The sequence below is a fragment of the Collimonas antrihumi genome, assembly GCF_018304965.1.
In the GTDB taxonomy this organism is placed as follows: domain Bacteria; phylum Pseudomonadota; class Gammaproteobacteria; order Burkholderiales; family Burkholderiaceae_D; genus Collimonas; species Collimonas antrihumi.
Window position 1 is genome coordinate 1 of sequence record NZ_JAGQED010000027.1, and the last position, 57489, is coordinate 57489.

At 56.0% G+C, this 57489-nt stretch carries 55 protein-coding genes, 1 tRNA gene and 1 pseudogene (1 of these 57 only partly in view); 36 read left to right on the plus strand and 21 right to left on the minus strand.

The features are described 5' to 3' along the window. Positions 1–519: 519 nt before the first annotated feature. Positions 520–963: a Rap1a/Tai family immunity protein gene (locus tag KHU29_RS22565; protein WP_425514488.1), complete on the minus strand. Its 444-nt coding sequence runs from the start codon at positions 961–963 to the stop codon at positions 520–522. After that, positions 896–1321 carry a hypothetical protein gene (locus tag KHU29_RS18130; protein WP_211454436.1) on the minus strand — a complete coding sequence of 142 codons (426 nt, stop codon included), beginning with the start codon at positions 1319–1321 and terminating at the stop codon, positions 896–898. Before KHU29_RS18130 ends, KHU29_RS22565 begins: the two co-directional genes overlap by 68 nt. Before the next feature lie 260 nt (positions 1322–1581). Here KHU29_RS18130 and KHU29_RS18135 point away from each other — a divergent pair, with 260 nt between their 5' ends. Beyond that, positions 1582–1749 (plus strand): hypothetical protein, encoded by a 168-nt coding sequence (locus KHU29_RS18135; RefSeq protein ID WP_211454438.1) that lies wholly within the window; start codon positions 1582–1584, stop codon positions 1747–1749. Positions 1750–1877: 128 nt separating this feature from the next. Here the strand turns inward: KHU29_RS18135 and KHU29_RS18140 are convergent, their stop codons facing one another. From KHU29_RS18140 to mutL, 9 genes are all read right to left on the minus strand, one after another. Next, positions 1878–2051, minus strand: a complete 174-nt coding sequence (locus KHU29_RS18140) for a hypothetical protein (RefSeq protein WP_211454440.1) — start codon at positions 2049–2051, stop codon at positions 1878–1880. A gap of 390 nt (positions 2052–2441) precedes the next feature. Next, the gene (locus KHU29_RS18145) at positions 2442–3257 is read right to left on the minus strand and encodes a hypothetical protein (protein ID WP_211454442.1); all 816 of its coding nucleotides are present in this window, start codon (positions 3255–3257) and stop codon (positions 2442–2444) included. Next, positions 3254–3571 (minus strand): hypothetical protein, encoded by a 318-nt coding sequence (locus KHU29_RS18150; RefSeq protein WP_211454443.1) that lies wholly within the window; start codon positions 3569–3571, stop codon positions 3254–3256. Before KHU29_RS18150 ends, KHU29_RS18145 begins: the two co-directional genes overlap by 4 nt. Further along, complete coding sequence (locus tag KHU29_RS18155) at positions 3558–3869, minus strand: hypothetical protein (RefSeq protein WP_211454445.1); 312 nt, start codon at positions 3867–3869, stop codon at positions 3558–3560. The genes KHU29_RS18150 and KHU29_RS18155 overlap by 14 nt, the downstream gene beginning before the upstream one ends. A 302-nt stretch (positions 3870–4171) precedes the next feature. Then, positions 4172–4744: a hypothetical protein gene (locus KHU29_RS18165; protein WP_211454449.1), complete on the minus strand. Its 573-nt coding sequence runs from the start codon at positions 4742–4744 to the stop codon at positions 4172–4174. Beyond that, positions 4741–6066, minus strand: a complete 1326-nt coding sequence (locus KHU29_RS18170) for a tyrosine-type recombinase/integrase (RefSeq protein WP_246542226.1) — start codon at positions 6064–6066, stop codon at positions 4741–4743. Before KHU29_RS18170 ends, KHU29_RS18165 begins: the two co-directional genes overlap by 4 nt. A gap of 145 nt (positions 6067–6211) precedes the next feature. Then, positions 6212–6288: transfer RNA gene (locus KHU29_RS18175), tRNA-Met, on the minus strand. A gap of 86 nt (positions 6289–6374) precedes the next feature. Continuing rightward, the gene (miaA, locus tag KHU29_RS18180) at positions 6375–7355 is read right to left on the minus strand and encodes a tRNA (adenosine(37)-N6)-dimethylallyltransferase MiaA (protein WP_211454452.1); all 981 of its coding nucleotides are present in this window, start codon (positions 7353–7355) and stop codon (positions 6375–6377) included. A 5-nt stretch (positions 7356–7360) separates the two neighbouring features. Next, positions 7361–9217, minus strand: coding sequence for a DNA mismatch repair endonuclease MutL (gene mutL / locus KHU29_RS18185; RefSeq protein ID WP_211454454.1), 1857 nt, complete (start codon positions 9215–9217; stop codon positions 7361–7363). Between the two features lie 142 nt (positions 9218–9359). Here mutL and KHU29_RS18190 point away from each other — a divergent pair, with 142 nt between their 5' ends. Next, a complete protein-coding gene (locus tag KHU29_RS18190; RefSeq protein WP_211454456.1) occupies positions 9360–10004 on the plus strand; it encodes a VTT domain-containing protein in 645 nt (214 codons plus the stop codon). Positions 10005–10121: 117 nt separating this feature from the next. Here the strand turns inward: KHU29_RS18190 and KHU29_RS18195 are convergent, their stop codons facing one another. Further along, a complete protein-coding gene (locus KHU29_RS18195) occupies positions 10122–11477 on the minus strand; it encodes an N-acetylmuramoyl-L-alanine amidase (protein ID WP_211454458.1) in 1356 nt (451 codons plus the stop codon). After that, on the minus strand, positions 11441–11935 hold the full coding sequence (gene tsaE, locus KHU29_RS18200) for a tRNA (adenosine(37)-N6)-threonylcarbamoyltransferase complex ATPase subunit type 1 TsaE (protein ID WP_211454460.1): 495 nt from the start codon (positions 11933–11935) through the stop codon (positions 11441–11443). Before tsaE ends, KHU29_RS18195 begins: the two co-directional genes overlap by 37 nt. A 230-nt stretch (positions 11936–12165) precedes the next feature. On the opposite strand from tsaE, the gene queG reads away from it, so the two are divergent. Continuing rightward, positions 12166–13287, plus strand: coding sequence for a tRNA epoxyqueuosine(34) reductase QueG (queG, locus tag KHU29_RS18205; protein ID WP_211454463.1), 1122 nt, complete (start codon positions 12166–12168; stop codon positions 13285–13287). A 4-nt stretch (positions 13288–13291) separates the two neighbouring features. Here the strand turns inward: queG and KHU29_RS18210 are convergent, their stop codons facing one another. Further along, complete coding sequence (locus KHU29_RS18210; protein WP_211454465.1) at positions 13292–14185, minus strand: AEC family transporter; 894 nt, start codon at positions 14183–14185, stop codon at positions 13292–13294. A gap of 640 nt (positions 14186–14825) precedes the next feature. Between KHU29_RS18210 and KHU29_RS18215 the strand changes: the two genes are divergently transcribed. The 9 genes from KHU29_RS18215 to lpdA all read left to right on the plus strand — a co-directional run bounded on the left by KHU29_RS18215 (position 14826) and on the right by lpdA (position 25321). Next, on the plus strand, positions 14826–15263 hold the full coding sequence (locus KHU29_RS18215; RefSeq protein WP_425514489.1) for a methylated-DNA--[protein]-cysteine S-methyltransferase: 438 nt from the start codon (positions 14826–14828) through the stop codon (positions 15261–15263). Beyond that, on the plus strand, positions 15260–16198 hold the full coding sequence (gene xerD / locus KHU29_RS18220; protein WP_211454469.1) for a site-specific tyrosine recombinase XerD: 939 nt from the start codon (positions 15260–15262) through the stop codon (positions 16196–16198). Before KHU29_RS18215 ends, xerD begins: the two co-directional genes overlap by 4 nt. Before the next feature lie 98 nt (positions 16199–16296). Beyond that, on the plus strand, positions 16297–16482 hold the full coding sequence (locus KHU29_RS18225) for a hypothetical protein (RefSeq protein WP_092353727.1): 186 nt from the start codon (positions 16297–16299) through the stop codon (positions 16480–16482). A 132-nt stretch (positions 16483–16614) separates the two neighbouring features. Beyond that, positions 16615–17100, plus strand: coding sequence for a Cys-tRNA(Pro) deacylase (gene ybaK, locus KHU29_RS18230; protein WP_211454471.1), 486 nt, complete (start codon positions 16615–16617; stop codon positions 17098–17100). Positions 17101–17170: 70 nt separating this feature from the next. Further along, entirely contained in the window at positions 17171–17791 is a 621-nt protein-coding gene (plsY, locus tag KHU29_RS18235; RefSeq protein WP_211454473.1) for a glycerol-3-phosphate 1-O-acyltransferase PlsY, read from the plus strand. 486 nt (positions 17792–18277) lie between these two features. After that, positions 18278–20974 (plus strand): pyruvate dehydrogenase (acetyl-transferring), homodimeric type, encoded by a 2697-nt coding sequence (gene aceE, locus KHU29_RS18240; RefSeq protein ID WP_211454475.1) that lies wholly within the window; start codon positions 18278–18280, stop codon positions 20972–20974. Between the two features lie 153 nt (positions 20975–21127). Beyond that, on the plus strand, positions 21128–22459 hold the full coding sequence (gene aceF, locus KHU29_RS18245; protein ID WP_211454477.1) for a dihydrolipoyllysine-residue acetyltransferase: 1332 nt from the start codon (positions 21128–21130) through the stop codon (positions 22457–22459). An 80-nt stretch (positions 22460–22539) separates the two neighbouring features. After that, positions 22540–23109, plus strand: a complete 570-nt coding sequence (locus KHU29_RS18250) for an Ntn hydrolase family protein (protein WP_211454478.1) — start codon at positions 22540–22542, stop codon at positions 23107–23109. Positions 23110–23200: 91 nt separating this feature from the next. Continuing rightward, complete coding sequence (lpdA, locus tag KHU29_RS18255; RefSeq protein ID WP_211454480.1) at positions 23201–25321, plus strand: dihydrolipoyl dehydrogenase; 2121 nt, start codon at positions 23201–23203, stop codon at positions 25319–25321. Between the two features lie 112 nt (positions 25322–25433). Here the strand turns inward: lpdA and KHU29_RS18260 are convergent, their stop codons facing one another. The 3 genes from KHU29_RS18260 to KHU29_RS18270 all read right to left on the minus strand — a co-directional run bounded on the left by KHU29_RS18260 (position 25434) and on the right by KHU29_RS18270 (position 28411). Continuing rightward, on the minus strand, positions 25434–25916 hold the full coding sequence (locus KHU29_RS18260; protein WP_246542228.1) for a C40 family peptidase: 483 nt from the start codon (positions 25914–25916) through the stop codon (positions 25434–25436). A 34-nt stretch (positions 25917–25950) separates the two neighbouring features. After that, positions 25951–27153, minus strand: coding sequence for an acetylornithine transaminase (locus KHU29_RS18265; protein WP_211454536.1), 1203 nt, complete (start codon positions 27151–27153; stop codon positions 25951–25953). A 232-nt stretch (positions 27154–27385) separates the two neighbouring features. Further along, on the minus strand, positions 27386–28411 hold the full coding sequence (locus KHU29_RS18270) for a CDP-6-deoxy-delta-3,4-glucoseen reductase (RefSeq protein WP_211454483.1): 1026 nt from the start codon (positions 28409–28411) through the stop codon (positions 27386–27388). An 11-nt stretch (positions 28412–28422) separates the two neighbouring features. Here KHU29_RS18270 and KHU29_RS18275 point away from each other — a divergent pair, with 11 nt between their 5' ends. From KHU29_RS18275 to KHU29_RS18315, 9 genes are all read left to right on the plus strand, one after another. Further along, on the plus strand, positions 28423–29346 hold the full coding sequence (locus tag KHU29_RS18275; protein ID WP_211454485.1) for an SDR family oxidoreductase: 924 nt from the start codon (positions 28423–28425) through the stop codon (positions 29344–29346). A gap of 170 nt (positions 29347–29516) precedes the next feature. Continuing rightward, positions 29517–30290, plus strand: a complete 774-nt coding sequence (locus KHU29_RS18280) for an ABC transporter ATP-binding protein (protein ID WP_211454487.1) — start codon at positions 29517–29519, stop codon at positions 30288–30290. A gap of 65 nt (positions 30291–30355) precedes the next feature. Next, positions 30356–31306: an ABC transporter substrate-binding protein gene (locus tag KHU29_RS18285; RefSeq protein WP_211454538.1), complete on the plus strand. Its 951-nt coding sequence runs from the start codon at positions 30356–30358 to the stop codon at positions 31304–31306. Between the two features lie 84 nt (positions 31307–31390). Continuing rightward, a complete protein-coding gene (locus KHU29_RS18290) occupies positions 31391–32164 on the plus strand; it encodes an ABC transporter permease (RefSeq protein ID WP_211454489.1) in 774 nt (257 codons plus the stop codon). Positions 32165–32182: 18 nt separating this feature from the next. Continuing rightward, the gene (locus KHU29_RS18295; RefSeq protein ID WP_211454491.1) at positions 32183–33007 is read left to right on the plus strand and encodes a transporter substrate-binding domain-containing protein; all 825 of its coding nucleotides are present in this window, start codon (positions 32183–32185) and stop codon (positions 33005–33007) included. 275 nt (positions 33008–33282) lie between these two features. After that, positions 33283–34410 (plus strand): branched-chain amino acid ABC transporter substrate-binding protein, encoded by a 1128-nt coding sequence (locus tag KHU29_RS18300; RefSeq protein WP_211454493.1) that lies wholly within the window; start codon positions 33283–33285, stop codon positions 34408–34410. 177 nt (positions 34411–34587) lie between these two features. Next, positions 34588–35598 carry a trans-3-hydroxy-L-proline dehydratase gene (gene lhpH / locus KHU29_RS18305; protein ID WP_211454495.1) on the plus strand — a complete coding sequence of 337 codons (1011 nt, stop codon included), beginning with the start codon at positions 34588–34590 and terminating at the stop codon, positions 35596–35598. Positions 35599–35631: 33 nt separating this feature from the next. Further along, positions 35632–36564, plus strand: a complete 933-nt coding sequence (locus KHU29_RS18310) for a delta(1)-pyrroline-2-carboxylate reductase family protein (protein ID WP_211454498.1) — start codon at positions 35632–35634, stop codon at positions 36562–36564. Position 36565: 1 nt separating this feature from the next. Then, complete coding sequence (locus KHU29_RS18315) at positions 36566–37060, plus strand: GNAT family N-acetyltransferase (protein ID WP_211454500.1); 495 nt, start codon at positions 36566–36568, stop codon at positions 37058–37060. 21 nt (positions 37061–37081) lie between these two features. On the opposite strand, the gene KHU29_RS18320 is transcribed toward KHU29_RS18315, so the two are convergent. Continuing rightward, on the minus strand, positions 37082–37546 hold the full coding sequence (locus KHU29_RS18320) for a rhodanese-like domain-containing protein (protein ID WP_211454502.1): 465 nt from the start codon (positions 37544–37546) through the stop codon (positions 37082–37084). A gap of 434 nt (positions 37547–37980) precedes the next feature. On the opposite strand from KHU29_RS18320, the gene glnA reads away from it, so the two are divergent. From glnA to KHU29_RS18375, 11 genes are all read left to right on the plus strand, one after another. After that, complete coding sequence (gene glnA / locus KHU29_RS18325; RefSeq protein WP_211454504.1) at positions 37981–39396, plus strand: type I glutamate--ammonia ligase; 1416 nt, start codon at positions 37981–37983, stop codon at positions 39394–39396. Between the two features lie 235 nt (positions 39397–39631). Beyond that, the gene (locus KHU29_RS18330) at positions 39632–40171 is read left to right on the plus strand and encodes a DUF4124 domain-containing protein (protein WP_246542232.1); all 540 of its coding nucleotides are present in this window, start codon (positions 39632–39634) and stop codon (positions 40169–40171) included. Positions 40172–40620: 449 nt separating this feature from the next. Further along, entirely contained in the window at positions 40621–41703 is a 1083-nt protein-coding gene (gene glnL / locus KHU29_RS18335; protein ID WP_211454506.1) for a nitrogen regulation protein NR(II), read from the plus strand. Between the two features lie 93 nt (positions 41704–41796). Beyond that, positions 41797–43338, plus strand: a complete 1542-nt coding sequence (gene ntrC, locus KHU29_RS18340; RefSeq protein ID WP_211454508.1) for a nitrogen regulation protein NR(I) — start codon at positions 41797–41799, stop codon at positions 43336–43338. A 371-nt stretch (positions 43339–43709) separates the two neighbouring features. Then, positions 43710–44096: a hypothetical protein gene (locus KHU29_RS18345; RefSeq protein ID WP_246542233.1), complete on the plus strand. Its 387-nt coding sequence runs from the start codon at positions 43710–43712 to the stop codon at positions 44094–44096. A gap of 262 nt (positions 44097–44358) precedes the next feature. Continuing rightward, the gene (locus tag KHU29_RS18350; protein WP_211454511.1) at positions 44359–45810 is read left to right on the plus strand and encodes a bifunctional 2-methylcitrate dehydratase/aconitate hydratase; all 1452 of its coding nucleotides are present in this window, start codon (positions 44359–44361) and stop codon (positions 45808–45810) included. A 55-nt stretch (positions 45811–45865) separates the two neighbouring features. Further along, positions 45866–47785, plus strand: coding sequence for a propionate--CoA ligase (locus tag KHU29_RS18355; RefSeq protein WP_343216072.1), 1920 nt, complete (start codon positions 45866–45868; stop codon positions 47783–47785). 91 nt (positions 47786–47876) lie between these two features. Then, entirely contained in the window at positions 47877–48368 is a 492-nt protein-coding gene (locus KHU29_RS18360) for an arsinothricin resistance N-acetyltransferase ArsN1 family B (protein ID WP_211454514.1), read from the plus strand. Further along, a complete protein-coding gene (locus KHU29_RS18365) occupies positions 48368–49270 on the plus strand; it encodes an RluA family pseudouridine synthase (protein ID WP_211454542.1) in 903 nt (300 codons plus the stop codon). Before KHU29_RS18360 ends, KHU29_RS18365 begins: the two co-directional genes overlap by 1 nt. An 83-nt stretch (positions 49271–49353) precedes the next feature. After that, entirely contained in the window at positions 49354–49611 is a 258-nt protein-coding gene (locus KHU29_RS18370; protein WP_092416032.1) for a hypothetical protein, read from the plus strand. A gap of 6 nt (positions 49612–49617) precedes the next feature. Next, entirely contained in the window at positions 49618–50256 is a 639-nt protein-coding gene (locus KHU29_RS18375; protein ID WP_211454516.1) for an esterase/lipase family protein, read from the plus strand. Positions 50257–50299: 43 nt separating this feature from the next. On the opposite strand, the gene KHU29_RS18380 is transcribed toward KHU29_RS18375, so the two are convergent. The 3 genes from KHU29_RS18380 to KHU29_RS18390 all read right to left on the minus strand — a co-directional run bounded on the left by KHU29_RS18380 (position 50300) and on the right by KHU29_RS18390 (position 53329). Further along, entirely contained in the window at positions 50300–51607 is a 1308-nt protein-coding gene (locus tag KHU29_RS18380) for an MFS transporter (RefSeq protein WP_211454518.1), read from the minus strand. After that, positions 51604–52056 carry a MarR family winged helix-turn-helix transcriptional regulator gene (locus tag KHU29_RS18385; RefSeq protein WP_211454520.1) on the minus strand — a complete coding sequence of 151 codons (453 nt, stop codon included), beginning with the start codon at positions 52054–52056 and terminating at the stop codon, positions 51604–51606. The genes KHU29_RS18380 and KHU29_RS18385 overlap by 4 nt, the downstream gene beginning before the upstream one ends. 130 nt (positions 52057–52186) lie before the next feature. Beyond that, positions 52187–53329: an NHL repeat-containing protein gene (locus KHU29_RS18390; RefSeq protein WP_211454522.1), complete on the minus strand. Its 1143-nt coding sequence runs from the start codon at positions 53327–53329 to the stop codon at positions 52187–52189. 252 nt (positions 53330–53581) lie between these two features. On the opposite strand from KHU29_RS18390, the gene xth reads away from it, so the two are divergent. From xth to KHU29_RS18405, 4 genes and pseudogenes are all read left to right on the plus strand, one after another. Then, on the plus strand, positions 53582–54349 hold the full coding sequence (gene xth / locus KHU29_RS18395; protein ID WP_211454524.1) for an exodeoxyribonuclease III: 768 nt from the start codon (positions 53582–53584) through the stop codon (positions 54347–54349). Positions 54350–54813: 464 nt separating this feature from the next. After that, positions 54814–56363, plus strand: a pseudogene (locus KHU29_RS22270) (type VI secretion system Vgr family protein); the annotation flags it as partial. 6 nt (positions 56364–56369) lie between these two features. After that, positions 56370–57287 (plus strand): DUF2345 domain-containing protein, encoded by a 918-nt coding sequence (locus tag KHU29_RS22275; RefSeq protein ID WP_425514490.1) that lies wholly within the window; start codon positions 56370–56372, stop codon positions 57285–57287. Positions 57288–57329: 42 nt separating this feature from the next. Next, a protein-coding gene (locus tag KHU29_RS18405; protein WP_211454526.1) for a DUF4123 domain-containing protein crosses the window boundary here: on the plus strand, positions 57330–57489 show its 5' portion. Its footprint extends 653 nt past the window's final position; 160 of the gene's 813 nt are visible here — the first part of the coding sequence; its start codon is at positions 57330–57332; the stop codon falls past the right edge of the window.

Sequence of the window (57489 nt, forward strand, 5' to 3'; positions counted from 1 at the left end):
CGCTAAGTCGGGCGATGAACCGCCCGACTTAATCTGATATTCGTAGTCTTGAAGTCGCATTTTTTTGGTTTAAAAAAGTAGCTTTTATTAATATCGGTTTGTTTGGGACTTATTCAGACATTCCTTAGATAATCATTAGGTGGGCAGGATTGTCTGCTCAACTCTGTCCCAACAACAGGGTAATTTGGTTGATCAGTATGCAGGTGGGATTGGATATACAGAAAAGCCGCAACCCACTATTCATGCGGGTTACGGCCTTGTGTTCTGGTGGGATAGGTGGAATTGAATAATGCCTTGAAACCGTTATGAATAAACGATATCAACTAGGTTGAATGTAAAAATATATGCAAGGATATATGCAAAAATATTTCCTTGCGTGATTCGTGGCGTTATCTCGGGGCCGGTCTCGTTGGCTTGAGTTGAAGTGTTATTGTATTTATATATCAATATTTTATCTATAATAGTTTTATTGTTTACTGCGCTGCTTGAGGCGAAGTGACCGCCTGGATAAGAGTCCCATCACTTCTTTGGACAGGGGAAGGCGTAATGGAGAGCGGTAACTACAAGATCATCTGCATTCGAGTCTAGCCTTTCGGGGTGGTCGCGCAGGTACTTTGCAACAACATCCATAGTCTGCCCGTATGTAACGCCAGGCCGCGGGCACCAAAACTCCCCTCTACGGGCGTCGGCTACACCAGTCACATAGCCGACAGCCACCCCCGCACCATAGGCGTCAGCGCGAGGCTTTCGTGCCGTTACCGCTTCGTTGGCAAGCATATATTCTTTGAGCCTACTCCCATCAAACGCAAATGCCGGCGATGCGACCAACAGCATATAGATCAGTAGTTTTTTCATTTTGTCCCTTAGTTGCTTGATTGCAGTTGTAGCCGACGATCTAGCCTGGATGGTGGTCGCGCTGGATCTCCCAACCGGCAGGGCCAGGCATAAACACTTTGAAGGCATACGTGCCACCTTCCGCGACGGTCACTTCGGCCTCCCTGACTTGAATGGATGGATGGTTGCTGTCGTACACCTTGACGCCGATCTGGTGCGCTCCAAAGGGAAGGTAAATTGACACCTGCTGGCCGTTCTCCATGTCGGCGGCATATTTACCGTCAACGTAGAGGTAGGTGGTCTGCATCCACCCAAAATGCGCGGCGGGGCGTTGAATGAGGACAGGGGCGGTGCCGGCTGACGGCGTGGCGAGCTTTGTGGCGTAAATCTTGTCCGGCTTCACCAAGGCATCTTCAGGCTTCAGTGGCGAGTTGTGACAGCCGGTGAGGGCGATAACGGCAGCCAGGGAAATCAGTGTTTTTTTCATGTTATTGATAGATGGTTAATGTATAAGATTTCATCATTTACGGGCCAAAGTTGAACGCTATACCCCCATCCAGTGTTGCCATTTTTTCTAGGACTTCGTCTTTTCGCGTCCGGTCGCTGCTGTGGATAACTAACTGAAGAGTTTAACGTGTCGATATTCCGACAAAAATCGTACACGTCAAAGCACATTATAAGCAGCGGCACTACAATGCCGAAAAGTGGGATGTTTCCCACTCCAAACATCCAGGCGAAGGAGCCAACATGAGTACGGTCAAAGTGGAGATGCAGGACGGAACGATGGCGACCTATGACAGCGTCACCAGAGTTGCGGAAGAAAAATACCGATACACCATCTACGGCGAGTCCGGCGTCTTGGCTGTCCTCAACAAAGGTGACCTCAAAAACCTCATTACCGACCCCAAAGAGTGACTTAAGCCAGGTCGGCCACCAAAAAATTTCGGGCCGGCGTTATGCGTTACTAGTTCCTGGTATCGTCACTGGTGACTTACTCATCAAGGCGACTAGCGAAAGGGGTTTCCCTTGGCTAGTCGTCCTGGTTACTGAATGATGAATCCGCCGCCGTCGCCGCGACAGGTTGAGATGGCGATTGTGGGCTGTCCTGCGATGTCGCCGAAGTGAACAAGCGCAAACCCGTGATCGATGGTTTGTTTGATTGTCATTGCTTCGAGAGTGTCACATAGTTCCGCTTGTGTTCTTGCTGATTGTTGCAATTGCATTTCCCCTAGTTAATTGACGGCTCTTTGAGTCCGGAGCCGATGACGGATTTGTTAAATATTCACCCCCTGAATTGTTACGCAACTGATGCGCAACCATTATCAGAGTTAGTTGTATTACAGCAATATTCAATGACATTGATGTTTAAGAACTGTTATTAATTGGCAACTATTTTGTCGCGTCCGATGTCAGTTAGTCAAGCAATAGTTGGGGCTTGACCTGTGACAAAATGTGTAAGGTGGCCTGTTACGCGGTTTGGTTATGATTGGGTGCTTTTCATCTCATTGGGGAACAGGTCTAAACCCGCGTCTAGCCTAGCTCTAGACTTGCTCCGAAACACCCTCAGAGCTTGCTCTGAGAGAGGAGTACGTATCTATCGTTTTATCTCAATTCTCATCTCGATTTGATCTCGATTTTCGCAGCACTTCATCCACCAAACAAAGTTGCCTAGACACAATTTGTCGACTGATTTCTTCACCGGTCAACTGCTTGTATTTTTTTGCAATTTCGGAAGGGCCGCCCGTCGTATGCCCACGGCAAACCCAAAGCCGATGACGCCGAAGTAGAGCTGCTTTTGCGTCATCGTCAGTAAAGGTCTTTGTGCGCCGTGTAGCCTGCAAATCGCCCTGGAGAGCTTTGAACACTTTATCGCGCATTGCGTGGGCTGTCTCAAGCCGCTTGGCTATAGGTGCTGATCGTAGCCAAAAGCAATCAAGCTGCTGCTCTTCGGTCAGGCAAAACGATTTTACGAGTTTCCAGGCGGCGCGAACGCCACCATAAAACGCAAACTCCGCCTCACGGTGAAAGCCAGATTCACTGCCAACAAACAAGGCTCTACATCGTTTGAATTTAACCGCCCGTACATGATCTGGATACTCACGCCGCAGCCATCGAAGGTCGAACGCCATCAAGTCAAATTCCTGGTTTGTGCTGTAGGTTGTCGCGGACAAATGATGATGCCGAAAGCAAGGCGGAAGCCCTCGTTTGCTAAGTTCATCAGCCAGGACAAATGCCACTACGCGCTTGCCACCGGCGAACGCGGCGCGGAACTTGTCGATCAACACGGCGCGGTCGAATGTAGCCGCTCGCGCCCGCGCTGCCGCCAGCTTTTCGGGCGACTGCGCTTGCAGGATTTGCGCGAGCGGCACAAACCCTGCAACGGATGGGGCATTAGGCTGTATTACAGGCCCGTAGCGTTTCATGCCAGCTCTGACAGCAACTCATCAAGCTCCGACCCGTAACGCTGCCCCAGCGTTGCATATTCGGGCGCTACGCGCTGAATGCAATCGAGGAGGCTTCCGGCTTCCGTGTTTCCAGGGCGAAGCCGGCTTACAAGTTGGGCGTGTTTGTACGTCCCTCGCGGGAAGTGATCAAAGAAAAACCTCAGCTCCCATAGCTCGCCGATATGTGACGCTGCGGCGAGAATGCACGGTGTCAGTGTTTCGGCCTCGTCGGCGAGTTGGTAAACAAGCCGCTTGTGGGTGGGATCGAGTTGCGAGAATTTAAGCTTTTGCATGGTGGCTCCTTTCTGCGATCAACGCGAAGTGCAAGCCGCCTTCATCGTCGCTTTTGATGACGACAAAATCCTGGCCGTGCCGATCAAACCCGAACAGAACCGCAAAGCCGTCGAAGTAGTCGGCAGAACCTTGGATGTGTGCTCCGTCGAGCCATTCGGCAAGAGTGGCGTCGTCAAGCATTGCGCTGTTCCGCATGAGGCCGTGCGCATTCATGACGGCAAGGTCATGGGCGCGCTGCTGCATCCATTCGGGTGTCATGAAGTCGTCACCGTCTGGTGAAATTTGAGTGCCGCTCATGCCGCCACCTCTTGCTGTGCGATCAAGGCGCGGATGTCTTCCACTCGCCAGGCTGTACATCTTTCGGACAACTTCCTTCCGGCTGGGTATTTGCCTGATTTGACTCCGGCCCACCATGTGGACTTACTGACGGGGAAGTAGTGGAGAACATCCGGAAGGCGCAAATAGCCGGTTGTTGGGAGTGGGCGGATTTGATTCATAAAAATGCTCCTTGTTTTGGATTGATTAGAACTCAATACGATCTGGCCGTATCGAACAAGGAGCATTGTGCTGGCGTGACTGGTGCCAGATGCGACACGAAATTACTTTTTGTTGATCCCTCGATTTTTTCGCGATGCATCGATGCTGTAGGAACTCCAGTTAAGGTGGTGTTCTTTAAGGGCGTCATCCACCGCCGCCTGACTTGGTGGCTTTGGAGTCTCTTCAAGTTTCATACGAAATCTTTTTTTTGCTTCTTTGAAGTTACCTAGTTGTGGATGTGTCGCCAAGAAATCTACGAACGCATTCTTAATATCTAGGCGCTTTTGTGCGGTGTGTAGTGCACGATTGGTGATGTGCGGTAGCTTTGTGCCGCCTCGCGTTTGTTCCAGCAAGAATAGATAGAGGAGGCTGGGTTTTCCCTCTTGAATGCTTTCTTCACCCAGGCGCATTAACCGTTCTCTCGGGCATTCGATAATTGCGGGATTGTCGGGTAGCGTATTGAAGCACGGCGGTTTGCTAATAAGATCCAAGAAAGCCTGATACACAAAGTCATCGTGATCGTCCGTCGTTGTGGCTGCGGCCTCTTCTTGGGCTTCGTGCGGTAGTTGGACGGGTTTACGCGTGATCATGCTAATCAGCATGGCGCTTGTGGGATATTTTTTACGGGCGCTCATGCTGCCTTCCCAAATTTGCCGGCGATTACCTTGCCGCTGGCCGCCGAATACAAGTAGTCCGCGTACTGCTGCATCATCACTTTGCGCTCATCAAGGAATAGGGCGCGGTCGTATGCCTCGCCGTAGGTGTCACCGGACGCATGAGACAGTTGACGGTCTACGACCTCGTGGCGATAGCCCAAGCGCTCTTTGATGACGCCCATCGCCAGCGAGCGGAACCCGTGACCGGTCATCTTGCCGCTATAGCCCATGCGCTTCACTGCCGCCAGGATGCCGTAGTTGGTCGCCGGCTGGCTAGGGTCGCGCAGGTTGGGGAATAGGTACTTGTTGTTGCCGGTATGTTCCTTAAGCTCTCTAAGCAGCTCCCAGCCTTGGCTCGGCAAAAATACGTGGTGATCGACTTTGCGCGGGTTCAATCGCTTCTTGCCCATTTTCATGCGCTGCCACGGGATTACCCAATCCTCATTCTCGATGTCGATCTCTGACCATGCCGTTGTCGTCAACTCGCTGGTGCGAACGAAAGTTAGCATCATCAGCCGAAACATGATCCTGGTGGGCGCGTACATCCGGCCTTCGATCTTTTCGAAGGCTCTGAGGAATTCCGGCAGCTCATCGGGCGTGATTGCCGCGTGATGTCCCTTTGATGTTTCCTTGAGTGCGCCGCGCAGGCTAGGTACGGGATCGATCTCTGCTTTGCCGCTGGCGATGGCATAGCGGAATATCTGGCCGCATACCTGGCCCTGGCGCTTCGCCATATCAACAGCGCCGCGCTTCTCAATTTGGCGCAGCACGTCCAGCATGACGGGCGCTCTGATGTCCGCAATAGGCTGTTTGCCGATCAACGGGAAAACATCTTTTTCGAGTCGATGTAACACGTTGGCGGCGGTGCGTGGCTGCCAGGTGTCGACCTTATTGGCGTGCCACTCACGCGCCACAGCCTCGAAGGTGTTGGCGTTGGCAGTCGCTTTGTTTATCTTGTCGATCCGCTTGGCTTGGGCTGGGTCAATGCCGGCCCTGATCTGTGCCTTGGTTTGTTGGCGCAATTCGCGGGCGGTGGCAAGCGATACATCTGGATATTTCCCAAAGGCAAGCAGTCGTGGCGCGCCGGCGAAGCGGCATTGCATACGCCAGTATTTGGAGCCGTCTGGATTGACTAGTAAATACAAGCCGCCGCCATCAGGCAGCGTATAGGGCTTGTCGGTTGGCTCGTCTTCTTTTCGTCCGCCGAAGCCCTTTGGTTTCACGCCGCCCTTGGCGTTGCGGGGCTGGATGTCAGTTAGTGGCTTGGCTAGTTTAGGCATTTTGCATATACCGGTTTTCATATACGGGGGTTTGTATATTCAAATGTATATGCAAAAAAGCCGGATGTAAATGGACGCCGCAGGACGCCCTAAAACAAAAAACCCGCATCAGCACTAGGCTAGAGGCGGGTTTCTGTACGTTGCTGGACTTCTTAAAACGTGTTCTTGGTGGTGATAGGTGGACTTGAACCACCGACCCCAGCATTATGAGTGCTGTGCTCTAACCAACTGAGCTATATCACCAATCAAGCCCTAAATTATGACGCATTTCGCCAAATCCTGTCAACAAAAACAGCTTCCGGATATTTTCCAAGGCCAATTTCGTGGTGTTATCGCTGTTTGAGGGCTGTTATCACGGTCTCCAGCACCGTATCGGCAACATTATCGCCAATACAGTCAATCACAACCCGTTCCGGCATGGATCGCAGCCAGGTAAGCTGGCGTTTGGCTAGCTGACGAGTAGCCGCGATACCTTTTTCGCGCAATTCCTGGTAACCGTACTGGCCATCCAGATATTCCCAGGTTTGCCGATAGCCGACACAACGCATCGACGGCAGGCCAAGGTGCAGATCGCCGCGGGCGCGCAGCGTTTCTACTTCCGCAATAAGCCCACCGCTTTGCAAATCCAGCATCAGATCGAAGCGCCGTGCGATCCGTTCATGCAGTACGCTGCGATCCGACGGTTCCAGCGCTATCGGCAATATATCAAACGGTAGCTCCGGCGCCGGCCGGTCGGTCAGCAGCGAGGACATGGTCTGACCGCTCAGCTCGATGACTTCAAGGGCGCGCTGGATGCGCTGGCTATCGTTGGGTTTGAGGCGGGCGGCGGTGACCGGGTCTAGCTGCGCCAGCTTGGCGTGCATGCCGGGCACGCCGATCACGGCTGCTTCGGCGTCCAGCCGGGCGCGCAGTTGCGGATCGGCTTGCGGCAGGGCGTCGAGGCCGTCGCGCAGGGCTTTGAAATACAGCATGGTGCCGCCGACCATCAGCACCAGCTTGCCGCGCGCATGGATTTCATCGAACAGGCGCAGCGCATCGTCGCGGAATTGCATGGCCGAATAGGATTGCGTCGGCTCCATGATGTCGATCAGGTGGTGCGGCGCCGTGGCAAGTTCGGCGCGGCTGGGCTTGGCGGTGCCGATATCCATGCCGCGATATACCAGGGCCGAATCGACCGAAATGATTTCGGATGGGATGTGTCTCGCGATTTCCAGTGCGGCTGCGGTTTTACCGGATGCTGTAGGGCCCATGATGGCGACTACCAGCGGCTTGGCTGCGGCCGACGTTGGTGTTGCTGGCTGTGATGACATACCGCTTATTGACCACGCAAGAATAATTTGTCCAGGTCCGACAGCGCTAGCTGGCTCCAGGTGGGACGGCCATGATTGCACTGGTCGGCGCGTTCGGTGGCTTCCATTTGGCGTAGCAGGGCGTTCATTTCCGGCGCCGTCAGGCTGCGGTTGGCGCGCACGGCGGTATGGCATGCCAGGGTGCCGAGCAGTTCATTGCGACGTTCGACCAGAACACGCGAGCCGCCGAATTCACGCACGTCGCGCAACACATCGCGTGCCAGCGTCTGTGCATCGGCATTCTTCAACAATGCCGGGACCGAGCGTACCGCCAGTGTGGTGGGCGAGATGGCGGCGATGTCGAAACCCAATGCATGCAGGGTTTCCTGGTTTTCTTCGGCGGTGCCGACTTCAACCGCATCGGCAAAGAAGGTGACCGGGATCAGCAGCGGCTGCACCTGCATCGCATCTTCATCCAGGGCGCCTTTCAATTGTTCGTACAAAATGCGCTCGTGGGCGGCGTGCATGTCGACCAGCACCAGGCCCTTGGTGTTTTGCGCGAGGATATAAATACCGTGCAACTGGGCCAGCGCGAAGCCTAGCGGGAAATCGTCGCTCGGCAGCGTTTGACTGGCAGGCTGCAGTGCTGTCGGATAGTTTGCAGCGACGCGCTGATTATCTGTAAACAATGCGCCGTAATTAGCTGTGGTTTGCGCTACGCCGTTGGCGGCGGGCGCAAATTGCGGGCCGAATGAGGTTTGCTGCTGTGGCACTTGTACGCCCGGTTGCAAAATCGCCTGCAGATGTTCTTGCGAGCCGCGAATCCACGGCATCGCGCCGCTGGGCGAGGGCAATGGCGCCGGCGTTGCGCCAAACGAGGTGGCGGAAGTTTGCGCCAGCGCGCGGCTGACCGCATGAAATACGAACTGGTGAACCGCGCGGCTGTCGCGGAAGCGTACTTCGATTTTCGACGGGTGGACGTTGACGTCGACCAGCGCCGGGTCCAGATCCAGCCCCAAGACGTACGAGGGATAGCGGTCACCATGCAACACGTCTTGATAGGCCGCGCGAACCGCATGAACCAGCAATTTGTCGCGCACGAAGCGGCCATTGACGTAGAAATACTGGGCGTCGGCGCGCGCCTTGGAGGCGGTCGGCAAACCGACAAAACCATGCAGGCGCAGCGGTCCGGCGCCTTCATCCAGCGCCAGGCGGGCATTGGCGAATTCGTTGCCGAGGATGCTGGCGCTGCGCTTGCCGATTTCTGTGATGATCCAGTGATCGACAGTCTTGCCGTTGTGCGTCAGCGAAAACGACACATCCGGCCGAGCTAAAGCAATACGCCGTACCACTTCGGCGCAATGACCGAATTCGGTTTGATCCGATTTCAGGAATTTACGCCTGGCCGGTGTATTGAAATACAGGTCTTGGACGTCGACCGTGGTGCCTTGTGCGCCGGATGATGGCGTCACGGCCAGCGTGCTGCCGTCGATTTCCGAGGCGTGGCCGGCGTCGGCGGTGCGCGAGGTCAGGGTCAGTTGCGATACCGAAGCGATGGATGCCAGCGCTTCGCCGCGGAATCCTAGCGTGGCGACATTTTCCAGGTCATGCAGCGAACTGATTTTTGAAGTCGCATGACGCGCCAGCGCCAATGGCAGCTGTTCCGGCGCGATACCGCGGCCGTTATCGGTAATGGCGATGCGTTTGACGCCGCCTTGTTCCAGCCGCACCGTGATTTGGGTGGCGCCTGCGTCCAGCGCATTTTCCAGGAGTTCCTTGACCACGGCGGAAGGTCGTTCGACCACTTCACCTGCCGCAATTTGCGAAATCAGGTTGTCTGGGAGTTGCTGGATAGCGCGGATGGGGGAGAGCGGTGCATTCATGCCGCGATTATACCGAAGCGCGCACCCGCTGCAGCGAGTTGCCTCCCGGAAGCCTTGCTATTTTGAGCAGAAACAATTGGCGGATCTAATTGTTTGCTGTCTTTCGTAGTGTATTATTCCGGCGCTAACTAAGGAAAAAAATATGGACTTTATGCAATTCGTGGACGTCATCCTGCACGTCGATAAATCCCTCGGCTTCTTGATCAAGGAATATGGCACCCTGGTCTACATGGTCCTGTTTCTGATAGTTTTTTGCGAAACCGGCCTGGTGGTATTGCCGTTTTTGCCTGGCGATACCTTGTTATTTATCGGCGGTGCGTTTTGCGCAACCGGTGAAATGAATATCTGGCTGCTGATGGGTTTGCTGATTATCGCGGCAACTACCGGCAACACGCTGAATTACTGGATAGGCAGCCTGATCGGGCATAAGGTCTATACCCATGATTATCGATGGCTGGACAAGAAGGCCTTGCAAAAGACCCATGCGTTTTATGAGCATCACGGCGGCAAGACCATTATCCTGTCGCGTTTCGTGCCGATCGTGCGGACTTTTGCACCGTTCGTGGCGGGGGTGTCCGAGATGACTTTCTCCAAGTTCCAGTTCTTTAATATTACCGGCGCCTTGATATGGGTGATCGGCCTGGTCTCGGCCGGTTATTTCTTCGGCAATATCCCGATTATCCGCGATCACCTGAACACGATTGTTCTGGTCGGGGTTGGCGCAGCGGTGGTGCCGGTGGCGTTAGGCGGCCTGTGGAAGTTCTACCGGAAAATGCGCGGAGCATAAGCACAACCGAAGTACAACCGAAGCACAATGAAATAAGGGCGCGCTGCAAGATTTGCAGCGCGCCCTTATTGTTTTAAGAGCGGTTTTAAGACCGGCTTTAAGACCCGGCTCAGTTACTCAGGTCAAACGGTTCCTTGCCAGCGGTGGATTATGGGCAAAATACTTCTTGATCCCTTTCAGGACCGCATCCGCCATCTGATCCTGATAAGCGTTGTCAGTCAGTTTCGCTTCTTCTTCCGGATTCGAAATAAACGCGGTTTCAATCAGGATGCTAGGGATATCCGGTGCTTTCAACACCGCAAAACCGGCTTGCTCGACCGCACCTTTGTGCAATTTGTTGATGCCGCCGATTTCATTCAATACCGCGCTGCCGAGTTTCATGCTGTCGTTGATCTGTGCCGTGGTCGACAAATCCAGCAGCACGCTCGCCAGTTGACGATCGTGGCTCTTGATGTTGATGCCGCCGATCAGGTCGGCCGAGTTTTCCTTGTTGGCCAGCCAGCGCGCAGCGGTTGAACTGGCGCCTTTTTCCGATAAGGCAAATACGGAGGAACCGCGTGCTGTCGGCGTCACGAAGGCGTCGGCATGGATGGAAACGAACAGGTCGGCTTGCACCTTCCTGGCTTTTTGCACGCGCACGCCGAGCGGTACAAAGTAATCGGCGTCGCGCGTCAGCATCACACGCATGTTCGGCTGTTGCTCGATCTTGGCCTTGAGCCGCTTGGCAATCGAGAGCACAACGTCTTTTTCGCGGTTGCCGCCGCGCCCGGTAGCGCCAGGATCTTCACCGCCATGCCCCGGATCGAGGGCGATGGTGATCATGCGCGTTAACGTCGGGGTCGGGGTTTTGTCGGCTTTGGGATCGACGCGGGCGATTTGCGGCGGTGGTTCCGGCTGTGGTTGCAGCTGCGGTTTTAGTACCGGTGGTTTGGTTTGTGCCACAGGCGGTGCGATTTCGCCCGGGTTGGCGGATGGCCATTCACCCTTTTCAATCATGGCGGCGATCAGGTCGGGCGGATTGGCCGGATACAAATCGAATACCAGCCGATGCTGGTAGCCGCCCACCGGCGCCAGGGTAAACACCTGCGGTTTGACTTCTTCCTTCAGGTCGAACACCAGCCGCACGACGTTGGGGCGGTTCTGTCCGACCCGGACTTGCTTGATATAGGGGTCGTTAGGCTGAATCTTGGCGACCAGTTCCTTCAATGTCGGATTGAGTTCGATGCCTTCGATATCGACCACCATGCGATCCGGATTTTGCACCAGGAAGTGGGTGGTTTTCAGTTCCGAGTCGTTTTCCAGCGTGACGCGAGTGTAGTCTTCTGCCGGCCAGACCCGTACCGCGACAATTTGCGCGGCGCGCGCCGACAGCGGCGCCAATACTGAAATGAGCAAGGTGCCGCCGGCCTTGAGTATGGTGCGGCGGACTTTTGATTTTAAAGGTTTGGTGCAAATTTCAGTCGAGCGAGACATTGACTACCCTTATCAGATAACGCCTGCAATTCTACATCACGTCCCTTGTCGGAAACACTGGAAACACTGAGTAATACATTGATGTCGGGTGGCGGCAACGCAGCAGCGGCTTTTTCCGGCCATTCGACGATACAGATGGTGCTTTGGTTGAAGTATTCGCGGAAGCCGGCCTCCAGGAATTCATCCGGACTGGCCATCCGATACAAATCGAAATGCATTACTTCGACCGTCTGTTGGGCTATCTGGATGGTATAAGGTTCCACCAAAGTGTAAGTAGGACTTTTGACGTGGCCCTCATAACCGGCGGCGTGCAGCAAGGCGCGGGTCAGTGCGGTCTTGCCTGCACCCAGATCGCCATGCAAATGAACCGTCAGCCCGGGCAGCAAAGCTCTCGCCAATGCGGCTCCCAGAGCGTTGGTTCCGGCTTCATCGTGCAGGTGAGTAGTAAAATGGGGCATCTCGTCACATAGTCCTTCGTATCTAGTCTTTTAAGGGCAACTCGAATAACCCTGTTACGTCATTGGTGACCCCGTCATTCCCGCGAACGCGGGAATCCATTTTAAATCAGTAACTTGGATTCTCCACCTCGGTGTCCGCGTTCGCGGGGATGACGGAATTTTTAGAGCTCGCTTTAAATCAAATTTTTTAAATCGAGTCGTTTTGCATCAAGTCTTTAAGTCGTCCAGCCATGGTAGTCACCGAACAAAACTTAGCAGCGCTAGCCACCACCATCAAAGCGTGGGGGCGGGAGCTTGGCTTTGCCGATATCCGCATCAGCGATGTCGATCTGGCGCAGCAAGAGGCTGGCTTCACGGCATGGCTAGAGCTTGGCTATCACGGTGAGATGGATTATATGGCAGCGCACGGAATGAAGCGCGCCCGGCCCGCAGAACTGGTGCCCGGTGCGATCCGGGCGATAGCGGTACGCATGGATTATCTGCCGCGCGCCTATAAAAACGAGCCGGCTGATCAGGGTGATCAAAGCAACTGGCGCTCACGCGAACAAGCGCGGCTGGAACCTGCCGCCTCCGGCACGGCCACGGTGTCGCTGTATGCGCGCGGACGCGATTATCACAAGGTGCTGCGGTCGCGTATGCAGCAGCTGGCGGATCGGATCAAAGGCGAGATCGGCGATTTCGGTTACCGCGTGTTTACCGATTCGGCGCCGGTGATGGAGGTGGCCCTGGCGCAGAAGGCTGGCCTGGGCTGGCGTGGCAAGCACACCTTATTATTGAATCGCGAGGCCGGATCGTTTTTCTTTCTCGGTGAAATCCTGACCGACCTGCCGTTGCCGGTCGACCAGCCCACCAGCTCGCATTGCGGGCAATGCAGCGCCTGTATCGATGTCTGTCCAACCAAGGCGATCGTCGGTCCATATCGGCTCGACGCCCGTCGTTGCATCTCTTACCTGACGATCGAATTGAAAGGCAGCATCCCGGTGGAACTACGGCCGTTGATCGGTAACCGCGTCTACGGCTGCGACGATTGCCAGCTGTTCTGCCCGTGGAACAAATTTGCGCAGCCGTCCACGCTGGGCGATTTCGATGTCCGCAACGGGCTCGATCGGGCCACCTTGGTGGAATTATTCGGCTGGAGCGAGGAGCAGTTTAATAGCCGCATGGAAGGCAGTCCGATTCGCCGCATCGGCTATCAACGCTGGTTGCGCAATATGGCGGTGGGTCTCGGCAATACCGCGGCGGCCGGCGCCGGCACGCCGGAGATCATCGCCGCCCTGCAGCAGCGCAATGACGATCCGTCCGAGCTGGTGCGGGAGCATGTGGCATGGGCGTTGCAGCAACACGGCGCCTGATTGTTTAATGCTGCAAAACCCACAGCCAGAACGGCAAGGTCAGCGCCGACAGCATGGTGCCGACGGAAATCATGAATGCTACCAAAGGGCCGTTGCCGCCCATCCTGGCCGCTAGAATGTAGGCGCTGGAAGCGGTCGGCAAGGCGCAAAACAGTACGACGATCTGTAGTTGCGATGGTGCCAGTCCCAGCCACCGTCCCAGCAACCAGGCGATGGTCGGCAGCGCCAGCAGCTTGACCGCCAGGAAATATCCGGTCAGCGCCTTGGCCCGGTGCGCGCCGCTCAGGCGCAGGCCCGCTCCTACCAGCAGCAGGCCCAGCGCCAGTGCGGAGTTGCCGAGTCGCGACAAGACCGCTCCCGCTACTTCCGGCATCTGCAGGCCGCACAGGCTATACAAGAGCCCGCAAGCGGTGGCGATCAGCAAGGGATTGCGCGCCAGTTCCTTGAGCAAGCCGCCGCTTTTATGCGCCAGGGCATGCACCGCCGCCAGATTGCATAAAGGCACGCCAAAGCCGATCAGCATCGCCATCATGCCGGTCGACTGCTCGCCGCCTAGCCTGGCCGCCAGGGCCAGCGCCATATATGAATTGAAACGGTAGCCGGTTTGCATGCCTGATTCGTAATCCATGGGTGCTGCCTTGATCCACGGTTTGCCCAGCCAGGTAAGGACGATGGCGCCGAGCAGCGCGCACATGCCGACCATCAGCATCTTGCCGCTGGTGTCGAAGCTGAGAGGAGTGCGTGCAGTGGAATAAAAGAGCAAAGCGGGGAAGAGCAGGAAATACACCAGTTTCTCCGCCCCGGTCCAGAATCCACTCCCCCAGTTGGTTATGCGGTGCAAGATCGCTCCCAGCAGTATCAGCGAGAAATCTGGAAACAACAGGTTGACGATATACATGGAGTGGCGGATATTGTTAGAAAACAGGCTCGATTGTAGACACGCAGAGCCATCTTGCGTAATTTTAAGGGCAAGGTGCTGATACTAATTTCCTTATGGAAATTCCGTGGTTGTTAGTAAGTGTTGGTTTGATAAGGGTTTAGTGAAAACCTATGTTGTTTAGTCAAAATGATTCATATAAATTATTTGTTAAACTCGGGTAACACCTGTTACAGTGCGACCACAATTTGACATTGCGGGACATAAAAGCGGCAAATTGAACCGGATTTCGGTTTCCTGCAAACAGTAGTTATGTGGCACAGAATTCGGATTTTTTTAAGCGTCTGGCAAGAGCGGTTAATCAGTGATAAGCAGTGATAAGCAGCGATTGCCAACCAGGTTGAATAAACGGGATTGTAGGTGGTGGTGCATAAGAACGGTATTGATACCGGGGATACTGAGGAGACCTTGCATTCCAAATGAAGCTGTCTAAACGGCCGGGAGTGCATACGAAGTAATTTGAGGCGCATCGACAGATGCGCCTTTTTTATTTTATGCTAGCGGTATGAATATAATCTCGGATAGTCCATTAAAGCGCGCTGCCGGCGGCCAGCTTCCAGCGCAGCACTTCACAGCCGTGGTTGCTGCGCCATTCGGTGCGATGGGTATACGCACAGAAGCGGGCTTGCTGCAGGAATTGGTCTATCTCCCTCCTTCATTTCACGAAAAAGACGCCACCGATGCGTTGGCCGCACGCGCGGTCAAGCAGATCTGCCGTTATCTGGAACAACCCGATTTCCGCTTCGACCTGCCCCTGGCGCCGCTAGGCACAGCTTTCCAGCAACGGGTATGGAAGGCGATTGCCGCAATACCGCGTGGGGAAGTGCTCACTTATGGCCAGGTTGCCAAGCTCATAGTGTCGGCGCCGCGCGCGGTTGGACAGGCCTGCGGAGCCAACTGGTTTCCGCTGGTGATTCCCTGCCATCGGGTAACCGCAGCCGGTGGCATCGGCGGCTTTTCTCATCACGACGACGAGGATGGCTTCCATCTGCGTGTCAAACGCTGGTTGCTGGAGCATGAAGGCGTGGCCGTCTTGTGAGAAGGTCCAAAGCTGAAACACAGGCGAAACCGGCACTAAACACCGATCATCAAACCGCAATTGACGAGTTCTGCGACAGCTTGTGGCTGGAAGACGGCCTCGCCAAGAACTCGCTTGAAGCCTATCGGCGCGACATGACGCTGTTCGCCCTGTGGTTGCAGGCGCAACCGGATGGCAAGTCCTTGCTTACCATCCATGCCGGCGATCTGAACGCGTATTTCCTGGCCAAACATGAAACCAGCAAGCCGACCTCCTCGAATCGCCGCCTGGCGGTGCTGAAGCGTTTCTATCTGCTGGCATTGCGGCAAAACCGCATCAGCGTCGATCCTTGCCTGCATTTGCGCTCAGCCAGGCAGGCGCCGCGTTTTCCCAAGATCTTGTCCGAAGCCCAGGTTGAAGCTTTGCTGGCAGCGCCTGATGTTGCGACGCCGCTCGGCCTGCGCGACCGCACCATGCTGGAGCTGATGTATGCCAGCGGCTTGCGGGTATCGGAGCTGGTGTTGCTGAAAACGCTGGAAGTCGGCATGAACGAAGGCGTGTTGCGGATTACCGGCAAGGGTAATAAAACGCGCCTGCTGCCGTTCGGCGAGGAAGCGCGGAACTGGATCGTGCGCTACCTGAAAGATGCGCGCGGCCAGATCATGGACGGTCAGATGGACGATGCATTGTTCGTGACGGCTCGCGGCGGCGCCATGACACGCCAGATGTTCTGGATCTTGATCAAGAAATACGCACTCAAGGCAGCCATCAATGCGCCGCTGTCGCCGCATACCTTGCGGCATGCCTTCGCTACTCATCTGCTGAATCACGGCGCGGATTTGCGCGTAGTGCAATTGCTGTTGGGGCATGCCGATATATCAACGACCCAAATTTATACTCACGTAGCGCGTGAGCGCTTGAAGGCACTGCATGCGGCGCATCATCCGCGGGGTTGATTTTTTGATAATCTCCATTAAATTGAATTCTGCATCTTCCCAATTATTCTCCTGTATCCTGTAATACATCTATTCAAGAGTCTATTTAGGGGGCGCAATTGGCAAAAACGAATTTTCAGTATGAAAAAAGGCAAAAAGAGTTAGAGAAGAAAAAAAAGAAGGAAGAAAAGCTGAAGCGTAAGGCGGAAAAAGGTTCCTCCACCGAAGTTGAAGCAGAAGATGCGGCAGAGTCCGAACTGCCAGCAACCGGTGAACCGGCTTCCGACGAGCCAAAGCAGCCTTAAGCGTTAAACGCGGCGGTCAGCCCGATCAGCGTGGATCAGCGGCAGGGATTGCTGCTGCGTCAAGTTTTACGAACGAAAACATGATTTGCCAGCAGACGCTCAGACACAGGGCGCTGCGTTCAAATACCCGGTATGACAAAACATATTTCAGAGACCCCGGCGACGCAATTCTTGCGCAAGCACGGCGCGGTCTTTTCCGAGCACCCCTATGCATATGAAGAACATGGCGGCACCACGGTATCGGCGCGCGCATTAGGGGTGGACGAACATCATGTGGTGAAGACGCTGGTGATGCAGGATGAGGCGGCCAGACCCTTGATCATCCTGATGCACGGCGACCGCAAGGTGTCGACCAAAAACCTGGCACGGCAAATCGGCTGCAAATCGGTCGAACCATGCAAGCCGGAGGTGGCGAACCGCCATTCCGGTTATCTGATCGGCGGCACTTCGCCGTTCGCTACCCGCAAGGCGCTGCCGGTCTATATGGAAGAAAGTATCCTGGCCTTGCAGAAGATATATATTAACGGTGGCCGGCGTGGTTACCTGATCGGCATGGCGCCGCAAAGCGTGGCGGATCTGTTGCAAGCAAAAGCGGTCCAGTGTGCGCTGGACGAGTAAAGCCGGTAGGCCCGTAAGGAAGCTTGAAAACAAGCCCTGAATCAACCAAATACAAAAGAAAGAGACACGCATGTACATATTGTTATTCGCGCTTGCCGCCTACCTGATCGGTTCGGTATCGTTCGGCATCATCACCAGCAAGATATTCGGGTTGGGGGATCCGCGTACCTACGGCTCGAATAATCCCGGCGCCACCAATGTCCTGCGCAGCGGGAATAAAACCGCGGCAGCCCTGACTTTGTTCGGCGATGGTTTCAAGGGCTGGCTGGCGGTGTGGCTCACACAAAAATACGGGCCGCAATTCGGCCTGGGCGATGGCGCCGTTGCGCTGGCTGCCGTGGCGGTGTTTTTGGGACATCTGTGGCCAGTCTTCTTCCGTTTTGCCGGCGGCAAAGGTGTGGCCACCTTGCTCGGTATCCTGATTGGCATCAGCCTCTGGCTGGGCCTGGCCACCATCGCCACCTGGATGATCGTGGCCTATGCGTTTCGCTATTCCTCGCTGGCGGCTTTGATTGCCAGTGTATTCGCACCATTCTTTTATGCCTTGATGGAAGGACCGGACATGATTTTGCTGGCGATTGTGGTGATGAGTGCTTTGCTGATATACCGCCACGCAAAAAACATCGGCAATTTGTTGGCTGGCAAGGAAAGCCGCATCGGCGCCAAGAAGAAGGGTGGCAAGACGGCGTAGGGTGGGCATGAATGCCCACGCGTGACTCTGAGTACTCACCCGCGTGGCGCGGAAACAAGTATGTGCGTGTTGTGAATCCCGCGTGGGCAAAAAACTTGCCCGCCCTACCGATGATTAAAAAGCGCTGCTTCCTTCCGGGAGGCAGCGCTTTTTTACTTAGATTTACCGTAGTCGTTATATCGAATTAGCTATAAGTCAGATTTTATCGATGTCAATATGTAACTATTGCTGCATTGCGGTATTGAATTTCAGGGTGGAATTCGGCTTTTCGATACAATGAAAAAGCTAATCAGCCGCGATTCCCCATAGTATTTTGCCTTGCTATGCAGCATATTTTCGCATTGTGAAATCAAATATCGCTATTTGGAAATGGAAAAAACTCCTGTTAGAATTTGGCGTCCGTCTACGAAGTGACGTAGATGCTTGCGACCCAACCCGCTAATCCGATGCCAAATTGGACAGGCGCACAAATTCAGGAGACTCAGCATGTCAGCCCAGCTCGACCAGGTTTTGGCCCAGGCCGCCAACGATCCAGACGTCATAGAAACCCAAGAATGGCTTGATGCGCTCGAAGCTGTTATTGAAACCGAAGGCCCTGAACGCGCCCACTATCTGATGGAAAGAATGGTCGACCTGGCCCGCCGCCGTGGCGCCCAGATCCCGTTTTCCAGCAACACCGCTTACGTCAATACCATCCCGGCCCACATGGGCGAGCCTTGCCCTGGCAATCTGGAGATCGAAGAGCGTCTGCGCTCGTGGATGCGCTGGAATGCGATGGCAATGGTGGTCAAGGCCAACCGCCTCGACGGCGACCTTGGCGGCCATCTGTCCAGCTTTGCTTCGCTGGCCAACATGCTGGGTATCGGCTTCAACCATTTCTGGCATGCACCGTCTGAAAACCACGGTGGCGACCTGTTGTACATCCAGGGGCACTCGTCGCCAGGCATCTACGCCCGCGCTTTCCTCGAAGGCCGTCTGACTGAAGAACAACTGCTGCATTTCCGTCGCGAAGTCGACGGCAACGGCCTGTCTTCCTACCCGCATCCGAAGCTGATGCCGGATTTCTGGCAATTCCCTACCGTATCGATGGGCCTGGGCCCGCTGATGGCGATTTACCAGGCGCGTTTCCTGAAATACCTGCATGCGCGCGGTATCGCCGATACCGCCAATCGCAAGGTATGGGCCTTCTGCGGTGATGGCGAGATGGACGAGCCGGAATCGATGGGCGCCATCGGCATGGCCGGTCGCGAACGTCTGGACAACCTGGTGATTGTAGTTAACTGTAACTTGCAGCGCCTGGACGGCCCGGTGCGCGGTAACGGCAAGATCATCCAGGAACTGGAAAGCGATTTCCGCGGCGCCGGCTGGAACGTGGTCAAGGTAATCTGGGGCGCAGGTTGGGACGATCTGCTGGCGCGCGACAAGGAAGGCATCCTGCAGCGCGTGATGATGGAAACCGTCGACGGCGAATATCAGAACTACAAAGCCAAGGATGGCGCTTTCGTGCGCAAGCATTTCTTCGGCAAGCATCCGAAGTTGCTGGAACTGGTCAGCAAGATGTCGGACGACGATATCTGGCACCTGACCCGTGGCGGTCACGATCCGCACAAGATTTACGCTGCTTTCAAAGTGGCGCAAGAACACAAGGGCCAGCCGACCGTCTTGCTGGTCAAGAGTATCAAAGGCTACGGCTTCGGCAAATCGGGCGAAGCGCGCAATACTGCGCACAACACCAAGAAGCTGGACGACGAAGCCATCAAGGCCATGCGCGACCGCTTCCAGTTGCCGATTCCCGACGACAAGCTGGCTGACGTGCCGTTCTTCAAGCCATCCGACGACACCCCGGAAATGCAATACCTGCACGCCCGCCGCAAAGAGCTGGGCGGTTACCTGCCGCAACGCCGTCAGAAAGCTGACGAAGTATTGGTGGTGCCGGAATTGTCCGCATTCAAGGGCGCCTTGGAGCCGACTGCTGAAGGCCGTGAAATTTCCACGACCCAGGCTTACGTGCGTATCCTGAACATCCTGCTGCGCGACCCGAGCCTGGGCCAGCGCGTAGTGCCGATCATGGTCGACGAATCGCGTACTTTCGGTATGGAAGGCTTGTTCCGCCAGATCGGTATTTTCAGCCAGGTCGGCCAGCTGTACGAGCCGGTCGATAAAGACCAGGTGATGTACTACCGTGAAGACAAGGCTGGCCAGATCTTGCAAGAGGGGATCAACGAAGCCGGCGGCATGAGTTCATGGATTGCTGCGGCAACTTCCTACTCGACCAACAACCGGGTCATGATTCCGTTCTACACCTACTACTCGATGTTCGGTCTGCAGCGTATCGGCGACCTGGCTTGGGCAGCAGGCGACATGCGTGCCCGTGGCTTCCTGCTGGGCGGCACTGCCGGCCGTACCACATTGAACGGCGAAGGCTTGCAGCATGAAGACGGCCACAGCCATGTACTGGCTTCGACCATCCCGAACTGCGTTCCTTACGATCCGACCTTCTCGCACGAAGTCGCGGTCATCATGCATGACGGTCTGCGCCGCATGGTCACTAATCAGGAAGATGTGTTCTACTACCTGACGCTGATGAACGAGAACTACAGCCATCCAGGTCTCAAGGAAGGCCAGGAAGAGGGCATCATCAAGGGTCTGTACCTGCTGCAGGAAGGTGGCAAGAAGAACAAGCAGCGCGTACAACTGATGGGTTCCGGCACGATTCTGCGCGAAGTCATCGAAGGTGCGGCATTGCTCGCCAGCGACTGGGGCGTCGATGCCGATATCTGGTCGGCGCCATCGTTCACCTTGCTGGCCCGCGACGGCCAGGATGTCGAGCGCTGGAACATGTTGCATCCGACCGAAGCACCACGTCTGGCGCACATCACCCAATGCCTGAAAGACACCACCGGTCCGATCATCGTCTCCACCGATTACATGCGTACTTTCGCTGAGCAGGCGCGTGCTTTCGTTCCTGCCGGCCGTACTTACAAGGTGCTGGGCACGGACGGTTTCGGCCGCTCCGATACCCGCGCCAAGCTGCGTGAATTCTTTGAAGTCAATCGCTACTATGTGGCGGTGGCGGCATTGAAGGCATTGGCGGACGAAGGCAAGATCAAAGCCTCGGTTGTCGCCGATGCGATTACCAAGTATGGTATCAATCCGGAGAAGCCGAATCCGGTCACGCAATAACCGGTTTTGTAGGGTGGGCACCCTGTGCCCACGCGGATGCACGTGCTGCAGCTACCGCGTGGGCACGGAGTGCCCACCCTACGAACATACATTTCCACGACTGTGAGGTACTGGCTAGTACCTTACAGCGGGCAGAATAAATGGAGCTAAGCGATGAGTATGGTGGAAGTCAAAGTCCCGGATATCGGCGACGTCAGTGAAGTCGAAGTCATTGAATTGATGGTCAAGGTCGGTGACACGGTAAAGGTTGATCAATCGCTGATCACGGTCGAATCCGACAAGGCCAGCATGGAAATCCCGTCCAGTCATGCGGGTGTGATCAAGGAATTGAAAGTCAAGCTGGGCGACAAGGTCAAGGAAGGCACTTTGGTGCTGGTACTTGAAGCCGATGCGGCTACAGCTGCACCGGCGCCAGCCAGTGCTCCGGCTGCAGCGGCGGCGGCTCCGGCCCCGGCACCTGCAGCGGTAGAAAACAAACCGGCTCCGGTAGTTGCGGCAGCTGCACCAGCTCCAGTGGTATCGGCAGCGCCGGTCCATGCCAGCGGCAGCATTCCGCATGCATCGCCATCGGTGCGCAAATTCGCGCGTGAACTGGGCGTTGACCTGAGCCGTGTTGCCGGCACCGGCATCAAGGCTCGCATCACCCACGAAGATGTACAGAATTTCGTCAAGGGCGTGATGTCAGGTGCTGCCAGCGGTAGCGCAGTTGCTGCCGGCAGCAAAGGCGGTAGCGGTGTCGGACTGGATCTGTTGGCATGGCCGTCGCTGGATTTCAGCAAGCAAGGCCCGACCGAGTTGCTGCCGTTGTCACGCATCAAAAAACTCAGCGGTCCGAACCTGCATCGCAACTGGGTCATGATTCCGCACGTCACGCAATTCGACGAAGCCGATATCACCGAGCTGGAAGAATTCCGCAAGCAAGCCAATGACAGTTATGCCAAGGCCAAGTCGCCGGTCAAGCTGACCATGCTGGCATTCGTGATCAAGGCCAGTGTCGCTGCGCTGAAAAAATTCCCGGCATTCAATTCCTCGCTCGATGCCAAGGGTGAAAACCTGATCCTCAAGCAGTACTACAACATCGGCTTTGCCGCCGACACGCCGAACGGCCTGGTAGTACCGGTGATCAAGGACGCCGACAAAAAGGGCATCGGCCAGATCGCCCAGGAAATGGGCGAGTTGTCTGCCCAAGCCCGCGACGGCAAGTTGAAGCCGGCCGACATGCAAGGCGCAACCTTCACGATTTCTTCATTGGGCGGTATCGGCGGTACGGCATTCACGCCGATCATCAATGCGCCTGAAGTGGCGATCCTGGGCTTGTCGAAAGCATCGATGAAACCGGTCTGGGACGGCAAGCAATTCGTGCCGCGCCTGATGATGCCTACCTCCTTGTCTTACGATCATCGCGTTGTCGACGGCGCCATGGGTGCACGATTCAGCGTCTATCTGGCTGACGTGCTGGCCGACATGCGCAAGACATTGTTGTAATGCCAGGCGGCGCAAACTGAAAGCCGGTTTTTTCATTTTGCGCCGCTTGCAGCCATTTGGCATACCGATGGAGAGCAACTATGACTACCTGTGTTGTCGTCAAAAAAAATGGGCAAATCGCGATTGCGTCTGATTCGCTGGTGACGTTCGGCGATACCCGTTTGTCGCATGCTTATGAGGTCAACAACAAGATATTCCAGGTTGGCGAATCGTATATCACGCTGGCTGGCACCGCCGCGCATTTTCCGGTGATGCGCAAGCTGCTGACCGGCATGGGCGAAGACTGCAAGCTGAATACGCGCGATGAGGTGTTTGAGACCTTTTCCAAGGTACACACCATCCTCAAGGATCAGTATTTCCTGAATACCAAAGAGGATGAAGACGATCCCTACGAGTCATCGCAGATTACTGCCTTGATTGCCAATCCTTACGGTATTTTCGGTGTGTACTCGTATCGCGAAGTGTTCAGTTTCGATCGTTTCTGGGGCATAGGCAGCGGCCGCAATTTTGCCTTGGGTGCGATGTATGCAGTCTACGATCAGGATGTCAGCGCACAGCGTATCGCCGAAGTCGGGATTCATGCCGGCGTTGAATTCGATAAGAGCTCTGCCACTCCGATGCGCATTCACAGTTTTGAAATGAAATCCTAGGCGGCGCAGGGCACGCTGTGCACACCACGCAGCATCACACTACATCACACATTTTTCCTCCTGACGGAGGAACGAGCATGGAGCAAACGCTATGAGTATGGTTGAAGTCAAGGTCCCGGATATCGGCGACGTCAAAGAAGTAGAAGTCATTGAATTGCTGGTCAAGGTGGGTGATACCGTCAAGGTCGATCAGTCGCTGATCACGGTGGAATCGGACAAGGCCAGCATGGAGATTCCTTCCAGCCAGGCCGGCGTCATCAAGGAAATCAAGGTCAAGGTAGGCGACAAGGTTAGCGAAGGTTCGCTGGTTCTGGTGTTGGAAGCCGCCGGTGCCGCAGCATCCGCTGCGCCCGCTGCTGCACCGGCCGTGGCGCCAGCTGCCGCCGCCCCGGCTGCTGCACCTGCTGCTGCACCGGCCGCAGCGACTGGCGCCGTCAGCACGATTGAAATCAAAGTGCCGGATATCGGCGACGTCAAGGAAGTCGATGTCATCGAATTGATGGTAAAGGTTGGCGACATCGTCAAGGTCGACCAGTCGCTGATTACTGTCGAATCGGACAAGGCCAGCATGGAAATTCCATCGAGCCAGGCTGGTACGATCAAGGAAATCAAGGTCAAGGTCGGTGACAAGGTTAGCGAAGGTTCGCTGATCGTGTTGCTGGAAACCGCCGGTGCAGCTGGATCAGCTCCCGCTACGGCTGCAGCTACTCCTGCCGCAGCTGCTCCGGCAGCAGCGCCTGCAGCTACCGTTCCTGCTCCCGCCGCCGTCAGTTTCGCCGGCAAGGTCGATATCGAGTGCGACACCATGGTGTTGGGCGCAGGTCCTGGCGGTTATACCGCGGCATTCCGCGCTGCCGATTTGGGGCAAAGCGTGGTGATGATCGAGCGCTATCCTAGCCTCGGCGGGGTTTGCCTGAATGTCGGTTGTATTCCATCCAAGGCGCTCTTGCATGCTGCCAAGGTGATTACCGAAGCGGAAGAAATGGCGCATTTCGGCGTCAAGATGTCGGCGCCGGAAATCGATATCGATGCCTTGCGCGGATGGAAAGAAAGCGTCATCAAGAAATTGACGGGTGGCCTGAGCGGCTTGTCCAAGGCGCGCAAAGTGCAAGTGCTGACCGGCAAGGGTGAATTCAGCTCTGCCAACACGATCACGGTAGCCACCGCTGACGGCCCGAAAGTAGTCGGTTTCAAGAATGCGATTATCGCTGCCGGTTCTTCGGTTGCCCAAATCCCTGGTTTCCCTTACGGCGATCCGCGTCTGATCGATTCCACCGGCGCGCTGGAACTGCGTCAGATTCCAAAGAAACTGCTGGTCATCGGCGGCGGCATCATCGGCCTGGAAATGGCATGCGTGTATGACGCGCTCGGTTCCAAAGTAACGGTGGTCGAATTTGCCGACGGCTTGATTCCGGCGGCCGACCGCGACGTTGTCAAGCCGCTGCAAAAACGCATCGAAAAACGCTACGAAGCGATTTACCTGAAAACCAAGGTCACCAAGCTGGAAGCCTTGAAAGAAGGTTTGCGCGCAACCTTTGAAGGCGCCGACAGCAGCTCCCCGGCAGCACCGGAACCGCAACTCTACGATATGGTACTGGTGGCCGTAGGCCGCCGTCCTAACGGCAAGGAAATCGCAGCTGAAAAAGCTGGCGTGATCGTCAACGAGCGCGGCTTCATTCCAGCCGACAAACAGCAGCGTACCAACGTTTCGCACATCTTCGCCATCGGCGATATCTGCGGCGACCCTATGCTGGCCCACAAAGCCACCAACGAAGCCAAGGTTGCAGCTGAAGTGATCGCCGGGCACAAGGTTGAATTCGATGCGATGACGATTCCTTCGGTGGCCTACACCGATCCGGAAATCGCCTGGATGGGCCTGACCGAAACCGAAGCCAAAGCGAAGGGTATTCCTTTCGAAAAAGCCAATTTCCCGTGGGCGGCAAGCGGCCGTGCACTGGCAATGGGCCGCGACGACGGCATGACCAAGCTGTTGTGGGATCCGACCACAAAACGCATCATCGGCGCCGGTATCGTTGGTGTGAATGCCGGCGAACTGTTGGCGGAAACCGTGTTGGCGATGGAAATGGGGGCTGATCTGGAAGATCTGGCGCTGACCATCCATGCTCATCCGACGCTGTCGGAGACGCCGATGTTTGCGGCTGAAATGGGCCTGGGTACGATCACCGACCTGTTCATTCCAAAGAAGAAATAAAGAAGCAGGGTGGGCATGCAGTGCCCACGCAACATAAAAAAAACGCCGTTCCAGCATCAGCCGGAACGGCGTTTTTTATTTAAATCAGCCGACAACAATCAATCAAAAGCAATCAATCGAAATACCGGCGCACAGCCTCAAAGCGCGTCGCGTAATAACGATTGTCAAGACGGTCGATACGCACCTTGCCGTTGGTCGATGGCGCATTGATGAAACGGCCATCGCCAATGTAAATCCCGACATGGGAAAAAGCGCGGTGCATGGTATTGAAAAAAACCAGATCGCCGGGGCGCAGTTCTGTCTTGGAAATGCTTCTCCCCTGACGCGCGATATCTGCCGCGCTACCGGTGACATTGAGTCCCGCCGCCTGTTTATACACATAAGTGACCATGCCGCTGCAATCGAGCCCGGCTTCCGGGTTCTTGCCGCCGAAGCGATAGTTGGTATCAATCAGGCCCAGTGAGTAGATGACGATGTCGTTGCCCTTTTCGCTGACAGGTGTGTCGTCGGCGGAGCCGGGGCGGACCAAACCGGTGCCGCCGCAAGCTGCCAGCAACAACGCCAGGCAGCAGATAAAGAGATTTCTAATCGTCATTCTCGCCGTCATTAAGTAGTCACCTTGGTCAGTTTTACTTCTTGATCTGGCTAATCACGTCCGACAACATGGCGATCATCTGGTCGATTTCTGCAATCGTCACGTTCAGCGATGGCATGAAGCGCAGCAGGTTCGGCCGCGGCGAGTTGAGCAGCAGGCCGACCGGATTCAGGTCGCGCGCGATATCGACAATTTGCGGACCGATGTCGCTGCCCAGTTTCAACGCCCGCAACAAACCTTCGCCACGCTCGCCTTCGAGTCCGTGTTTTTCGGTAAGTTTCAACAACTCGCTGCTCAGGTAGGCACCCTTGTCTTTTACCGACTGCAGGAAGCCAGGCGCCAGCAAGGTATTGATCACCGCCAGGCCGACCGCCGTCATCAACGGATTGCCATTGTAAGTACCACCCTGGTCGCCGGCCTCGAAGCAAGCGATCTCTTCCCGCGCCAATAATGCCGCCAGCGGCACGCCGCCGCCGATGCCTTTACCGAGCGTCATGATATCCGGGGTGATGCCGGACAATTGATAAGCAAACAGCTCGCCGCTACGGCCCATGCCGGATTGCACTTCGTCGACGACCAGCAAGATGCCGCGCTTTTTGGTCAGTTCGCGCAAGCCTTGCATGAATTCGCGGGTCGCCGGGATCACGCCGCTTTCGCCCTGTACCGGCTCCAGCATGACCGCTACGGTCTTGTCGTTGATCAGCTTTTCGACACTGGCCAGATCGTTCAGCTCGGCTTTAGGGAAGCCCGGCACTTGCGGCGCAAAAATGGTATCCCAGCCCGGCTTGCCGCTGGCTGACATGGTGGCCAGGGTGCGACCATGAAAGCTATGGTTGAAAGTGATGATTTCAAACCGGTTCTGGCCGTCCTGGTTCGGATTCTTCTTGCCCCATTTGCGCGCCAGCTTGATCGCGCCTTCATTGGCTTCAGCGCCGCTGTTGGTGAAAAACACGCGGTCGAAGCAGGAGTTGGCGGTCAGCAGGCGCGCCAGTTCAATCGACGGCGCATTGTAAAAGGCCGGCGAAGGATTGATGATCTTCTTCGATTGTTCCAGCAGCGCATCCTGGATGCACTGCGGCGAGTGGCCCAGCGAATTGACGGCCCAGCCCTGCAGGTAATCCAGGTAGCGCTTGCCGGCATGATCCGTCATCCACATGCCGTCGCCTTCGGTAAACACCAGAGGAGGGCGGTTGGTGATGTACATCAGGTCGTCGACCGGATAATCGCTGAATTTCACGCTGTGTTCCATATGGCTACTCCAAATTAAGGGCAAAAAAAAACCACAGGCATCGCCTGTGGCTTCGTGATCAATCGACGGTCACGCGCACGGCTTACCAGGCTGAGGTAATGGGCTACGGCGTCGCAACAATGTCTTGATCATGTTCATGACGCAAATATTAGGACCTTTTGTGTGGTGCGTCAAAAAATATTTGCGCCGTTGTTGTCGGCTGTTCCCACGAATTTTGGTATTACGCCGCCAGATCGGCTTCCGACGTAAACGAATCCGCATAAAACTCTTCGGCCGGCAACTTGCACAGGGCGACAAAGTCGCGTTGCGCCGATTCCACCACGATCGGCGCGCCGCAGGCATACACTTGATAGGCGGACAGATCCGGCATGTCCTCAATCACTGCCTGATGGACGAAGCCGCTCCGGCCCGTCCATTGATCATCCGACTGTGCATTCGAAATCACCGGCACGAACTTGAAGTTCGGCAGCGCGCTGGCCCATTCCTCGCACAGCGCCATCATGTACAGGTCCTGCGGGCGGCGTCCGCCCCAGTACAAGGTGATCGGCCGTTGCGATTCGGTATGGATGCATTGTTCGATCACGGCCTTGATCGGGGCGAAACCGGTACCCGAGGCGAGCAGCACCATCGGCTTGTCCGAATCTTCACGCAGGAAGAATGTGCCGAGCGGGCCTTCCAGGCGCAAGATGTCGCGCTCTTTCATGGTGGAAAACACTTGATCGGTAAATAAGCCGCCCGGCATGTGGCGGATATGCAACGTCAGGTAGTCATCCTTGTAAGGCGCGTTAGCCATGCTGTAGCTACGACGTTTGCCATCGCGCAACATGAATTCGACGTATTGGCCGGCCAGATACTGCAGGCGTTCGTTGGCCGGCAATTGCAGCGACAATACGATGACGTCCTCGGCCACCTTGTCGAGCTTGACCACGCGAGTCGGCATTTTGCGTATCGGAAATTCGCCAATGCCAGCCACTTCGCGCGCTTCGATGGTAACGTCGGAATGCGGCGTGGCGCAGCAGAACAGGGCAAAGCCCAATTGTTCTTCCTTGACCGGCAGGGCTTTTTCCTGATGGGCGCCGTGGGTGATGTCGCCGTTCAGCAACTTGCCTTTGCACGAACTGCAGGCACCGTTTTTACAACCGTAAGGCAGGCCGACGCCGGCGCGGATGGCGGCGTTGAGAATGGTCTCGCCCTCGTCGCAGCTGAATTGACGACCGCTAGGCTGAACAGTTATCTGAAAACTCATACAATCCTGTAATGAAAAATATAAAACAAAACCATGACCACGATGGCAAGCTTGGCAAGCCGCGTCTGTTGATTCTCGGCTGCGGCGACGTGGGATTACGCGTGGTAGCGCTGCTGAAACACCGGTTTCGCGTATTCGCGGTAACCAGCCAGGCTGCCCGTTGCGCCGAATTGCGCGCTGCCGGGGCGATTCCGCTGGTGGCTGATCTTGATCAACCGGCAACATTGGGGCGCTTAGCGCGTCTGGCGCAGACTGTCGTCCATCTGGCGCCGCCGCATTCCGTAGGAGAAAAAGACCAGCGCACCCGCAACCTGGCCGCCATTTTACCTGAGCGGGCCACTCTTGTTTACATCAGTACTACCGGCGTCTATGGCGATTGCGCCGGTGCGCTGATAGACGAAACCCGTGCCGTGAGCCCGCACAATGGCCGCGCCAGGCGCCGCGTCGATGCCGAGCATGTATTGCGAGCCTGGGCACGGCGTCGCAGTGGGCGCCTGGCGATTCTGCGCGTGCCTGGAATTTACGCCGCAAACCGGCTGCCGCTGGCCCGTTTGCAAAAGGCCACCCCGGCCTTGATCGCCGCCGACGACGTGTATACCAACCATATTCACGCCGACGACCTGGCGCGCATCATCGTAGCGGCCGTCTTCAAGGCATCGCCCCTGCGCATCTACCATGCGAGCGACGACTCTCAATTGAAAATGGCGGAATACTTCGATCTGGTAGCCCGGGCTTTCGGCTTGCCGTTGTCGCCGCGGCTGCCGCGTGCCGAGCTGGAACAAGTGGTGTCGCCGATGTTGCTGTCCTTTATGTCGGAATCGCGCCGTTTGCAAAACAACCGTATCAAGCACGAATTGGGGGTGCGCTTGCGCTATCCGGACGTGCCGACGGCATTGCCTGAAATGGTGGCGGCTGGCAATCCGGGAGGCGGTTAATAGTGCTATGACGGGCGTCTATATCTGTTTTTCGCATAAGCATAGAAGTTATAAGTTGTTGTAAGCCGGAAAGTTGATCGATAAAGTGGAAAGTGAATAAAAAATCCACTTTATATACGCTAGCCGACTTAGGCCTGCGTTGCCGGACGACGCAAAGGCTGCCATTTCCCATGAAGTTATCTTTTCAGCATATCAACAAGCAATTCTCCGGCTTGCCGGTGATCGCCGATTTCAGCAGAGAAATCGAAGAAGGCGAACTGGTCGCCCTGGTTGGTCCTTCCGGCTGCGGTAAATCGACTTTATTGCATCTGGCGGCGGGTCTTGGCGCGCCCAGCAGCGGCGCGGTATTGGCAGATGGCCAGGCGATCAAAGGTCCGCATCCTGAACGGATGTTGATGTTCCAGGAGAATGCGCTGTATCCGTGGCTGACGCTGGAAGCGAACGTGGCCTTGGCATTGGAGTTGCAAAAAGTCAGCAAGGCCAACGCGCGTAAGCAAGCGCGCGACTGGCTTTCTAAAATCAGCCTGCAGGGTTTTGAAACCTACTATCCACATCAGGTCTCGGGCGGCATGCGGCAACGCGCCGCGCTGGCGCGTGCCTTCATCACCAAACCTAAGGTGTTGCTGCTGGACGAGCCGTTTGGCGCGCTGGATGCGCTGACCCGCATGACCTTGCAGGATTCCCTGCGCCAGTTGATTCGGGAAGAGCGGCCGACGGTACTGCTGGTGACGCACGACGTCGACGAAGCTCTGTTCCTGGCCGACCGGATTCTGGTGTTCAGCCCGCGCCCGGCCAAGGTGCTGCGTGAGTTCAACCTGAACCACCACGAGAAAACCCACGATTTATCCGAGTTTGCCGCCACCCGGCGGGAAATTCTTTGCCTGCTCGGAATTCACGCAGAGCAAGACGCATTCGCAAAAAAACTTGAGGGAATTGCCGCATGAAATCCAGTACTCGATTAACGTCGTTGTTAAAACCATTATTGCTGATTCCGGCGCTGCTGCTGACAATGGCAGGCCAGGCCGGCGCCGCCGAGAAATTCAAGATCGGTTATCTGCGGGTCATGGACGACGCGCAGGCGATCGCCGCCTTTGAGGGTGGTTTCTACAAGAAGCATGGTCTGGAAGTAGAACTGGTTGAATTCAAATCCGGCACCGACCTGATCAAAGCCATCGTCGGCGGCCAGCTTGATAGCGGTGTGCTGGGCTTCACCAATGCTGCCGCCTGGGCTTCCAAAGGCGCCGATCTCAAGGTGGTGGCCGGCGCTCAGCATGGTTATCACGCTATCGTGGTGCGCGAGGATAGCGGCATCAAGGATGTGGCGGGATTAAAAGGGCGTACCCTGGCGTCGCAAGCCGAAGGCAGCACTGCCGATACCGTCCTCAAAGGTGTGACGCTCAAGAACGCCGGTTTGAAAGCCGACGACGTCAACATTCTCGGCGTCAGTCCGCAGGTGGCGGTGCAATCGCTGGTAGGCAAGCGTGTCGATGCCGCCTTCCTGTTCGAACCGCAAGCCAGCATTGCGAAACTAGTGGCGCCGGTCAAGCAGATTTATGAAGTCGGCGAAGTCTGGCCGTTCCCTTGCATGGTGGTGATTACTTCCGGCGAGACTTTGGCTAAGCGTCGTGATGCGGTCTGGAAGTCGCTGGACGCGCAACGCGAAGCGATCGATCTTTTGCAAAAAGATCCAACGGCAGCATCGAAACTGATCGCCAGCTATTTCATCGCCGATCCGACTTTGAAGACACTGAAGCATGGCGACCTGCCGCGCGAAACGGTGATTCGCGATGCGATCAAGAGCCAGACATTCAGCGCCGTGCTGACCGCCAAGGAACTGGCGCGGATGCAGGAGCTGGCGAATATCCTGCAAGAGCAGGGTTCCCTCAAAACACGCGACGGCAAACCGTTCAACGTCAATGCGATCATCGACCTGGACTGGCAAAAGGACCGTAAGCTGTAACACTGATTTTAACCATCCGGCATCGCCGGCCGCGCTGTCTCGGGCGGCCTCACTTCAACCTATACGTATTGTTTTGGTTTATCTATGAGTACTCAAAGCCGGCTGGTCGGTTACCGCAAAAAACTTGCCATGCTGCTGGCTATTTTGTTCATTTTCCTGTTGTGGCAGATTGCAGCGTGGTCCTTGCCGGATTTCCTGATGCCGGGCGTGTTGCCGGTGCTGGAGCGTTTGTGGCAAGAAGCGCTGACGCCGGAATTCCGTACCGCCCTGTGGGGCAGCTTGACTCGGCTCGGCGGCGGTTATGCGGCGGCGATGTTGTGCGGGATCGGCTTCGGCCTGATCGGCGCGATCTTGTTTTTCTTCCGCGAAGTCCTGAAGTCGGCCATCATCATCCTGCAGTCGATTCCATCGATTGCCTGGGTGCCGCTGTTCCTGATACTGATGGGTTTCGGCAATCTGCCGATCATGGTGGTGGTCGCGTTGGCAGCATTTTTTCCGGCCGCGCTCAGCGTCATGAATGCCACCGAAAGCGTGCAGCAGGTGCATGTCTCGGCCGCAAGGGTGATGGGCGCAACGCGTTGGGATATGTTGAAGCGGGTGTATTTGCCGGCCGTCATGCCGGAACTGATTACGGGCGCCCAGCTGGCATTTGGCAACGCCTGGCGCGCCTTGATTTCGGCGGAAATGCTGATCGGCTTCGGCAAAGGGCTGGGACGCACCCTGGCCTATGCCGGTGAAACTGCGGACATGGTCGGTGTGATGACCAATATTCTCGCGATTGCGATCCTGGCGGCGCTGATCGACCAGTTGATCCTGGAAAACCTGAAGCACAGGGTGTTGCGCTACCAGTACGTCTGATCGTTTGATTCGTGACCAATGACTATCCTGCCGTCGTTTTCATCCCTCCGATTCGCGCTTCTGCTGCTGGCCTGTACATTGCAGGTCAGTGCTACAGCGGCCAACTTGCAGCAGATCAAACAACGCGGTCAATTGGTGGTTGGCGTCAGCTATGTCGTGCCGGAACATGCAGCGGGCATAAAGTATCGGACTCCGGACGGTTTCTACAACGCGGCCGCCGACGATCTGGCGCATCGCCTGGGCGTCACGGTGCGCACAGTAAAAGTGACGGCGCAGAATCGGCAGCAACTGCTGGCACAGGGCAAAGTCGATCTGTTGCTACTGAATCTGAAACAGGCCGATGCCGACGCGCTGCGCGCGAGTGCAACATTGCTGCCGACCAGCTATCAGGCACGTCCCAAACTGATCATGCGCAGCGATACCGACATCAGGCGTTTGGCGCAACTGCGCGGCCGCAGCATATGTGTGGCGCAAGGCGGAGCCTATGTGGGCAGCATGGCGGCGGGCTATGGCGCAGTCGAAAAAGTAGTTAGAGCGCCGGCCGATGCATTGCTGGCGCTCAGAACCGGCGGCTGCGACGCCGCGGTGCATGACGATACTGTCATGAACGGCATGCTTGATCTGCCAGAATGGAAGAAATTTTCAGCCAGTTTGCCGCTGGATGGCCGCCCGGCCACGCTGACTTTCGCGGTCAGGCCGGTAGATATCGCGCTGGCTGCCTATCTGCAGCAACTGAACAACGCGTGGAGCGATAGCGGCTACTGGGCCGACAATCGAAAAAAATGGATCAATAACGTTGCTTTCGAAGTCTACCTGGACCAGAACGTACCCGATTGCCACTGACCAGCGCCGACCTGGCCTGCATATCACGCCTGCTCTCAACTTATCTTCGCCTACCTTCAATTTGTTTCCTTCGCCGCCGGATAGCACCTAAAATCCTAGTTGGGTCGCGTCATTTTGCCATCGAATCTACGGAGAACCCGCCCCATAAAAGAATTTAATGTGGCGGCGTCCCTGCTAGGATTCGATCTGCAAGAGACGTCCTTGGCACCCACGTCTGACGATGGGTGCTATTATTAAAAAAACACTATTACTAAAGACAGACGAAAGGATACGCCATGTACGCACGGACCAAACTGATGATGGTTATGATGGCTGCATTCCCAGCGCTCGCAATGGCGCAGGAGACACAAGAAATAAAAATCGGTTTCAGCAGCCCGCTGACCGGCCCCCAGGCATCTGCCGGCCGCGACAACCAGGGCGGCCTGGCCATGGCGATCGATAAGCTGAATACCCAGGGCATGGTTATCGGCGGCAAGAAAATCAAGTTCGTCGCCCAGATGGAAGACGACCAGGCTGATCCGCGTTCCGGCGTCAGCGTAGCGCAAAAGCTGGTCGACATGGGCGTCAAGGCAGTGGTCGGCCCATACAACTCGGGCGTTACGATTCCTGCATCGCGCGTCTATAACGACGCCGGCATCGTGATGGGCACCGTTGCCTCCAATCCAAAGGTGACTTTGCAAGGCTTTCACTCGGTATTCCGGGTAGCGGCCAGCGATAGCCAGCTGGGCGGCAAGATGGCGCTGTATGCGGCCAAGGAGCTGAAGGTCAAGACAGTCGCGATCATCGATGACCGCACTGCATACGGCCAAGGCCTGGCGGAAGAGTTTTCGAAAGTCGCCAAAGCCAACGGCATCAAGGTGCTCGGCAACGACTTCACCAATGACAAGGCGACCGACTTCACCGCTATCCTGACCAGCATCAAGGCCAAGAAACCTGACGCGATTTTCTACGGCGGCTATGCACCACAGGGCGGCCCGATGACACGCCAGATGAAACAGCTGGGCGTGAGCGCCATGTTCCTGGGCGGCGATGGCATCTGCTCGCCGGAAATGGGCCGTCTGGGCGGCGATGCGATTACCGACCAGGTGTATTGCACACAGGGCGGCGCCTTGCTGGACAAGCTCGCTTCAGGCAAAGTTTTCGCAGCGGACTACCAGAAGCGTTACAACCGTCCTGCGGAAACCTATGCAGCATCGTTCTACGACGGCATGATGCTGATCGCGCAGGCGATGAAGGCAGCCAATTCGGTAGAGCCCAAGCAATATGTATCGGCGATGGAAAAAATTCACTACAAGGGTGTAGCCGGCTCTTATGAATTCGACGCCAACCACGATCTGAAGCAATCGCCGGTAACGGTTTATCGCTTCAAGGCCGGCGTGCCGGAAGCGCTGACCAGCTACTAATCAGCTACTAACCAGCGCCGCGTGGGCATACGTGTCCACCCTACATCCAGCAGTCAGGTAGGGTGGGCAAGATTTTTTTCCCACGCGGTGCAGACACAGGCAGGGCATCCCGGTTCACGCACGAACACCGATGCCCACCCAACACGATATTCGCAATTCTCTTCAAACAAACTCCCCATGCTAAGTTACACACGCACCATACACACGGTAGATGCACACACCGGCGGTGAGCCGTTGCGCATCGTCATTTCCGGCTTGCCGCCGGTGCCGGGCAAGACGATTCTCGAACGCCGCAGCTGGCTCAAGGCACAGCGCGACGACGTCCGCCAGTTCCTGATGAACGAGCCGCGCGGCCATGCCGACATGTACGGTGCGTATCTGTTGCCGCCAGTGACGCCGGCCGCCGATTTCGGCGTGATCTTCATCCATAACGAAGGTTATAGCGACATGTGCGGACACGGCATCATCGCGCTCGGCAAGGTGCTGGTGGAACTCAATCATGTGGAACGTACGATACCGTTGACGCGCATCGGCTTTGATACTCCCGCCGGCTTCATCGAAGCGCAGGTCGAGTGGGACGGCATGCGCGCCGGCGCCGTTACGTTCCGCAATGTGCCGGCATTTATCTATCAGCGCGATGTCGAGGTCGAGACCCCGAGCTTTGGCAAAGTCACCGGCGACATCGTTTTCGGCGGAGCTTTCTACTACTACATGAATGCCGATCAGACCGGGCTCAAGATCAAGCCGGAGCAGGTGCGCAACCTGATCCAGCTGGGCGCGGAAACCAAGCAGGCGGTCAAGGATAAAGTCAAGATCCAGCACCCGCTGGAGCCCGGCCTGGATACCTTGTACGGCACCATCATCGATGGCGCGCCGAATGATCCGAATGCGGATCAAGCTAATGTCTGCATCTTTGCCGACCGCGAAGTAGACCGTTCGCCGACCGGCACCGGCACCTCGGGCCGCGCCGCGCAATTGTTCCTGCGGCAGAAGCTGGCCTTGAATCAGACATTGGTGAATGAAAGCATTGTCGGCAGTTGTTTCAAGGTGCGGGTGACCGGCACTGCCAAAGTCGGCGAATTCGATGCGGTGCATACCGAAGTCACCGGCAACGCCCATATCATGGGTTTCAACCAGTGGGTGCTGGAAGATAGCGATCCGTTCCCGCAAGGGTTTTTCTTGCGCTGATTTGCGCCGATTCTTTTTTTTCGTCAAAACAACATGCAAATTCTCGACGCCGAAAGCACCGCCGCCGCTCTGCCTTATTCCGAGCTGGTGCCCGCACTGGTAGCGGTTGCGCAGCAACTGCGTGAAAGCAAGATCAACGCGCCCGAACGCATGGTGGTGGAAATCGACAAGGCTAGCGTGCTGTTATGCATGCCCGCCATCGCTGCCGATATCGGCATGACCAAGCTGATCACCGTGCATGCCAATAACGCGCAGTACCAGCTGCCGGCGATTCAGGGTGAAGTGGTAGTGTTCGATGCCGCCAGCGGCCGCCGCCTGGCGCTGTTGCATGGTCCTACCGTTACAGCACGCCGGACTGCCGCGGTAAGTTTGCTCGGCATCGAAGCCTTGCTGCCGTTCAAACCGAAATCCGCATTGCTGATCGGCACCGGAGTGCAAGCCATCGCGCATGCCGACGGCCTGGTCGAATATTTTGGCGTCAATGAATTTTGGGTGGCAGCGCGCGATATGCAAAAGACCCAGGCATTTTGCGATGCCTTGCTGGTGCGTCATCCGCATATCGCAATCAAGCCGCTGGACGTCGCGACGCTGGCCACTGATTTGCCGCATACGGATGTCCTGATAGCGTTGACCACTTCGCGCACAGCCGTGATTCCTGCCAATATCGCCGCGACCACGTTGGCGATCGGCGTAGGCGCCTTCAAACCGGATATGGTGGAGTTCCCGGCCGAGCTTTTGCACAGCCGCACCGTGGTAGTCGACTGCCTGGCCGGCGCCAAACATGAAGCTGGCGATTTGCTGCAAGCGCAGGTCGACTGGAGCAAAGTGGTTGAATTACCCGACGTGCTGGCCCATGGCTTTACCCAGCAGGCACTGCTGCCGGTGTACAAGACCGTCGGCCAGGCCGCCTGGGACCTGGCGGCGGCGCGGGTAGCGATTGCATCGCTTGCGCGCATGAAGGGTTAACGTGATTCGTAACGCGGTAGACGCCGATTGCATGAGCCTGACCGCGCTGTCGGTCCAGGTCTGGCTGCACACCTATGCCACCGAAGGCGTCAGCGATGACCTGGCGCGTGAGGTGATGTCTACCTTTACGCCGGAGTATTTCCGCGAGATCATTGCCGATCCCGATTACCGGCTGTTTGTGAAAGCGGACGGAGAAAATCTGCTTGGGTATATCCTGCTCGATCTGGATTCGCGCTGTGACGAAGCAAATTTCGGCGGGATTGAGGTCGACACGCTATACGTGCAGGAACATTTTCACGGGCGCGGCATCGGCCGCGCGCTGTTGGGGCACGCGATCGATAACGTCGGCACCAGGCTCTGGCTTAGGGCCTGGGCCGGCAATGTACAGGCGCTGGCCTTCTACCGCGCCTACGGCTTCGTCGACATCGGTACTGCCTGGCACGTATTCGAAGACCAGAAATATGAGAACCGAATACTGGCTTATCAGAAAGCCTGAATCAACGCCTGGGAAACAACCTCAGGCACCCGACCAAGGCAACCCTGCCTTGCACCAGCCATTGACGTTTTTACGATGGCCGTTGTTATCCTTATCGCCTTCAAAACCTTCCAGAATATTGAAGCAATTGCTGTAACCGTGTTCGGTGGCCAGCTTGGCCGCATGTTGCGAGCGCACGCCGGAGCGGCACAGGAACAACAAAGGCGTCCCTTTTTCCGCAACCTGCGCCAGTTGCGCCAGGAAGTCTGGATTCTGCACGCCGCCGGGATATTGCGACCATTGCACCGCGGCATGCTGCGACTCGCGAATCGCTACCCGGCCGACCCAGTCGCGCTCAGCATTGGTGCGGACATCCACCAGGATCGTCGCGACATCGCTTTCCAATAAAGAGAAGGCCTCGCTTGGCGTGACGGCACCGGCATAGGGCAGGTGATCATTTTGACCACGTTGTTTGGCAGTGGTCAGGATTTCGTTACTGCTAGGCATGGCATTTCTCCTGGAGAATTCGATTTCGTGTTGGTGATTAATTTAAATCTTAACTTAGCCTTATTCGCACTTAATTGGTGCGAATTAGTGATTTACCTGATTGCTTGCACAAAAATGGTGCTTTCATTTTTCATTGCACCTGATTGGTGATTCGATATTGTTGCAATGGCAAGGCTAACAGTGTGAAAAGGTAAATAAAGCCTTCCAAACAAGCAAATTACCAGACCAAATAAGCACTATCTCACAAACGGATGGTGGCATGGATTCTGCTATCATCCTGCACTGAGTTCTGGTCGTACTGAATTGCTGTCCGGTCTGAGGATGCTCACTACCTGTCCATGATGTTACTGCGACGCTGAGATCCGCGTGCAACAGATCTTGAGCAGGTCACACAATTTAAAAATGCAGTACTTTCATTAATTTAGGAGATTCACATGGCAATGACGGCCGCAGAAGTCTTGAAAATGGCAAAAGACAACGAAGTCAAATTCGTTGATTTTCGCTTCGCTGACACCAAAGGCAAGGAGCAGCACGTAACTGTTCCGGTCTCTCATTTCGATATCGATAAATTTGAGTCGGGTCATGCATTTGACGGTTCTTCTATTGCTGGTTGGAAGGGTATTGAAGCTTCCGACATGTTGTTGATGCCGGACCCGAACACCGCCAACATCGACCCGTTCATGGAAGAAACCACATTGTTCATGCAATGTGACGTGATCGAACCATCCGACGGCAAGGGCTACGACCGCGACCCGCGTTCGATCGCCAAGCGCGCTGAAGCCTATCTGAAATCTTCCGGCCTGGGCGATACTGCCTATTTCGGTCCAGAACCAGAATTCTTCATTTTCGACGACGTCCGTTGGGGCTCCGACATGTCGGGCTGCTTCGTCAAGATCGGTTCCGAAGAAGCTTCCTGGAGCACCGGCGCCAAGCTCGAAGGCGGCAACACCGGCCATCGTCCAACCGTCAAGGGCGGCTATTTCCCAGTGCCACCGGTCGACAGCTTCCAAGACATGCGTTCGGAAATGTGCCTGATCCTGGAATCGCTGGGCATCCCGGTTGAAGTGCATCACCACGAAGTGGCTGGCGCCGGCCAAAATGAAATCGGCACCAAGTTCTCGACGCTGGTCGAGCGCGCCGACTGGACCCAGAACATGAAATATGTGATCTGGAACGTTGCCCACACTTACGGCAAGACCGCTACTTTCATGCCTAAGCCTATCGTTGGCGACAACGGTTCCGGCATGCACGTGCATCAATCGGTCTGGAAAGACGGCAAGAACCTGTTTGCTGGCGACGGCTATGCCGGCCTGTCCGAATTCGCGCTGTTCTACATCGGCGGCATCATCAAGCATGCTAAGGCGCTGAACGCGATCACCAACCCAGGCACCAACTCGTACAAGCGTCTGGTTCCAGGTTACGAAGCACCGGTCAAGCTGGCTTACTCGGCGCGTAACCGTTCGGCTTCGATCCGTATTCCGCACGTGGCGAATCCAAAGGGCCGTCGTATCGAAACCCGTTTCCCGGATCCGCTGGCTAACCCGTACCTGTGCTTCTCGGCATTGCTGATGGCTGGTCTGGACGGCGTGCAGAACAAGATCCATCCAGGCGAGGCAGCATCGAAAGATCTGTACCATCTGCCACCAGAAGAAGACAAACTGATCCCTACCGTTTGCGCTTCGCTGGAAGAAGCTCTGGAAGCACTGGACAAGGATCGCGAGTTCCTGACCCGTGGCGGCGTATTCAGCGACAGCATGATCGATGCTTACCTGGACTTGAAAATGCAAGAAGTTCAACGCTTCCGCATGACGACGCACCCGATCGAATTCGACATGTACTATTCGGTATAAGTCATAAGTTGATTCGTAAGTTTTGAAGGGCTGCCTTGCCTTGTGCAAGGCTGACCGGCAAGATAAAAAAGGACAGGAGATTTTTCCTGTCCTTTTGTTTTTTTTACATGCTTGTTTTCTTTATCAACGTGTCGTAATTTATATTGTGAAGGATGGTTTGTCATTGGAAGTTTCTTGACATAAACTAGCGTCTCGATTGACGATTGAATTGCGAAGAAAGTCTATGAAGCAGCCTATGATGCGTCCAATGTTGCGTCCTACGTTACGTTTTCCCCGGGGTTTCCTGCTGTTGGCTGCCGTCAGCATGTTCGGCGGCACGTTCAGCGCCACCGTCCACGCCCAAAGCGAAGTCTTTCTGTGTGTTGACCAGAACGGCGTCAAGGAATACAAGAACACCGGCGATACCAAAGGTTGCAAACGTGTCAGTTTGCCGCCGTTGACTGTGACTACTTCGTCCAGCAAGCCGAGCGGGGGCGGAGGCGCGGCTTCCAGCAAGCCGGCAGCATCAACGCCGTCTGATTTCCCGAAGGTGGATAACGGCACGCAAAAGGCGCGCGACAACGATCGCCGCCAGATCCTGCAGGATGAGATGAGGAATGAGCAGGAGCGCCTGGCCAATCTCAAGAAGGAATACAACGATGGCACGCCGGATCGGCAAGGCAACGAACGCAATTACGCCAAATACCAGGAACGGGTGGCGTCGATGAAAGAAGATATTGCCCGCAGCGAGAAAAATATCGATGCCCTCAACCGGGAACTGTCGAATCTCAAGTAATACCGCGCATGGTATCAACCTTGCTTGATCCATAAGGCCGCTACTGCGGCCTTTATTTTTGCCTATCGGTATAGGAGTCAGTCGGACTTAGGTGATCGGCTGCAAAAATATCTGAGCGGACCATATTTCACCAGCTTCTTGGTCAATAGCTAGGCTATTGACACTGCGAATCCGGCAAAATCTGTCCTCGCTCAGTTATTTTTTTCGCTTCGATCCCCTAAGCCCGACTGACTCCAAGATAATGCCAGGGCCGGACGCACCATAATGTGGCGATTCTGCATGTTACCCACCGACATTGCCTACAAAGCTTGTTATGCTCGGAAAATGCACCATTTCAATCACGAAGACAGTGTTAACGACGTCGAGATGCCATGGGGTGCCGAGCGTGCTTCCCGACGCTGGCGCCACCACGCTCTGCCTGGACCAGGCTTTTTAATAAGGATGCCAGGATGTCAATAAAAACCACCGAACGGCACGCACTTGCCAGCCTTGATCTGCTGGCGTCCGCAGTACTGGTGCTGGATCAGCACGGCCGCCTGGTGTTTGCCAACGCCGCTGCGGAAAATCTGCTGGAAAGCTCCTGCCGCCTGCTGTTGCAGCAGACCCTGTCAGACCTGTTCATGAATCCGGAGCAGTTGATTGCGATTTATCAGCAAGCGCTGCAACATCAATTCGACGATTCGCGCCAGGACCTGATCCTGGAACGCATGGGGCGTGAACCCTTGTGGGTCGACACCATCGTCACCGCCCTCGACAACCCTGATATGCCGGTGCTGATCGAGTTGCGCGAAAATGTGCAGCAACTCAAGCTGGAGCGGGAAGAGCGCCTGATCGACCAGAGCCAGGTCAATAAAGAGCTGATCCGTAACCTGGCGCACGAAATCAAGAATCCTTTGGGCGGCATCCGCGGCGCCGCCCAGTTGCTGGAGCTGGAGCTGCCGGAGCGCCACCTCAAGGAGTTGCGCGAGTACACGCAAGTCATCATCAAGGAAGCCGATCGCCTGCAGACCCTGGTGGACCGTCTGCTGGCGCCGCACCGGCTGGCGCAGATCGTCGGCGACGTCAATATCCATGAGGTGTGCGAGCGGGTGCGCAGCCTGATCGTGGCGGAATTTCCAAGCGGCTTGAGCATCAAGCGCGATTACGATCTGTCGATTCCGCAGTTCCGCGGCGACAAGGAACAACTGATCCAGGCGATTTTGAATATTGCCCACAACGCAGCGCAAGCGCTGAGCGAGCGTATCAAAACGGGCGATGCCGAGCTGGTTTTCCAGAGCCGGGTAGTGCGGCAAGTGACCTTGGCCAAGGTGCGTTACCGGCTGGCACTAGACTTGCATATCATCGACAATGGACCTGGCATCCCGGCCGAGATTCAGGAACGCATTTTCTATCCGCTGGTATCGGGACGCGATGGCGGCAGCGGTTTGGGTTTGACGCTGGCGCAAACCTTTGTGCAACAGCACATGGGTGTCATCGAATGCGAAAGCCGGCCGGGATATACAGATTTCAGAATTCTGATACCGCTACCTTGATGGCTGCCTGCAAGATCGGCAATTTGATATGGCGGTTTTCATCGCGATGACAAACAGTTTAAAGGACTGCGTTCTTGACGCAGCAGAAACCACATGAAACCAATCTGGATTGTTGACGACGACGAATCGATTCGATGGGTGCTTGAAAAAGCGCTGGCCCGCGAAAACCTGACTACCAAGAGTTTCTCCAATGCGCGCGATGCAATCGAAGCGCTGCAATCGAGCACACCGCAGGTGCTGGTGTCCGATATCCGCATGCCTGGCGCTTCCGGCCTGGAGTTGTTGCAGACCGTCAAAGCCAAGTTTCCCGGCGTGCCGGTGATTATCATCACCGCTTTTTCCGATCTCGATTCCGCCGTTGCCGCATTTCAGGGCGGCGCGTTTGAATACCTGGCCAAGCCGTTTGATGTCGACAAGGCAGTCGAACTGATCCGGCGTGCGCTGGAAGAAAGTTTGCGCGAGGCGAATGTCGAGCAAGCGTCTGCCGAGACGCCGGAAATCCTGGGACAGGCGCCGGCGATGCAGGACGTATTTCGCGCCATCGGCCGCTTGTCGCAATCGAATGTGACGGTGCTGATCACCGGCGAATCGGGTACCGGTAAAGAGCTGGTGGCGCGCGCCTTGCACAAGCATAGCCCGCGCGCGGCGCAGCCGTTCATCGCCCTTAACACCGCGGCGATTCCGAAGGATTTGCTGGAGTCGGAATTGTTCGGCCATGAGCGCGGCGCATTTACCGGCGCCCAGGCATCGCGCCGCGGCCGCTTTGAACAAGCCGAAGGCGGCACCTTGTTCCTGGATGAAATCGGCGACATGCCGTTTGATTTGCAGACCCGCTTGCTGCGGGTTTTATCGGATGGCCATTTCTACCGGGTGGGCGGACATCAGTCATTGAAAGCTAACGTCCGCGTTATCGCAGCGACCCACCAGAACCTGGAGACGCGGGTCCGTGAGGGTCTGTTCCGGGAAGACTTGTATCACCGTTTGAATGTGATCAGGCTGCGCCTGCCGAGCTTGCGCGAGCGGCGCGAAGACATCCCGATCCTGACGCGCTACTTCCTTAGCCAGAGCGCCAAACAACTCGGTGTCGAAAGCAAGCGGGTATCCGATAACGCCATGCGTTTCATGAGCGGTCTGGATTTGCCGGGCAACGTCCGCCAGTTGGAAAACCTGTGCAACTGGATTACCGTGATGGCGCCTGGCCAGACCGTCGAGATCAAGGATTTGCCGCAAGATCTGGTCGGCGGCCACGATCAAAGCCTGCAGCTGGAAAGCCCGGCCAGCCGGCCGGTAGCGTTCGATCCGCATCTTGCAGCGCCAGCCGCCGCCACGCAATATCCAGAGGTGTCGACGCCGCTGGGGCAAGTCGCAATCAGTGGCGAAATGCAAAGCGAAAAGCAAAGCGAAAAGCAAAGCTGGATCGCTTTGCTCGAAATTGAAGCTGCGCAAATGCTCATCAATGGCGACGCCGATGTGATGGATGTGCTGGGCCGGCAATTTGAATCGGCCTTGATCAAAATTGCATTGCGTCATACCCATGGACGCAAGAACGATGCCGCGGTACGTCTCGGCATCGGACGCAATACCATCACGCGCAAGATTCAGGAACTAGGCATTGCCGGCGCCAAGGACGACTGACGCCGGAACCGACAAGACAAGGCCGCGCTCAGCGGTCTTGTTGTTTCCGTAATTTACACCGCGGGCGGTGCGGCTGACTTTCAGTCACACCTTCAGCCTCATCCTGAGTTCCATCACATTGCGCAGTTCGCGCACATGATCACACATAAACGAGCAACGGACAGACGAATAAGATTATTCGTCTGCCGGTGAATTTTGCGGGCCAAGAAGATTTAAAATTTGTCTCGATTGGCAAACATAAATAGCGTCTCTATGCAAAATGGCAAGACGGACGTTTATGCGAGCCAACGGATTCCCTCGTCGTGATCAACGACGGGGGCTATGCTTACTTATAGCCTTCGGGCCGGGACAACATGATTGCTTTTAACGTAATGAATTCTTACCGTATTGCTTCCGCTTTAACACTTACTGCCGTGCTGGCGGCTTGCGGCTCCAGCGTACCGCTGGCCGACACCAAGCCCGCAGCGGCCGCGCCAAATGTCCTGAATCTTGCGCCGGCGCCGGCAGCGAGTTTGATTGCCGGTAATTTTTATTGCGAATTGGGTAACCGGGTTGATGTAGCCAGCAGCGCCAATGGTGAAGTCAAATTGACATGGAAAGGACGCGCCTACACGATGACTACGGTCAGCACCACCACCGGCGCAGTACGGCTGGAAGATAAAGCCAGCGGCCTGGTGTGGATCCAGATTCCAGCCAAGTCGATGCTGCTCAATTCCAAGCAGGGGCAGCAACTGGCTAACGAATGCAAGGTGCGCTGATTCGTTGATATTGGAGAGCCGGGGTTTGTGACGACGGTGTTGTCAGCGATGCTTGTTACTTATGGGCTATTCGAATAACCCTGTTACGTCTCGGCGACCCCGTCTCGGCGACCCCGTCATTCCCGCGAACGCGGGAATCTATTGTAAATCGGTAACTTGGATCCCCGCGTTCGCGGGGATGACGGAGTTTTTAGAGGTCGCCTTATTAGATTGGTGTAACAGATGCATTTCTGGCTTCAATTTTCATCTGACAAGGAAAACAATGTCCGCCCACATCTCGAACGTCCGTCCAAAATACGACAAGGTGCTGGTCGATATCGTCGACTACGTGACCAGTTACAAGATCACATCCAAGGTCGCTTATGACACCGCACGCAACTGTCTGATCGATACCTTGGGTTGTGGCCTGGAAGCGTTGGAGTACCCGGCTTGTAAAAAACTGATGGGGCCGATTGTGCCTGGCACCGTGGTGCCTTGCGGCGCCAAAGTGCCGGGCACGCAATTCCAGCTCGACCCGATCCAGGCTGCGTTCAACATCGGCGCCATGATTCGCTGGCTGGATTTCAACGATACCTGGCTGGCAGCGGAATGGGGCCATCCGTCCGATAACCTGGGTGGCATCCTGGCCACCGCCGACTGGCTCTCGCGCAACGCCATCGCCGCCGGCAAGCAGCCGTTGAAGATGAAAGACGTGCTGACCGCCATGATCAAGGCGCACGAAATCCAGGGCTGTATCGCGCTCGAAAATTCCTTCAATAAAGTCGGCCTGGATCACGTGGTGCTGGTCAAGGTAGCATCGACCGCGGTGGTGGCGGAGATGATGGGCCTGACACGCGAAGAAATCCTCAACGCGGTGTCGCTGGCATGGGTCGACGGCCAGTCGCTGCGTACCTATCGCCATGCACCGAATACCGGATCGCGCAAATCCTGGGCCGCCGGCGACGCTACTTCGCGCGCGGTGCGCCTGGCCTTGATCGCCAAGACCGGCGAAATGGGTTATCCCTCGGTGCTGACTGCCAAGACCTGGGGTTTTTACGATGTGCTGTTCAAAGGCCAGCCGTTCAAGTTCCAGCGCAAGTATGCGTCGTATGTCATGGAAAATGTGCTGTTCAAGATTTCCTTCCCGGCCGAGTTCCACGCGCAGACTGCGGTCGAAGCCGCCATGACTTTGCATGCGGAGTTGGCCAAGGCTGACAAGCAGGTGGAGGACATCAAGCGGATCACGATCCGCACGCACGAAGCCTGCATCCGCATTATCGACAAGAAAGGTCCGCTGAACAATCCGGCCGACCGCGATCACTGCATCCAGTACATGGTCGCGGTGCCGTTGATTTTCGGCCGCCTGACCGCCGGCGACTATGAAGACAAGGTAGCGTCAGACAAACGTATCGACGCCTTGCGCGACAAGATCGTTTGCGTTGAAGACAAGGCATTCACCGAGGATTACCACGATCCGAAGAAGCGCTCGATAGCCAATGCCTTGACGGTTGAATTCAAGGACGGCAAGAAGCTCAAGGAAATCGTGGTCGAATATCCGATCGGCCATGCGCGCCGCCGCAAGGATGGCATCGCGCTGCTGGAAGCCAAGTTCAAGATCAACCTGGCGCGCCAGCTGTCGCTCAAGCAGCAGCAGAAAATCCTGGAGGTTTCGCTTGATCAGAAAAAACTGGAAGACATGGCAGTCAATGCGTATGTCGATTTGTATGTGATATAAAGTTCACGCGTATCCTTATAAAAATACGTGGGCAAAAAAACTTGCCCACCCTACGATTTCTTTCAAGAAGCGAGGAGACAGCATGAGTTTTACCACCTTTTACCAACGCTCGATCACCGATCCATCGACATTCTGGATCGAGCAAGCCAGGCGGATCGACTGGCATCATCCCTTCTCGCGGGTACTCGACGATAGCCGGCCTCCGTTCGCCAAATGGTTTGTCGATGGCACCACCAACCTGTGCCACAACGCAGTCGATCGCTGGGTGGCAACGCGTGGCGACCAGCCTGCCCTGATTGCGATCTCGACCGAGACGAATACGGAAAAAACCTATTCCTTTCGCGAGCTGCAGGCAGAAGTCAATCGCACCGCCGCCATCATGCAAGCGCTGGGCGTGGGTCGCGGCGATCGAGTCCTGATCTACATGCCGATGATTGCCGAGGCGACGTTTGCCATGCTGGCTTGCGCCCGCATCGGCGCCATCCATTCAGTGGTATTCGGCGGCTTTGCCTCGAACAGCCTGGCGAGCCGGATTGACGATGCGACACCGAAATTGATCGTCTCCGCCGACGCCGGTTCGCGCGGCGGCAAAGTGATTGCTTACAAGGGTTTGCTGGACGATGCGATCAAGCTGGCGCAACACAAGCCGGCGCACGTGTTGCTGGTCGATCGCGGCCTGGCGCCGATGGCAGTGGTGGCGGGGCGGGATGTCGATTATGCCGGACAACGCCAACGTCATATCGACGCCAAGGTGCCGGTAACCTGGATGGAATCGAACGAGGCTTCCTATATCCTGTACACCTCCGGCACCACTGGCAAGCCCAAGGGTGTGCAGCGCGATGTCGGCGGTTACGCGGTGGCGCTGGCCACCTCCATGGATACCATTTTTTGCAGCAAGCCCGGCGGGACTTTTTTCTGCACCTCGGATATCGGCTGGGTGGTCGGCCATTCCTACATCGTGTACGGGCCTTTGATCGCGGGCATGGCGACGATACTGTATGAAGGTTTACCGATCCGTCCCGACGGCGGCATCTGGTGGAGCATCGTCGAGAAATACAAGGTGACGCGCATGTTCTCGGCGCCGACCGCGATCCGGGTGCTGAAAAAGCAGCCGCCGGAGCTGATGCAGAAATATGATCTGTCGTCCCTGCAGGCGTTATACCTGGCCGGAGAGCCGCTGGACGAAACGACTTCCAGCTGGATTTCCACCGCGCTTGGGGTACCCGTCATCGACAACTATTGGCAAACAGAATCCGGCTGGCCGATCATGACGATCGCCAAGAACATCGAAAACAAACCGAGCAAATTGGGCAGCCCCGGTGTGCCGATGTATGGCTACAAAGTACAGCTGTTGAACGAGACGAGCGGCGAGTTATGCGGCGCCAATGAAAAAGGCGTGGTGGTCATTGAATGGCCATTGCCGCCGGGTTGCATGCAAACCATCTATGGCGACGACCAGCGTTGCATCGATACCTATTGGGCTACGCACTTGCCCGACTCCAAACGCCCGGTCTATTCGACTTTCGACTGGGGAATCCGCGATGACGATGGTTACTATTTCATTCTCGGACGCACCGACGACGTCATCAATGTCGCCGGTCATCGGCTTGGCACGCGCGAAATAGAAGAAAGTATTTCCAGCCACCCGAATGTGTCGGAGGTGGCCGTGGTCGGCATCGAAGACAAGCTGAAAGGGCAGGTGGCCGTGGCCTTTGTGATTCCCAAGGTGGCAGACAATACGGTACAAGGGCGGGCCGCGCTGGAAGCGGAAATCATGCGCGTGGTCGACAAGCAGATCGGCAGCCTCGGACGGCCGGCGCGGGTGTATGTGGTTGGCCTGTTGCCGAAAACCCGTTCCGGCAAACTGCTGCGCCGTTCCATCCAGGCGATCTGCGAGGGACGCGATCCGGGAGATTTGACGACCATTGAAGATCCGTCTTCCTTGCAGCAGATCAAGGAAGCCTTGCTAACTTGATATTTGATGTTGTCTATTTGACGGTTGCCGTCAGGCACGGGCGATAGCACGGTATGATTGTGCATTCGCCCATGTAACCTGACATATTGCCATGACTCACATCATTCGCCCGGCAACCATCGCCGATGCAGCCGCCATTTGCGACATCTACAATCCTTATATCCTCGATACCGTCATCAGTTTTGAAACCGAGCCGGTGACACCCGAGCAAATGAGTCATCGCATCCTCGATATAACGTCCCAGTTCCCTTGGCTGGTATGCGTCGAGGATGGAAAGATCCTCGGCTATGCCTATGCCACCAAATGGCGTGCGCGCGCGGCTTACCAGCATGCAGTCGAGAGTTCGGTATATTTGTCGCCCGCAGCGGCCGGCAAGGGATTCGGCAGTGCGCTGTATCGCGCCTTGATCGCCGAATTAAAGAAACTGCCGGTGCATGTGGTGATCGGCGGTATCGCCTTGCCAAATGCTGCCAGCGTCGCGTTGCACGAAAAAATGGGCTATGAAAAAGTGGCGCACTTCGCGCAGGTCGGTAAAAAATTCGAACGCTGGATCGATGTCGGCTATTGGCAACGGGTGCTGTGATGGCGCAGTTGTCGCCGTTGCCAGCGCCGTTACCGGTTGTCGATGGCGTTGCACCAAGCTATCTGTGGCTGCCGGTCGGCGAATGGCCGAATTTGCTGGCGTTTCTGATACAGCGTTTTCCCGCCATTGATAGCGCTACCTGGGTAGCACGCATGGCGCGCGGCGAGGTGGTCGACGGCAATGGCGCGCGGTTGATGCCGGATAGTCCTTATCGACGCGGCATGTGCATTTTCTATTATCGCGAACCGCCGGCCGAGACGCCGATTCCGTTTGAAGAAACCATCTTGTACCAGGATGAGCGGATACTGGTGGCAGACAAGCCGCATTTCCTGCCGGTGATCCCGAGCGGGCGTTTTCTGCATGAGACTTTGCTGGTGCGTCTTAAGAAGAAAACCGGCCTGGCCGATTTGACGCCAATACACCGCCTGGACAGGGAAACTGCCGGCGTAGTGATTTTTTCCCACGACATCGGCAGCCGCGGCGCTTATCAGTCGCTGTTCCAGCAACGCCTGGTCGACAAGATTTATGAAGCGTTGGCGCCGACTGCACCGGATCTGGTTTTGCCAATGGTGTATCGCAGCCGCATGGTGGACGGAACGCCGTTTTTCCGCATGCAGGAAGTGGCAGGCGAGCCGAATTCGGAGACGCGCATCGAGCTGATCGAGCAGCGCGAGACATGCAGCTTGTACCGCCTGCGCCCGCTGACCGGCAAGAAACATCAACTGCGCGTACATTTGGCAGCATTGGGGATACCGATTATCAACGATGTCTTTTATCCCGATGTGTATCCCTGCAAAGGCGACGATCTGTCGGCGCCCTTGAAGTTGTTGGCGCGGGAAATTGCTTTCGTTGATCCGCTGGATGGGCAGCCGCGGCGCTTCACAAGCCAGCGCGCACTGTAAGAAAATTGAAGTAAATAAATTAATTAAGTAAATTAAAGACTGTTGGAGCAGATGATAAATATCAGGAATGTCAGGAGATTGCAATGAGATCAACCCGAGCCACAGCGGCGGTAGAACGTCTCAATGCCCGAAGCACCGATGTCCGTTACTCGATGGTGAGGACCGCAGAGGAATTGTTTTACCTGACGCAGAACGCCGGTTTCGATGCGCCGATCCGCTTGAGCGAGGCATTGGAGCTGGATGATTTTGTCAGGTTCGTCAATGCCTATGGCCCGCAAAAGCCGAAGCGCGTCAGCAAGCTCGACGTTGCGTTTGAAAAGCAGTTGCAGAAGAAAGAGTAGCGCGCAATGGACGGTCGCCGGCCCGATAGTGCAACCGTACACGCCATCCTGGTGCATGGCATGGGACGCACGCCGGTATCGATGCTGTTGCTCGCCAAACGCCTGCGCGCGGCAGGGATCACCACGCATCTGTTCGCTTATTCGGCCGCGTTTGAACGCTGGTTACCGTGCGTCGAACGTCTGCGTAAATTCATCACGTCCCGGGTCGGCGACCAACGTTTCATCATCATTGGCCATTCGCTTGGCTGCGTGCTGACCCGCGCTGTATTGCCACACCTGGCGCGGGCGCCGGAGCTTGGCGTGTTCCTGGCGCCGCCGACCATGGCCTCCAGCTACGCGATCAAACTGGCGCAGTGGCGCTTGTTCCGATTACTGACCGGCGAAATGGGGCAGTTGCTGGCGCGCCAGGATTTCATGGATAGCTTGCCGGTTCCGGATATTCCGTTGCGCGTATATGCCGGCATCAAAGGTCCGCGCGGGCGCTGGATGCCTTTCGGCGATGAACCGAACGACGGCATCCTGTCGGTAACAGAAGTGCAGCTAGGCGCCGTGCCGGTGCAGCTGCTGCCGACTATCCATACCGTCATCATGAATTCGCGTCAGGTGGCCAGCGAAATCGTGGCCGCCGTGAAGTCACAAGCATAGCCATACATAAGTCATACGTAGTCATAACCATAGTCATAACCGCTCAGCGGCTCAACACCGGACTTGCAGGTATCAGGTCGCCCCCGGCGTGATGGCCTTTGATACGCAGCACCATTACCGCAGCCACGATACAAGCCGCACCCATCAGCATCGACGACAGAGTATAGCTGCCCAGGCTGTTACGCAGCGAGCCGGCCAGCATGGTGGCGCTGGCGGCGCCCAGTTGATGGCCGGCGACGATCCAGCCAAACACGATGGGCGCAGCCAGGCGGCCGAATACATCGTTAGCCAAGCGCACGGTGGGCGGTACCGTGGCGATCCAGTCCAAGCCATAAAACAGGGCAAATACCGGCAACCCGAAATAGCTGAGGCCGAATGCATGCGGCAGGAAAATCAAGGCCACGCCGCGCAAACCGTAATACCAGAACAGCAGCACACGCGGGCTGTAACGATCCGAAAGCCAGCCGGACATGGTGGTGCCGACCAGATCCAGCATGCCCATGGCAGCCAGGATGCTGGCGCCGCCGACCGCTGTAATGCCATAGTCGCCGCACATGGCGATGAAATGCGAACCGATGTAGCCGTTGGTGCTCATGCCGCAAATGAAGAAGCTGAAAAACAGCAGCCAGAAATCGCGGATCTTGACCGCTTTGCCCAAGGCCTGGAACGCGATCGTCATTGGATTTTTAGATTTGCCGGTTGCGTCAGGCGGCAGTTCTTCAAACTGGCCGTAGCGTTTCATGCCGATATCTTGCGGCCGTTCCGGCAGGAAGATCGCCACCAGCGGGATTGCCAAAGCCGCCACGCTGGCCACCAGCATGGCGACCGAGCGCCAGCCGTGATGTTCTACCATGTAGGCCATCAACGGCAAGAACACCATCTGGCCGGTGGCCGAGCTGGCGGTCAGCAAGCCCATCGCCAGGCCGCGGCGGGTTTCGAACCAGCGGCTGACGATAGTCGCCGCCAGTGTGTTGGCGGCGACGCCGCTACCGGCTCCCACCAGGATGCCCCAGGCCAGCACCATATGCCACGGCATGGTCATGAAGGTACTGATGAAAGTACCGGCCGCCAGCAACACCAGCGCTCCTAGCACGATCGGGCGGATACCGTAACGTTGCATGGCGGCCGCCGAAAAAGGTCCGATCAGGCCGTACAGCGCGATATTGACGGAGATGACGAAGGAGATGGTAGTGACGCTCCAGCCGAATTCATGTTCCAGCGGCAGGATCATCACCGATGGCGTGGCGCGGATGCCGGCAGCGGCCAGCAGCACCAGGAAAGTGATGCCGACGATGATCCACACGTAACTGAAACGTGTGCGCGACATGATGGCTTGTATGGTCCGGTTCATAAAATGGCGTTTTCGTTTTGTTCAAACTTTGCGTTTGCGTCATCGACCAGGCTCATCAAGGCTTGATGGGTCTGGTCGCCCAATATCGTATTGATTACGTCTTGTGCTTTGCGCCAGTTAGGCATGGATTGCTGCCACTTGCGTTGTCCGTCCGCGCTCAGGATGACGCCGAATGAGCGCTTGTCGGTCAGCATTTCCAGCGGCAGGTCGACCGTCTCTATCCAGCCCGCGCTAATCAAAGGCTTGAGTGTGCGGCTCATTGTGCTACGGTCCATGCCCATGTTGTTTGCCAGCGGAATCACGCCGATAGGGCCGTATCTGCCGATCCGGGCCAGCAAGGAATACTGGCTGATGGTGAGCTCGTCAGCGGCAAGATAGTGGTCGTAGATGTTGGTCATCTTGCGGGTCAGCTGCCGCAGCGTCGAGCAGCTGCATTGACTTTCCATCATGTAGCATCCTCTTCATATATAAATTAATGCATATACATCCATGTATATGCATACTATAGCTGACATTCAGGTGATGTCAACCTGCTTGTTGTAATTTGATCTCAGGAAAGGATAGGTCGGGCGGGCGTGCTTATAGTTTAAAAAGACATAAGCATGGCGATGAACCGCCGCTTCTTAACAAGGTGTCGACCTGTCCACCGGGCGTCACTTTACGAATCAGGTTGTTGCCGGTGTCGGCAACATAGAGATTGTTTGCGGTATCGGCAGCAATTCCCATGGGCAGGTTGAAATTTGCGCTGCTGCCGTTACCGTCGGTGTGGCCCGCGCTCCCGGCAGAACCAGCCAAGGTGCTCACCACGCCGGTTTGGGATACATTGCGAATCAGCTGATTATCGGTATCGCTGACGCGGATATTGCCGGCACTATCGATGACAATGCCATTCGGTTGATTGAAGCGGGCGCGCTGGCCGCCGCCATTTTCGCTGCCAACGACGCCTGCGGTGCCTGCCAGGGTACTGACATCGCCACTTTGGCTGAGCTTGCGAATGGTATTGTTGTTGCTATCGGCGATGTACAGATTTAGATTCGCTGTCCTGTCGATCGTTATGCCGCGCGGCGAATTGAATTGCGCGCGCGCTCCGCTGCCATCTGCGCTTCCTGGATTTCCAGCGGTGCCGGCCATGGTCGTCACCACGCCCTCAGGCGTAATCTTACGTACCGTATCGTTACCGGTATCTGTCACATACAGATTGCCGGCAGAGTCGCGCGTCAATCCCCACGGTTGGTTGAAGCGCGCATTTCCTGCGATGCCGTCGTCATGGCCGGCTTGTCCTGCGCTTCCCGCCAAGGTAGTTACCACGCCGGCGGCTGTCACCTTGCGGATGATGTGGTTCTGGGTATCGGCCAGATACAGGTTGCCGGCCAGGTCGATAACGATACCGCCCGGCTGGTTAAAGCGCGCCTGCTGCCCGTTGCCATCTGCGCTGCCCGCCTTGCCGGCGCTTCCGGCAAGGGTGCTGGCGACCCCGGCGGCGGAGATTTTGCGGATGGTGTTGTTTGCCGTATCGGTGACGAACAGATTGCCGCCGGTATCGACGGCGATAGCGTTGGGTTGGCTAAAGCGCACGTTATTGCCACTGCCGTCGCTACTGCCTGCCTCGGTAATCGGCGTGGTTTCATTGCAGCTTGTCGCCTGGTCTTGCCGGCAGCAAGCCGCCAACGTCAGGCCCAGCAGGCATATGGAGAGGCTGGCAGATAATTTGTTGACGCCCATTTGACCTCTGATAAGTCGGCGATGATGAATCGATATGAAAATAAACGATATGGGAATACTACTGGATTCCCGGGGTTTCTTGGTGGCAAAATTGCATGAGTAGAAGTGGTAGCGGCTGTTCCGATGAAGGTAACGGATCCCAATGGAGAGGAACCGCTGCCGCTTGGTGTAAAGTGCGAAGGTGAAAAGAAATCAGAAACGCCCAATCAACGTGGCGCAGCACAAATACCCAATTTAGTGAAGAAATCGAATATGCAAAAAATAGCGACATGGAACGTCAACTCCCTCAAGGTGCGCTTGCCGCAAGTGCTGCAATGGCTGACCGATAACCCGGTAGACGTATTGGCGTTGCAGGAAACCAAGCTGACCGACGACAAATTCCCCGTGGCTGAAATCGAGGCGGCCGGTTATCACGTGGCCTTCAGCGGCCAGAAGACCTATAACGGGGTGGCCCTCCTGTCACGCCATCCGATCGCCGACGTCGTCAAGAACAACCCGCGCTATGAAGACCTGCAGCAACGGATCATCGCTGCCACCATCGACGGCATGCGGATTGTCTGCGCTTATATTCCTAATGGCCAGGCGCCTGACACCGAGAAATACCAATACAAGTTGGCATGGCTGGACGCCTTGCACGACTGGCTGCAGGACGAGTGCAAGCAGCATCCGAAACTGGCCTTGATGGGCGACTACAATATTGCGCCGGAAGATCGCGATGTCCATGATCCCGCTGCATGGGTCGGGCAGAACCTGGTGTCGCCGCCTGAGCGCGCCGCGTTTGTCCGCTTGCAAGCCTTGGGACTGACCGATGCATTCCGCATGTTTGAACAGCCGGAGAAACTGTTCAGCTGGTGGGATTACCGGCAGATGGGATTCCGCCTGAACCGCGGCATGCGGATCGACCATATCCTGCTGTCGCCGCCATTGGCGGCGCAGTGCAGCGCTTGCGTGATCGACAAAGTGCCGCGCAAATGGGAGCAGCCGTCGGATCATGCGCCGGTAATAGCTACGTTAGGTTAAACACCTTCGGCGCGCGGGAAGCGCAGCGTGAATATGGTCATGCGATCTGTGCTGCGGTAGAACCATTTCGCGAACGCGGGAATCCATCTCTCACGCAACACCATTCGTATCTCAACTAAGCGGTATGACTGAAGGCGCTCAGTATTGAGAACGCCTGACTGAAGTTTAGCTCGTTGTCGGACGACGGGGGCTTGTCAGGGGTCTTATCCAAGCATCTTGAAGTGTAGTTGGATACCTTTGGCATATTAGGGGAGTCGCGCATATAGCATTGAATTAATTAACAATTGATGTCGTTTTGAAATTATTTTTATTGCATCTAAATGTCGTTTATGCAATAGTCGGTGCTCCTCTCTTCGTCAGGATGCCGGCAAATGACCTCTGCTTCGAACAAATTCAGCAACAGAATTTTATCCGTTAGCAGTGCCGTCATCCCGGAGATTCTGGGAGAACCTGCACTGGTGGCCATGGCCATTACCGGCACTGAAGGCGTGGACAGCCTGTTCGATTATCAGGTCATTTTGAAGACGCCCGATTCGCTGAATCACCTGATCAGCGAGACCACGAATTTCAATACCGCTACCTGGCTCGGCGAGGAAATGTCAGTGCAGATCCAGTTGGAAGGCAACGGAAAATTCGTCGCCGGACAAATGGGTATGAGCGGCATGGGCAATGTCGGCGCTGGCGTACGTGAGATTAACGGTATCATTGACGATGCAAAATTTCTGCGCGAGGAGGGCCGCTATGCCTTCTATGAAGTCAAACTGAAACCCTGGCTGTTCGCCGCAACTCTGGTCTCCGACTGCAAGATCTATCAGAACAAGACGGTCAAGGAAGTGATCGATGAATCGTTGTCCGAACTGAATTATCCGATCGAATGGCGGCTGATCGATTCTTATCCCAAGCGCGACTACACCACCCAGTTCAACGAAAGCACTTTTGAGTTTGTGAGCAGGCTGTGCGAAACCTGGGGCATAAGCTATTTCTTCGAGCACAGTGACGGCAAGCACCGAGTAATCTTCACCGACTATTTTGGGGGGTATCGACCCAATCCAAGCGAAGCTTATCAAACGGTGCGGTTCCACACCCCTAATGCCAAGATCGACGAAGAATATATCCACACTTTCGTTCCGACAAACAAGCTCGCGTCGGGCGCCGGGATTTTGATTACACCCGACCGCGTGCCGATCTTACTGTCACCAAGGAAGATCCGATACAGGACGCCAGTCACAGTCAACATGAAGTATATGAATGGCACAGTCCGCATAGTGGCAATAACCATTACGTACAGCCGAAGGCAGGTCCGAACCGCGCCACCAATGTCCCATTGGACGAAGGCCATTTCCTGGCGCGTATCCGTATGGAGCAACTACACTGCGGGGGCTACCGCGCCCGCGGCAGCGGTCACCTCAAAGGCATGCAGCCTGGCCACAGTTTCAAGCTCAAGGAGCATCCGCGTACTGCCGCTAATGTTCAGTATCTGATTCTGAACACCACGCTGACGATCAGGGAGGTTGCCCAGGAAACGCAAAACCTGGGGAACCCGCGCGCCCAAAGCCATGAAGTACATGTGGATTTTGAGGTTTATCCACTAAAGGGCGCGGGTGGTTATCGTCCCGCAACCAAGACTCCCACACCGAAGATGTATGGCCTGGAATCCGCCATTGTGGTAGGACCAGACAAACAGGATCTCTGGACTGACGATCTGGGCCGGGTCAAGGTCCAGTTTCACTGGGATCGTTTAGGGAAGAATGACCAGAACAGTTCCTGCTGGGTGCGGGTATCTTCGCCATGGGCCGGCAATCAACTGGGTGGTGTGCATATCCCTCGCATGGGACAGGAAGTGCTGATCTCCTTCATCAGTGGCAATCCGGATTTGCCGATTTGCACGGGTCGCGTCCACAACCAAAGCAATTTGCCGCCGTGGCAACTGCCGAGTCAGCACGCCCTGTCGGGATACCGTTCAAGGGAACTGACGCTGGATGGCGGCAATGCCGCCGGCGGTCGGAGCAACCATCTGGTGATGGACGATAGCGAAGGCAAGATCCAGGCGCAACTGAAATCGGATCACCAGCATAGTCAACTGAGCCTGGGTTACATCACCCGCATTGAAGACAACCAGGGTCGCAAGGATGAACGCGGTCAAGGATTCGAGTTGCGCTCAGATGGTCATGGCAGCATTCGCTCTGGTAAAGGGATGTTGATTTCTACGGATGCCAGGGATAAGGCAAACAGCCACATCAAGGACATGCAGGAGCCGCTGGGGTACTTGACCAATGCCCGCGATCAACACGAGCAATATGCAGATTATGCGCAACAGCTCGACGCACAAGACAAGAATGCCGATCAAAGCGATGTCGCCACGGCGATCAAGGCGCAGAACGACGATCTCAACGGAGATGGCGAACAGGGGCAATTGACGGCGCCGCATTTGCTGTTGTCCAGTCCGGCAGGCATCCAGAGCACCACGCCACAATCGACCCATATCGCTAGCGGGGCACATACCGCTCTGACGACCGGTGGCCATGTCAGCCTCAGCATCGGCGAGCGGTTTCTGGCTAACGCCAGGAATGGCATTCGCTTCCTGGCACATTACAGCGGGATAAAGCTGATTGCGGCAGCCGGCATCATTGACATCAAAGCCCTGACCGATGCGATCAACATGATCGCCAAACTGGACATCAGTGTTACCAGCACCACCGGCAAGATCACTCTCTATTCACCGAACGAAATCCGGATAGGCGCGGGCGACAGTTTCACCGTCTGGAAACCGGGCAGCATTACAGACTATTCACAAACCCGAACCACCTTTGCCCACTTTGCTGCGCCCGGGCCAAAACTGATGCCGGGGACGGTGCCTGAACTTGCACACGGCGAGGTTTGCATCGAATGCCTGCTCAAAAAAACGAAAACTGGCGGCGCTTTGGTCGAGGCAGATTAACCACGCATATTGTGTACACAAACATCATAAAGATTCCAGCATATGACAACGCGGACTTATTTTTTATTGGATGGCGCCATGATGAGCGGCGTGAATACTCACTTGCCGACATTGCTGCCCAATCCTTCCTGGGTGCATCCTCTTTATCACGGCAAGGAACGAGCCGTACTCGGCCCCTTATTGGTCGATGGGACAGCGGCAC

Excerpts from the sequence above, each read along its gene's own strand:
- KHU29_RS22565 (WP_425514488.1), bottom strand. The coding sequence starts at position 963 with ATGCCTTCAAAGTGTTTATGCCTGGCCCTGCCGGTTGGGAGATCCAGC.
- KHU29_RS18130 (WP_211454436.1), bottom strand. The coding sequence starts at position 1,321 with ATGAAAAAAACACTGATTTCCCTGGCTGCCGTTATCGCCCTCACCGGC.
- KHU29_RS18135 (WP_211454438.1), top strand. The coding sequence starts at position 1,582 with ATGAGTACGGTCAAAGTGGAGATGCAGGACGGAACGATGGCGACCTAT.
- KHU29_RS18145 (WP_211454442.1), bottom strand. The coding sequence starts at position 3,257 with ATGAAACGCTACGGGCCTGTAATACAGCCTAATGCCCCATCCGTTGCA.
- KHU29_RS18150 (WP_211454443.1), bottom strand. The coding sequence starts at position 3,571 with ATGCAAAAGCTTAAATTCTCGCAACTCGATCCCACCCACAAGCGGCTT.
- KHU29_RS18155 (WP_211454445.1), bottom strand. The coding sequence starts at position 3,869 with ATGAGCGGCACTCAAATTTCACCAGACGGTGACGACTTCATGACACCC.
- KHU29_RS18165 (WP_211454449.1), bottom strand. The coding sequence starts at position 4,744 with ATGAGCGCCCGTAAAAAATATCCCACAAGCGCCATGCTGATTAGCATG.
- KHU29_RS18170 (WP_246542226.1), bottom strand. The coding sequence starts at position 6,066 with ATGAAAACCGGTATATGCAAAATGCCTAAACTAGCCAAGCCACTAACT.
- miaA (WP_211454452.1), bottom strand. The coding sequence starts at position 7,355 with ATGTCATCACAGCCAGCAACACCAACGTCGGCCGCAGCCAAGCCGCTG.
- mutL (WP_211454454.1), bottom strand. The coding sequence starts at position 9,217 with ATGAATGCACCGCTCTCCCCCATCCGCGCTATCCAGCAACTCCCAGAC.
- KHU29_RS18190 (WP_211454456.1), top strand. The coding sequence starts at position 9,360 with ATGGACTTTATGCAATTCGTGGACGTCATCCTGCACGTCGATAAATCC.
- KHU29_RS18195 (WP_211454458.1), bottom strand. The coding sequence starts at position 11,477 with ATGTCTCGCTCGACTGAAATTTGCACCAAACCTTTAAAATCAAAAGTC.
- tsaE (WP_211454460.1), bottom strand. The coding sequence starts at position 11,935 with ATGCCCCATTTTACTACTCACCTGCACGATGAAGCCGGAACCAACGCT.
- queG (WP_211454463.1), top strand. The coding sequence starts at position 12,166 with ATGGTAGTCACCGAACAAAACTTAGCAGCGCTAGCCACCACCATCAAA.
- KHU29_RS18210 (WP_211454465.1), bottom strand. The coding sequence starts at position 14,185 with ATGTATATCGTCAACCTGTTGTTTCCAGATTTCTCGCTGATACTGCTG.
- KHU29_RS18215 (WP_425514489.1), top strand. The coding sequence starts at position 14,826 with ATGGGTATACGCACAGAAGCGGGCTTGCTGCAGGAATTGGTCTATCTC.
- ybaK (WP_211454471.1), top strand. The coding sequence starts at position 16,615 with ATGACAAAACATATTTCAGAGACCCCGGCGACGCAATTCTTGCGCAAG.
- plsY (WP_211454473.1), top strand. The coding sequence starts at position 17,171 with ATGTACATATTGTTATTCGCGCTTGCCGCCTACCTGATCGGTTCGGTA.
- aceE (WP_211454475.1), top strand. The coding sequence starts at position 18,278 with ATGTCAGCCCAGCTCGACCAGGTTTTGGCCCAGGCCGCCAACGATCCA.
- aceF (WP_211454477.1), top strand. The coding sequence starts at position 21,128 with ATGAGTATGGTGGAAGTCAAAGTCCCGGATATCGGCGACGTCAGTGAA.
- KHU29_RS18250 (WP_211454478.1), top strand. The coding sequence starts at position 22,540 with ATGACTACCTGTGTTGTCGTCAAAAAAAATGGGCAAATCGCGATTGCG.
- lpdA (WP_211454480.1), top strand. The coding sequence starts at position 23,201 with ATGAGTATGGTTGAAGTCAAGGTCCCGGATATCGGCGACGTCAAAGAA.
- KHU29_RS18260 (WP_246542228.1), bottom strand. The coding sequence starts at position 25,916 with ATGACGATTAGAAATCTCTTTATCTGCTGCCTGGCGTTGTTGCTGGCA.
- KHU29_RS18270 (WP_211454483.1), bottom strand. The coding sequence starts at position 28,411 with ATGAGTTTTCAGATAACTGTTCAGCCTAGCGGTCGTCAATTCAGCTGC.
- KHU29_RS18275 (WP_211454485.1), top strand. The coding sequence starts at position 28,423 with ATGAAAAATATAAAACAAAACCATGACCACGATGGCAAGCTTGGCAAG.
- KHU29_RS18280 (WP_211454487.1), top strand. The coding sequence starts at position 29,517 with ATGAAGTTATCTTTTCAGCATATCAACAAGCAATTCTCCGGCTTGCCG.
- KHU29_RS18285 (WP_211454538.1), top strand. The coding sequence starts at position 30,356 with ATGGCAGGCCAGGCCGGCGCCGCCGAGAAATTCAAGATCGGTTATCTG.
- KHU29_RS18290 (WP_211454489.1), top strand. The coding sequence starts at position 31,391 with ATGAGTACTCAAAGCCGGCTGGTCGGTTACCGCAAAAAACTTGCCATG.
- KHU29_RS18295 (WP_211454491.1), top strand. The coding sequence starts at position 32,183 with ATGACTATCCTGCCGTCGTTTTCATCCCTCCGATTCGCGCTTCTGCTG.
- KHU29_RS18300 (WP_211454493.1), top strand. The coding sequence starts at position 33,283 with ATGTACGCACGGACCAAACTGATGATGGTTATGATGGCTGCATTCCCA.
- lhpH (WP_211454495.1), top strand. The coding sequence starts at position 34,588 with ATGCTAAGTTACACACGCACCATACACACGGTAGATGCACACACCGGC.
- KHU29_RS18310 (WP_211454498.1), top strand. The coding sequence starts at position 35,632 with ATGCAAATTCTCGACGCCGAAAGCACCGCCGCCGCTCTGCCTTATTCC.
- KHU29_RS18320 (WP_211454502.1), bottom strand. The coding sequence starts at position 37,546 with ATGCCTAGCAGTAACGAAATCCTGACCACTGCCAAACAACGTGGTCAA.
- glnA (WP_211454504.1), top strand. The coding sequence starts at position 37,981 with ATGGCAATGACGGCCGCAGAAGTCTTGAAAATGGCAAAAGACAACGAA.
- KHU29_RS18330 (WP_246542232.1), top strand. The coding sequence starts at position 39,632 with ATGATGCGTCCAATGTTGCGTCCTACGTTACGTTTTCCCCGGGGTTTC.
- glnL (WP_211454506.1), top strand. The coding sequence starts at position 40,621 with ATGTCAATAAAAACCACCGAACGGCACGCACTTGCCAGCCTTGATCTG.
- ntrC (WP_211454508.1), top strand. The coding sequence starts at position 41,797 with ATGAAACCAATCTGGATTGTTGACGACGACGAATCGATTCGATGGGTG.
- KHU29_RS18345 (WP_246542233.1), top strand. The coding sequence starts at position 43,710 with ATGAATTCTTACCGTATTGCTTCCGCTTTAACACTTACTGCCGTGCTG.
- KHU29_RS18350 (WP_211454511.1), top strand. The coding sequence starts at position 44,359 with ATGTCCGCCCACATCTCGAACGTCCGTCCAAAATACGACAAGGTGCTG.
- KHU29_RS18360 (WP_211454514.1), top strand. The coding sequence starts at position 47,877 with ATGACTCACATCATTCGCCCGGCAACCATCGCCGATGCAGCCGCCATT.
- KHU29_RS18365 (WP_211454542.1), top strand. The coding sequence starts at position 48,368 with ATGGCGCAGTTGTCGCCGTTGCCAGCGCCGTTACCGGTTGTCGATGGC.
- KHU29_RS18370 (WP_092416032.1), top strand. The coding sequence starts at position 49,354 with ATGAGATCAACCCGAGCCACAGCGGCGGTAGAACGTCTCAATGCCCGA.
- KHU29_RS18375 (WP_211454516.1), top strand. The coding sequence starts at position 49,618 with ATGGACGGTCGCCGGCCCGATAGTGCAACCGTACACGCCATCCTGGTG.
- KHU29_RS18380 (WP_211454518.1), bottom strand. The coding sequence starts at position 51,607 with ATGAACCGGACCATACAAGCCATCATGTCGCGCACACGTTTCAGTTAC.
- KHU29_RS18385 (WP_211454520.1), bottom strand. The coding sequence starts at position 52,056 with ATGATGGAAAGTCAATGCAGCTGCTCGACGCTGCGGCAGCTGACCCGC.
- KHU29_RS18390 (WP_211454522.1), bottom strand. The coding sequence starts at position 53,329 with ATGGGCGTCAACAAATTATCTGCCAGCCTCTCCATATGCCTGCTGGGC.
- xth (WP_211454524.1), top strand. The coding sequence starts at position 53,582 with ATGCAAAAAATAGCGACATGGAACGTCAACTCCCTCAAGGTGCGCTTG.
- KHU29_RS22275 (WP_425514490.1), top strand. The coding sequence starts at position 56,370 with ATGGACGATAGCGAAGGCAAGATCCAGGCGCAACTGAAATCGGATCAC.